General features: G+C 48.7%; 53 protein-coding genes, 1 other RNA gene and 1 pseudogene (2 of these 55 cut by a window edge). 31 read left to right on the top strand and 24 right to left on the bottom strand.

All coding sequences use genetic code 11. The features are described from left to right. Positions 1–88: the start of an amidohydrolase gene (locus GWK09_RS00505; RefSeq protein WP_163691072.1), read on the bottom strand. Its footprint begins 1,337 nt before the window's first position; 88 of the gene's 1,425 nt are visible here — the first part of the coding sequence; it begins with the start codon at positions 86–88; its stop codon lies beyond the left edge, outside the window. A gap of 89 nt (positions 89–177) precedes the next feature. Then, positions 178–1,074 carry a site-specific tyrosine recombinase XerD gene (gene xerD / locus GWK09_RS00500; protein ID WP_163691071.1) on the bottom strand — a complete coding sequence of 299 codons (897 nt, stop codon included), beginning with the start codon at positions 1,072–1,074 and terminating at the stop codon, positions 178–180. A gap of 125 nt (positions 1,075–1,199) precedes the next feature. On the opposite strand from xerD, the gene GWK09_RS00495 reads away from it, so the two are divergent. From GWK09_RS00495 to GWK09_RS00470, 6 genes are all read left to right on the top strand, one after another. Continuing rightward, positions 1,200–1,706, top strand: a complete 507-nt coding sequence (locus GWK09_RS00495; RefSeq protein WP_163691070.1) for a hypothetical protein — start codon at positions 1,200–1,202, stop codon at positions 1,704–1,706. Between the two features lie 82 nt (positions 1,707–1,788). Then, entirely contained in the window at positions 1,789–2,208 is a 420-nt protein-coding gene (aroQ, locus tag GWK09_RS00490) for a type II 3-dehydroquinate dehydratase (protein ID WP_163691069.1), read from the top strand. 389 nt (positions 2,209–2,597) lie between these two features. After that, positions 2,598–8,171, top strand: coding sequence for a S8 family serine peptidase (locus tag GWK09_RS00485; protein WP_163691068.1), 5,574 nt, complete (start codon positions 2,598–2,600; stop codon positions 8,169–8,171). A gap of 486 nt (positions 8,172–8,657) precedes the next feature. Next, on the top strand, positions 8,658–10,535 hold the full coding sequence (locus GWK09_RS00480) for an adenylate/guanylate cyclase domain-containing protein (protein WP_163692455.1): 1,878 nt from the start codon (positions 8,658–8,660) through the stop codon (positions 10,533–10,535). Between the two features lie 27 nt (positions 10,536–10,562). After that, positions 10,563–11,078: a Pycsar system effector family protein gene (locus GWK09_RS00475; RefSeq protein WP_163691067.1), complete on the top strand. Its 516-nt coding sequence runs from the start codon at positions 10,563–10,565 to the stop codon at positions 11,076–11,078. Between the two features lie 12 nt (positions 11,079–11,090). After that, positions 11,091–11,669: an HD domain-containing protein gene (locus GWK09_RS00470; RefSeq protein ID WP_163691066.1), complete on the top strand. Its 579-nt coding sequence runs from the start codon at positions 11,091–11,093 to the stop codon at positions 11,667–11,669. Between the two features lies 1 nt (position 11,670). Here GWK09_RS00470 and GWK09_RS00465 read toward each other — a convergent pair whose 3' ends face one another. The 5 genes from GWK09_RS00465 to GWK09_RS00445 form a co-directional block, all read right to left on the bottom strand. After that, positions 11,671–12,303 (bottom strand): hypothetical protein, encoded by a 633-nt coding sequence (locus GWK09_RS00465; protein ID WP_163691065.1) that lies wholly within the window; start codon positions 12,301–12,303, stop codon positions 11,671–11,673. A 13-nt stretch (positions 12,304–12,316) separates the two neighbouring features. Then, entirely contained in the window at positions 12,317–12,607 is a 291-nt protein-coding gene (locus tag GWK09_RS00460) for a DUF3817 domain-containing protein (protein WP_163691064.1), read from the bottom strand. Between the two features lie 13 nt (positions 12,608–12,620). Continuing rightward, positions 12,621–14,012 carry a dihydrolipoyl dehydrogenase gene (lpdA, locus tag GWK09_RS00455; RefSeq protein WP_163691063.1) on the bottom strand — a complete coding sequence of 464 codons (1,392 nt, stop codon included), beginning with the start codon at positions 14,010–14,012 and terminating at the stop codon, positions 12,621–12,623. Positions 14,013–14,171: 159 nt separating this feature from the next. After that, on the bottom strand, positions 14,172–14,681 hold the full coding sequence (msrB, locus tag GWK09_RS00450) for a peptide-methionine (R)-S-oxide reductase MsrB (protein ID WP_163691062.1): 510 nt from the start codon (positions 14,679–14,681) through the stop codon (positions 14,172–14,174). A 107-nt stretch (positions 14,682–14,788) separates the two neighbouring features. Continuing rightward, positions 14,789–15,355 carry a collagen-like protein gene (locus GWK09_RS00445; protein ID WP_163691061.1) on the bottom strand — a complete coding sequence of 189 codons (567 nt, stop codon included), beginning with the start codon at positions 15,353–15,355 and terminating at the stop codon, positions 14,789–14,791. Positions 15,356–15,581: 226 nt separating this feature from the next. Between GWK09_RS00445 and GWK09_RS00440 the strand changes: the two genes are divergently transcribed. The 6 genes from GWK09_RS00440 to GWK09_RS00415 all read left to right on the top strand — a co-directional run bounded on the left by GWK09_RS00440 (position 15,582) and on the right by GWK09_RS00415 (position 25,805). Then, complete coding sequence (locus GWK09_RS00440; protein WP_163691060.1) at positions 15,582–17,516, top strand: alpha-1,4-glucan--maltose-1-phosphate maltosyltransferase; 1,935 nt, start codon at positions 15,582–15,584, stop codon at positions 17,514–17,516. A 2-nt stretch (positions 17,517–17,518) separates the two neighbouring features. Further along, positions 17,519–19,153, top strand: coding sequence for a maltokinase N-terminal cap-like domain-containing protein (locus GWK09_RS00435; RefSeq protein ID WP_163691059.1), 1,635 nt, complete (start codon positions 17,519–17,521; stop codon positions 19,151–19,153). Positions 19,154–19,165: 12 nt separating this feature from the next. Next, the gene (gene glgB / locus GWK09_RS00430; protein WP_163691058.1) at positions 19,166–21,061 is read left to right on the top strand and encodes a 1,4-alpha-glucan branching protein GlgB; all 1,896 of its coding nucleotides are present in this window, start codon (positions 19,166–19,168) and stop codon (positions 21,059–21,061) included. Between the two features lie 101 nt (positions 21,062–21,162). Further along, positions 21,163–23,562, top strand: coding sequence for a glycoside hydrolase family 31 protein (locus GWK09_RS00425; protein ID WP_163691057.1), 2,400 nt, complete (start codon positions 21,163–21,165; stop codon positions 23,560–23,562). A 31-nt stretch (positions 23,563–23,593) separates the two neighbouring features. Continuing rightward, on the top strand, positions 23,594–24,406 hold the full coding sequence (locus GWK09_RS00420; protein ID WP_163691056.1) for a M48 family metallopeptidase: 813 nt from the start codon (positions 23,594–23,596) through the stop codon (positions 24,404–24,406). A 79-nt stretch (positions 24,407–24,485) separates the two neighbouring features. After that, positions 24,486–25,805, top strand: coding sequence for an MFS transporter (locus GWK09_RS00415; RefSeq protein WP_163691055.1), 1,320 nt, complete (start codon positions 24,486–24,488; stop codon positions 25,803–25,805). Between the two features lie 30 nt (positions 25,806–25,835). On the opposite strand, the gene GWK09_RS00410 is transcribed toward GWK09_RS00415, so the two are convergent. From GWK09_RS00410 to GWK09_RS00395, 4 genes are read right to left on the bottom strand one after another with little or no spacing between them, the layout of a single operon-like run. Beyond that, complete coding sequence (locus GWK09_RS00410) at positions 25,836–26,564, bottom strand: head GIN domain-containing protein (protein ID WP_163691054.1); 729 nt, start codon at positions 26,562–26,564, stop codon at positions 25,836–25,838. 19 nt (positions 26,565–26,583) lie between these two features. Continuing rightward, complete coding sequence (locus tag GWK09_RS00405) at positions 26,584–27,672, bottom strand: DUF4097 family beta strand repeat-containing protein (RefSeq protein ID WP_163691053.1); 1,089 nt, start codon at positions 27,670–27,672, stop codon at positions 26,584–26,586. After that, positions 27,653–28,204 (bottom strand): DUF3379 domain-containing protein, encoded by a 552-nt coding sequence (locus GWK09_RS00400; protein ID WP_163691052.1) that lies wholly within the window; start codon positions 28,202–28,204, stop codon positions 27,653–27,655. The genes GWK09_RS00405 and GWK09_RS00400 overlap by 20 nt, the downstream gene beginning before the upstream one ends. Continuing rightward, positions 28,201–28,758, bottom strand: coding sequence for an RNA polymerase sigma factor (locus GWK09_RS00395; RefSeq protein WP_163691051.1), 558 nt, complete (start codon positions 28,756–28,758; stop codon positions 28,201–28,203). The genes GWK09_RS00400 and GWK09_RS00395 overlap by 4 nt, the downstream gene beginning before the upstream one ends. Before the next feature lie 217 nt (positions 28,759–28,975). Between GWK09_RS00395 and lon the strand changes: the two genes are divergently transcribed. Next, complete coding sequence (lon, locus tag GWK09_RS00390) at positions 28,976–31,426, top strand: endopeptidase La (RefSeq protein WP_163691050.1); 2,451 nt, start codon at positions 28,976–28,978, stop codon at positions 31,424–31,426. Positions 31,427–31,501: 75 nt separating this feature from the next. Next, positions 31,502–32,194 carry a (d)CMP kinase gene (cmk, locus tag GWK09_RS00385; protein ID WP_163691049.1) on the top strand — a complete coding sequence of 231 codons (693 nt, stop codon included), beginning with the start codon at positions 31,502–31,504 and terminating at the stop codon, positions 32,192–32,194. A 38-nt stretch (positions 32,195–32,232) separates the two neighbouring features. On the opposite strand, the gene GWK09_RS00380 is transcribed toward cmk, so the two are convergent. Together GWK09_RS00380 and GWK09_RS00375 are read right to left on the bottom strand one after the other, a co-directional pair. Next, positions 32,233–32,613 carry a LysM peptidoglycan-binding domain-containing protein gene (locus tag GWK09_RS00380; protein ID WP_163691048.1) on the bottom strand — a complete coding sequence of 127 codons (381 nt, stop codon included), beginning with the start codon at positions 32,611–32,613 and terminating at the stop codon, positions 32,233–32,235. Positions 32,614–32,670: 57 nt separating this feature from the next. Then, positions 32,671–32,826: pseudogene (locus tag GWK09_RS00375) on the bottom strand (LysM peptidoglycan-binding domain-containing protein); the annotation flags it as partial. Positions 32,827–33,084: 258 nt separating this feature from the next. On the opposite strand from GWK09_RS00375, the gene rpsA reads away from it, so the two are divergent. From rpsA to GWK09_RS00325, 10 genes are all read left to right on the top strand, one after another. Then, positions 33,085–34,920, top strand: coding sequence for a 30S ribosomal protein S1 (rpsA, locus tag GWK09_RS00370; RefSeq protein WP_163691047.1), 1,836 nt, complete (start codon positions 33,085–33,087; stop codon positions 34,918–34,920). Positions 34,921–35,091: 171 nt separating this feature from the next. Continuing rightward, entirely contained in the window at positions 35,092–35,631 is a 540-nt protein-coding gene (gene pyrR / locus GWK09_RS00365; RefSeq protein ID WP_163692454.1) for a bifunctional pyr operon transcriptional regulator/uracil phosphoribosyltransferase PyrR, read from the top strand. 3 nt (positions 35,632–35,634) lie between these two features. Next, the gene (locus tag GWK09_RS00360; RefSeq protein ID WP_163691046.1) at positions 35,635–36,564 is read left to right on the top strand and encodes an aspartate carbamoyltransferase catalytic subunit; all 930 of its coding nucleotides are present in this window, start codon (positions 35,635–35,637) and stop codon (positions 36,562–36,564) included. Positions 36,565–36,567: 3 nt separating this feature from the next. Next, a complete protein-coding gene (locus tag GWK09_RS00355; RefSeq protein WP_163691045.1) occupies positions 36,568–36,900 on the top strand; it encodes a ribonuclease Z in 333 nt (110 codons plus the stop codon). 3 nt (positions 36,901–36,903) lie between these two features. Continuing rightward, the gene (locus GWK09_RS00350; protein ID WP_163691044.1) at positions 36,904–37,380 is read left to right on the top strand and encodes a DUF3291 domain-containing protein; all 477 of its coding nucleotides are present in this window, start codon (positions 36,904–36,906) and stop codon (positions 37,378–37,380) included. Next, positions 37,377–38,282 carry a ribonuclease Z gene (locus GWK09_RS00345; protein WP_163691043.1) on the top strand — a complete coding sequence of 302 codons (906 nt, stop codon included), beginning with the start codon at positions 37,377–37,379 and terminating at the stop codon, positions 38,280–38,282. Before GWK09_RS00350 ends, GWK09_RS00345 begins: the two co-directional genes overlap by 4 nt. A gap of 78 nt (positions 38,283–38,360) precedes the next feature. Then, positions 38,361–39,008, top strand: a complete 648-nt coding sequence (gene pdxH / locus GWK09_RS00340) for a pyridoxamine 5'-phosphate oxidase (RefSeq protein WP_163691042.1) — start codon at positions 38,361–38,363, stop codon at positions 39,006–39,008. A 55-nt stretch (positions 39,009–39,063) separates the two neighbouring features. Next, on the top strand, positions 39,064–39,552 hold the full coding sequence (locus GWK09_RS00335) for a SixA phosphatase family protein (RefSeq protein ID WP_163691041.1): 489 nt from the start codon (positions 39,064–39,066) through the stop codon (positions 39,550–39,552). After that, a complete protein-coding gene (gene ppk1, locus GWK09_RS00330; RefSeq protein WP_163691040.1) occupies positions 39,549–41,666 on the top strand; it encodes a polyphosphate kinase 1 in 2,118 nt (705 codons plus the stop codon). Before GWK09_RS00335 ends, ppk1 begins: the two co-directional genes overlap by 4 nt. Beyond that, the gene (locus GWK09_RS00325) at positions 41,666–42,955 is read left to right on the top strand and encodes an MFS transporter (protein WP_163691039.1); all 1,290 of its coding nucleotides are present in this window, start codon (positions 41,666–41,668) and stop codon (positions 42,953–42,955) included. The genes ppk1 and GWK09_RS00325 overlap by 1 nt, the downstream gene beginning before the upstream one ends. Positions 42,956–42,959: 4 nt before the next feature. On the opposite strand, the gene miaE is transcribed toward GWK09_RS00325, so the two are convergent. Continuing rightward, positions 42,960–43,541, bottom strand: a complete 582-nt coding sequence (gene miaE / locus GWK09_RS00320; RefSeq protein WP_163691038.1) for a tRNA-(ms[2]io[6]A)-hydroxylase — start codon at positions 43,539–43,541, stop codon at positions 42,960–42,962. Positions 43,542–43,630: 89 nt separating this feature from the next. Next, complete coding sequence (locus GWK09_RS00315) at positions 43,631–45,433, bottom strand: DNA polymerase III subunit gamma/tau (protein ID WP_163691037.1); 1,803 nt, start codon at positions 45,431–45,433, stop codon at positions 43,631–43,633. Positions 45,434–45,556: 123 nt separating this feature from the next. Between GWK09_RS00315 and rnpB the strand changes: the two genes are divergently transcribed. Next, positions 45,557–45,869: RNase P RNA component class A (gene rnpB, locus GWK09_RS00310), an RNA gene on the top strand. On the opposite strand, the gene GWK09_RS00305 is transcribed toward rnpB, so the two are convergent. Genes GWK09_RS00305 through GWK09_RS00295 form a run of 3 tightly spaced genes read right to left on the bottom strand, consistent with a single transcriptional unit; the run spans position 45,863 to position 47,876 of the window. Further along, positions 45,863–46,408, bottom strand: a complete 546-nt coding sequence (locus GWK09_RS00305) for an RsmD family RNA methyltransferase (RefSeq protein WP_163691036.1) — start codon at positions 46,406–46,408, stop codon at positions 45,863–45,865. The genes rnpB and GWK09_RS00305 overlap by 7 nt on opposite strands. Beyond that, positions 46,409–47,248 carry a DUF3822 family protein gene (locus GWK09_RS00300; RefSeq protein WP_239530523.1) on the bottom strand — a complete coding sequence of 280 codons (840 nt, stop codon included), beginning with the start codon at positions 47,246–47,248 and terminating at the stop codon, positions 46,409–46,411. Beyond that, positions 47,226–47,876 carry a hypothetical protein gene (locus GWK09_RS00295; protein ID WP_163691034.1) on the bottom strand — a complete coding sequence of 217 codons (651 nt, stop codon included), beginning with the start codon at positions 47,874–47,876 and terminating at the stop codon, positions 47,226–47,228. Before GWK09_RS00295 ends, GWK09_RS00300 begins: the two co-directional genes overlap by 23 nt. A gap of 103 nt (positions 47,877–47,979) precedes the next feature. Between GWK09_RS00295 and GWK09_RS00290 the strand changes: the two genes are divergently transcribed. The 6 genes from GWK09_RS00290 (at position 47,980) to GWK09_RS00265 (ending at position 53,216) form a co-directional block, all read left to right on the top strand. Then, a complete protein-coding gene (locus GWK09_RS00290; RefSeq protein WP_163691033.1) occupies positions 47,980–49,413 on the top strand; it encodes an ATP-dependent DNA helicase in 1,434 nt (477 codons plus the stop codon). A gap of 36 nt (positions 49,414–49,449) precedes the next feature. Further along, positions 49,450–50,022 carry a DUF4126 domain-containing protein gene (locus GWK09_RS00285; RefSeq protein ID WP_163691032.1) on the top strand — a complete coding sequence of 191 codons (573 nt, stop codon included), beginning with the start codon at positions 49,450–49,452 and terminating at the stop codon, positions 50,020–50,022. Positions 50,023–50,040: 18 nt separating this feature from the next. Beyond that, the gene (kdsB, locus tag GWK09_RS00280; protein WP_163691031.1) at positions 50,041–50,769 is read left to right on the top strand and encodes a 3-deoxy-manno-octulosonate cytidylyltransferase; all 729 of its coding nucleotides are present in this window, start codon (positions 50,041–50,043) and stop codon (positions 50,767–50,769) included. After that, complete coding sequence (locus GWK09_RS00275) at positions 50,760–51,458, top strand: HAD family hydrolase (RefSeq protein ID WP_163691030.1); 699 nt, start codon at positions 50,760–50,762, stop codon at positions 51,456–51,458. Before kdsB ends, GWK09_RS00275 begins: the two co-directional genes overlap by 10 nt. A 6-nt stretch (positions 51,459–51,464) precedes the next feature. Beyond that, positions 51,465–52,592 (top strand): iron-containing alcohol dehydrogenase family protein, encoded by a 1,128-nt coding sequence (locus tag GWK09_RS00270; protein WP_163691029.1) that lies wholly within the window; start codon positions 51,465–51,467, stop codon positions 52,590–52,592. Positions 52,593–52,679: 87 nt separating this feature from the next. Beyond that, positions 52,680–53,216 carry a lysophospholipid acyltransferase family protein gene (locus tag GWK09_RS00265; RefSeq protein ID WP_163691028.1) on the top strand — a complete coding sequence of 179 codons (537 nt, stop codon included), beginning with the start codon at positions 52,680–52,682 and terminating at the stop codon, positions 53,214–53,216. Here GWK09_RS00265 and GWK09_RS00260 read toward each other — a convergent pair. From GWK09_RS00260 to gcvT, 6 genes are all read right to left on the bottom strand, one after another. Then, positions 53,213–53,701, bottom strand: a complete 489-nt coding sequence (locus tag GWK09_RS00260) for a hypothetical protein (RefSeq protein ID WP_163691027.1) — start codon at positions 53,699–53,701, stop codon at positions 53,213–53,215. The two genes, GWK09_RS00265 and GWK09_RS00260, sit on opposite strands and share 4 nt — an antisense overlap. Before the next feature lie 217 nt (positions 53,702–53,918). Then, on the bottom strand, positions 53,919–54,410 hold the full coding sequence (locus GWK09_RS00255; RefSeq protein ID WP_163691026.1) for a hypothetical protein: 492 nt from the start codon (positions 54,408–54,410) through the stop codon (positions 53,919–53,921). A 179-nt stretch (positions 54,411–54,589) separates the two neighbouring features. Then, positions 54,590–55,303, bottom strand: a complete 714-nt coding sequence (locus GWK09_RS00250) for a YebC/PmpR family DNA-binding transcriptional regulator (protein ID WP_163691025.1) — start codon at positions 55,301–55,303, stop codon at positions 54,590–54,592. A gap of 74 nt (positions 55,304–55,377) precedes the next feature. Then, the gene (locus GWK09_RS00245) at positions 55,378–55,665 is read right to left on the bottom strand and encodes a 4a-hydroxytetrahydrobiopterin dehydratase (protein ID WP_163691024.1); all 288 of its coding nucleotides are present in this window, start codon (positions 55,663–55,665) and stop codon (positions 55,378–55,380) included. A gap of 111 nt (positions 55,666–55,776) precedes the next feature. Then, entirely contained in the window at positions 55,777–56,604 is an 828-nt protein-coding gene (locus GWK09_RS00240) for a sugar nucleotide-binding protein (RefSeq protein ID WP_163691023.1), read from the bottom strand. A gap of 27 nt (positions 56,605–56,631) precedes the next feature. Further along, positions 56,632–57,671, bottom strand: the 3' portion of a protein-coding gene (gene gcvT, locus GWK09_RS00235) for a glycine cleavage system aminomethyltransferase GcvT (RefSeq protein ID WP_163691022.1). The gene runs 49 nt beyond the window's last position; 1,040 of the gene's 1,089 nt are visible here — the last part of the coding sequence; the start codon falls outside the window, past its right edge; its stop codon occupies positions 56,632–56,634.

Below are 57,671 nucleotides of genomic sequence, written 5' to 3'. Positions count from 1 at the left end.
GTTTTTGAATAACCGCTTTGCTGTCTTTCTGAGCCAGTAGGGTGAATCCGCAAATCAGGGTCAGTCCCGCGAGGTATAAGTTTCTCATAGGTATTTGAATTTTGTGGAAGCTAAAGATATAAAATGACACCTTATGATAAGACCCATAAAGTTCTATTTCTTGCAAGAGCAGCCCCGTTATCGCCTTGGATGGTATTTTTCCAGTACGCTGGAAAGGTGCCTGCGGTCTACGTGCATATAGATCTCGGTGGTCGTGATACTCTCGTGTCCGAGCATTTGCTGTATGGCCCTGAGGTCTGCCCCGTTCTCCAGCAGATGGGTGGCAAAGGAATGGCGAAAGGTATGCGGACTGATGGTTTTCCGGAGGCCGATCTTTTCCCCCAGGTCCCTGATGATGGTAAAGATCATCGCCCTGCTAAGGCCTCTTCCCCTTCTGTTGAGGAATAGGATATCCTCATGCCCTTTATCAATTTCCTGGTGTACGCGTACCTGATGGCGGTACAACTCAATATATTTTTGATTGACACCCCCGATAGGTACAAAGCGCTGCTTGTTTCCCTTTCCGGTGACCCGTATAAAATCTTCCTCAAAGAAAAGGTCCGAGATACGCAGTTGCACGAGTTCCGAGACCCGCAATCCACATCCGTAAAGGGTCTCGAGCATAGCCCTGTTCCGCTCTCCTTCCGGTTTGGAGAGGTCAATAGCCCTGATAAGGCTGTCAATTTCCTCCACCGAGAGGGTATCGGGCAGTTTCCTTCCAAGTTTAGGGGATTCGATGAGTTCCATGGGGTTATCCTTCCTGTGCTGCTCGAAGGTGAGGTAGTTAAAAAAGCTGTTCAACCCTGAGATGATCCTGGCCTGGGAACGGGGAGCGACCGATTTCCCGAGTTCGTAGACAAAAGCGGACAAGGTTTCCTGATCTATGGAAAGAGGGGAGGGCATGTCTGTATCTCCTTCGATAAAACCAATGAGTTTTTCCACATCCCTCTGATAATTCTGCAGGGTGTTCTCCGAAAGTCCGCGTTCCAGTTTCAGGTATTTGCGGTAATCCTGGATGGCCTGTTCCCATTTCATGAAATAAAGATAGGACGTTCAGCGTTTACAATGGGTATAACCAATCGGGATCCGTCCTATAATCTTGCGAAAGCAGGAAGATGGTAGGAGATTCCAAAGATGATAAAACAAAAAACCAACAAGACATGAAGTGTAAAATCCTCGTTCTGACCGCCCTGATTTTCGGATCTCTCACCTATGCCCAGGAAGGGATCAAGATCGGCATACAGGGAAGTTTTCCCTTTAACGATTTCAAAGACGCCGTCGTTTTATCGGCTGCAGTGGATGTGGGCTATATGCACGCCCTTGGGGAGGTGGTGGATGCCGGAGTGATGACCGGGTTTATCAATGGATTTCCAGACAATTTTGACGGGGGACCCGACCTGCCGAACATACAGTTCCTGCCCCTGGCCGGTTCCTTCAGAATCTGGCCCTCGAATTCCTTTTCTTTCGGAGGGGATGCAGGATATGCCGTTGGGATCAATGACGGCAATGACGGCGGACTCTACTACCGACCCGTGATCGGATATCTCTTCGGGACCAATACAGAGGTAAATCTTTCCTATACCGGCATACAGCTCGACGGGGCCACCTGGTCTACCGTGAATGTGGGCATTATGCACACAATTCAGGTGAGGCCGAGGAGGCTTTAACGCCTCTATCCTTAATTCAGTACTCGATTTCAACTAGCACAGCCTTTTTGCACTTGGAAAAGGATTCCTTACATTTAGCCTCGTGAAGATCATGATCATCAACGGTCCCAACCTCAATTTGCTTGGTAAGAGGCAACCCGACGTTTACGGGCATACCTCCTTCGAGGATTATTTCGCCAGCCTGCAGATGAAATACAAGGAAGTACAGCTAGCCTATTTCCAATCCAATATTGAGGGGGAGATCATCGATAAGATACAGGAAGTGGGGTTCTCGTACGACGGGATCATTCTGAACGCTGCCGCTTATACCCACACCTCAGTGGGCATAGGGGATGCTGTAAAAGCCATTACAACACCGGTAGTGGAGGTACATATCTCAAACACCTTTGCGAGGGAGGATTTCCGGCATGTATCCTATATATCTCCGGGGGCCAGGGGGGTAATCCTTGGGTTCGGACTTTCAAGCTATGATCTCGCTATTCGGAGTTTTATCGTCGAATAGGGATTTATCTTGTCAAGATTAAGTAAATCCTTACTTTTTAGAGATTTTACGTGGTCATATGCAAAGTTTTGCTTACTTTCATAATCATAAACCCCTGTTTTACCGTTCCTTATATCAGACATGCTTTCTGAGTGAGGTCAGAATTCCGCCTTCTATGCAGCTTGATAACTGATAAACCATCATCAAGTCTGTAGCCGTGCTCTGGTCTGAAAAGCCAAAAAACCAACCAGATGAATCGGTACCCCACTCCAAGTAGAGCGAAGAGATTACTTTGCCTTGTACTCCCTTTTTTCATTACTGCTTTATATTTGACTCCTTTGCAAGCTCAGAAGGGAAAATCAAAGAATAATAAACGTGCGGATATCACAGTTTCATCCTGCTTACAGGACATGGGAAACGGAATGTTGCGCGTCAATTTCAGCTACAACAATCCCAATGATGAAGAGGTCACTGTTGCTAATGGGCTGAGTAAGCTGGTCATTCAGAGGGGAAAGAAGAGAACAACCTCTTTCGCTCTCAACGTTTTTCAGCCGGGAGAAGTAGAAAATGCTTTTTTTGTCGATTTCTATGAGATGGAATTTGTGGAATGGACAGTAAAGAACCCAGGTGGGAAAACAAAAAAATCAAGGGCCAGTAGTAATTCTCCACTATGTCCTGATCCTCCGGTGATCATCCCGGTTTATGGACAGCAAGGCGGTAAGTCGGGCACTCCCCTCGGATTGGAGCTCACCTCCCTGGCCGAAGGTAATGCCGGGGACGAACCTTCTAAGATCATATATCAGATCAATGCCCAGGAGGAGGTACTGATCGAGATAGTTCCTGCTACAGGACAAATGCAAAATGTCCTCAATATCCTCAGTAATGCTTACGGAAGATCGTATGATCAAGATCCTATGAATACGGATTTTGTCGTGGATCCTCAACGTATCGTTTCCGAAGGCTTTGCCACCATTGATGTATTCTTCCCTATCAACCAATTATTGTCATTGAACGCAGAACCCAACATCAACTTTATTAGGCCCCTGTACACCCCGATAAGGCTTGAAGGTATTGTTACGTCTCAGGGAGATGTGGCCATGCTTACCGATGCTGTACGAGAAGCATTTGTCGTCGGGAGGGAGGAGGATGGTACCCCCATTAAAGTGGATGGAAGAGGCGTCAAAATAGGGGTGATTTCAGATAGTTTTGACAAACAACCCTTCAGTGCAGGACAACCATCAAGGGCTGCGGTAGATGTACAGAATGGAGATCTCCCAGGCACGGATAATCCTAATGGCTATCTCACCCCTGTGGATGTGATCAAGGATTTTCCCTACGGAGTGGCCAGCGATGAAGGCCGGGCCATGTTGCAGATCGTTCACGATATTGCCCCGGGGGCCGAATTGGCTTTTAGCACAGGGGTTTTGTCCCCCAGGGATTTTGCCCTGGCCATTCAGGACCTCGCCGCCGCCGGGTGCGACATCATCACCGATGATATCACCTATCCTTTTGAACCATTTTTTGGGGAAGGTCAAATCTCTGACGCTATCAGAGAGTTCACCAGCGGGGAAGGGAGCGAAGGAAATGCCTATTTCACCTCTGCCGGGAATTTCTCCGATCGGGGGTACCAAAGTCTATTTGTTCCCTCTTCAGGTCCGCCCCAGACAAATATTCCTGCTCTAGCTGATGCTACTGCTCATGTATTCGGTACAAATCCGGATTCTTCAGAGGATGTCCTTCAGCAGATAAACGTTGTACCGGGCACTTACATGATCGTCCTTCAGTGGGCAGAAGGATTGGCTTCTCAGAATAACAACACTGGTGCAACCACTGACCTGGATATATTCCTCGTGGATGACGATGGGAATCTTATTGTCGGGAATAATAGGATCAATACCAATGGAGACGCGGCAGAGGTACTGGTTTTCCAGGCCACCGGAACGGGTACAGCCAATATACTGATCACCAGGTCCAGCGCTTCAGGACCGTTAACGGGCCCACTTCCCATGCGCTACATCGCTTTTAGGACCAGCAGTGATGCCGGAACTGCAGACGGTTTGCAATTCCTGGAATACGATCAGGGAGCCCCTACGGTCAGTGGTCATGCCATGACTCCTGAGGCCATTACGGTGGGGGCAATAGATTACAGGGTGGCTTTGAACCCCAGTGCACAGGATTTCTCATCTTATGCCGGGATTCTGGAAAACAATCAACTTCTGGAGGTCGATATATCTGCACCCGATGGAGGAAATACCAATGTGGGGTCAATAGGCCAGGACATTGCTTCGGATGAGGATTCCTTTCCGAATTTCTTCGGGACCTCCGCTGCCGCACCCCATGCAGCGGCTGCTTTCGCCCTTTTGAAGTCTGCCATTTCGGCCTGGTATCCGGAAGGGGGATTGCCGGTAGAAACTTCGGTAATATCCAATCTGCTGGCCGATCAATTGCTGCAGGTATTTAAGACTACCTCTGTCCCGGCCGGCCTGCAGGAGAATGCCGGTATCGGCCTGATCAATGCCCAGGCAGCCTTCCAGTTGTTGGCTTCTCAGACTGCAGTGCTTACCGGCCTGGCAGTAGAAGAGGGAAAAATACCGAGCCAGGACACCTTTGAAGTGACCATCAATGGGAGGTATTTTCCAACCTCGGAACCACCCACGGTGATCTTCGACAACCAGGAACTGGAGGTCATGGAAGGCAATACAGATACCGAGATCAAGGCGATTGTCGGTCCTTTTGCCGGAAATCCGGAGCTTTTTGTCCTAACCAATGGGAAGACCCCCCAGGGTATTGACGGAGGCCTTTCCAATGGCCTTACCTTTTTCTCAGATGGTAAGATTGCCCTGAATATCATTGCCGAGGATATAGAGATTGAGTTTGGAGATGCTTACGAATTCACTTTCAGGGTTGAGGGCTTGCCTGAACCATACTCTGGAGGTATCCCAGAGGGTGAAACACTTAACTCTGTTTTGGCAGACTTAGGTTTACCATTGCTACCGGAAATTGAAGTCAATTCCACGGCTACAGGGCCTTTTCCGGATGTAAATTCCTATGTGATTTCACCGAATTTTGTAGAAGTGGTATCCCAGGAACAAAAAGACGCCTATCAGCTTAATTTGATAAATGGAGTGCAACGAGTAATCAAAAGGGATCTAATTATCAAACCCTTTGATGCCAGCATTACATATGGGGAAGCAATCCTTCCAATACTAGATTATCAATACAATTCCGAGGGAATTGAAAACAATGGTGATTTTCTCAGTGCTATCCAGTCGGCACATGCTCAAGATTTCTTTGAGGACAATGTCCTTGCTCTGATCAATAGAGCCAGGGCACTTGTCAATACAGAAATTCTGGATTTATTGAATTCAGGTAGTTGGATGGCTACGGAAAATACGATCAACAATAGGGCCAGGGCTCTGGTCAATGAACTAAGCGTTGTTGATTTAGATCTGCAGGTATTTGAAAATTATTTGACAAACCGGGCCAGGGCCCTGGTCAATGAAGAAACAGGTGCCTTTAGTGCGGTAGTTAACGGGGAGGATCTTTTGTCAGGAAATGTCACATTTAACAACCGAGCCAGGGCTCTTGTCAATGATAGCGGATTAGGATCTGATGATGACGGCAACGAATACGGATCAGTTTTTGCCATCCTCGATTTAACAGATGACGATGAAGATGGAGGCTCAGTAGATAAATTCTTTTCTCTAAATCTAATTAGTGGAATTGAGGTGACTATCGGTGATGAAGATCGGCATTATATTTATCCTGGTGCATTTTTAGCCCCGATAGCAGCCAACTTTAATATTACTTATGACTCTGCTAGGCTGGGTGTCGAACCGGCCATCCTTCAAGTTCAAACACCAGACCTGGAGATAGAGTTCGGAACAGAGATATCGAATGCGATTATTGACGACCTCCTGTCAGTATGCGATTGTCCCGGTGTCAGTATTGAGGGTTTTGTATACGACGAAGATACGCAGTCGGTTTTCCCGCAAGGGTTCCTGTATATCCTTGAGGATACGACTAATCCGGAGTCACAATTTATTCTCGGAGAGGAGGAAGGACAGATCATATCTGCAGGCCAGTATTTCATCAAAATTGCAGGTCCTCAGAATTACACCCTCGATTTTGGAGAAGTTTTAGGCGTACTCACGATAGTCAAAAAGGAATTGATCGTAAGCGGCAATAATGATGGGGCACCCCTTGAGGTTGTTTACGGAAATGCGCTCTCTTCTGAAGTGTTAGATCAGTTTGTCCTGATCAGTGGTTTGGAAGAAGGAGAGATCACCGAGGTTTTCCCGGACGGCGTGATCCCTTATTTCCTGGAATCGGTCGGGGAAGAGCCTGAAACCTTCCAGATCGATGATCTGATCGGCACAGGGGAGTATTTCGTCAGGATCGAGATGCCTGCGAGTAATTATGAACTCATATATGTGGACCCACTGCTCATCAGGGTATTACCTGCAGAACTCTTGGTAGAAATACAGCAGTCGGGTCCAGTAGCCTACGGAGAGAATACGGCCGGCATCCCCTTTAACATCTTCATAAACGGATTTGTAGGAGAGGATACCCAATCGGATATATTTCCTGATGGAGTAGTTCCTGATTACTTTGAAGCAGTCAGTGAGGAGGTTCCCGAAGGAGAAGAGAGGACTCGCATCGAACCCGGAGATCCGATAGAAGCAGGTGAATACTTTATCAGGGTGGACAGACCGCAGAACTATTCCATATTCTACGGTGAAGGTCACGGTACCCTGACCGTTGAAAAGGCCGCTCTGAATGTCTGTATTGCTGATATAGAGATCCGTGACGGAGAACGTCTTTTCCCGGAAGATATCGCGTTACAGGGAATCACAGGCTTTGTTTATGAAGACAGCCTGGAGAGTGTTTTCCCTGACGGGATCACCTATGAAGTAAATGGGGAAATTCTTACGGAGGAAGGTTTGCTGCTGCCAGAGGGTACGTACTCGATTTCGATCAATGACGAAGGGTTGATGAATTATGTTCTTGTTGATGGCACTACATGCAGCGGCACGGGTAAGGTAAACGTAACGCCTTGCGGTGATGCGGCAGTACTTACTTTTGATTCTTTTCAACTGGTCTCGGGTACGGACAAACAGCAAGAAGCGGTGTATCGGTATTCTCAGGTTTCCCCGGGAATAGATGCCCTTGTGACCATTGTCGAGAAGACGGGCGCACATATCACTCAATTTGACAGGAATAATTCTGACAACCGGGAGGATTTTAAACCTGAAATTCGTTTTGAGCAAAATAATGGAGGACCTGAACCTTTCGCGAGGTTCCGCTTTGAATTTGTTGAATCCGGTTCAGATAATCCTGTCAACATTCAAAATCTGGTTCTCGGTTTATTGGATATTGACGGCACAAACCAGTATCAGGAATTCAACGCCATTACACTTCCAGACGGGTATACCGTAAACGATCCCAAAAGAATCCAGGATCCTTTTATGAGTGGCATCAATGGGGATCTCCTGAGGATCAACGGATCAGATACCTCCGATGGAGGTGTTTCCAATAGCAATCCAAAGATCAATGTGGAAGTACAATTCGCCTCCGCCACCGGATTCGATTTCATTTTCGGTGCCAGGTGTGATTCTGACGGATACTTTAATACGGGGTCTTCCAGGCTGGCAGCCATTCAGTTTTCATGCCTGAATAATTTCGCTAATCCGGTAACCACCGTACTGAGCGGAACTGGAACACAGGGTGGTTTCCCAGAAGATGCAGGAGTTGTATATCCGAATCCGGTTTCATCTATCCTCTTCGTGGAAACAGAGTCTATTTCCTTAGGCAGGGTGGAGATCAGGGATCTGGTATGGGGGCATGTACTCCTCTCCCAGAATTTTGATTCATTTTCTTCTTCACCCCTTGAACTGGACCTTACCGGACTTCCTGCCGGGCTCTATGCTTTGAGAATTATTGGTGAAGGTCGTATTTTGGAGTACAAGATCTTTAAGGAATAGCAGGTGATATGGTCTAAAAAACTCAGGATTTTCGGCTCAGAAGTGGTCTTCCTGCTATTTTGCAGGTCGGCAGCTATCGCTCAGGAATCCCTCAGCAAGAAGTTGCCCGTGAAGGTTAATGCGATATCTGGAGGAATGCATAAGACAGGTAAATAAGTATATTTTGAATCTCAAAAGGAAGGAACAGGCCATATGTTAAGATGCGATTGACTAACAATCATAGAGACAAGGCAACATTCTGATTTTGAATTTGGACCACTTGTACGCCAAGAGATTTATTTGGGGTTCTCAGGCAGAGGTATTCTCAGGCTTCATAATGAATATAGGGCATCGTTAATGTGATAGTTCAGATCTTACAGGAAAGCGTAAACAATGAGATATAGATTTTGTTCAACCAAGGTAATAGGGATGTTGGTGCTACTGGTATTAACAATTCAGCCCATGTATGCTCAAAATAAACGCATTGATAGTCTTCTGGAGAAAGTAATGGAAAAATCACTGGACACCTCAATGGTAAGAACACTCAACGAACTAAGTGTTGAAATTCTTTACGAAGAAAACATTCCGGAATCCCTGAAGTACTCCAAATGGGCATTAAAACTCGCGGACAGTTTGGATTATGATAAAGGGAAGGCTTATGCCCAAAAAAATATAGGCTTAGCTAAGTATTACCAGGGTGAGTATATAGAGGTAATGGATTATTGGACACAATCCCTTCAAACCTTTGAAGAAATAAAGGACACCCTGGGTATTGCAAATATGGTGAATAATTTGGGGGCGGTATATTACAGTCAAGGTAGTAATACCAGGGCTATTGAGTATTACTTAAGATCATTGAGAATTTCTGAAAAAATAAAGGACACCTTACGCATTGCCACAGCTCTAATCAATATTGCAGGGGTGTACTCCGATACTCCAAAGGATTATGACATTGCACTGCAGTATTACAATCAACTAAATCCTTATCTAGGCCCATTAAATGATCCACAGGTGAGAACTTACTACCTTATGGGAATTGGTGAGGTTTACTTCAAAAAACAAAATTTCAGTGAAGCACTAAAGTACTACCAGGAAGTACTTCCACTAGCTCAAAATGTATCTGATCAAACAGAGAGTCTTCTACAACTCGGTAAATTGGAATTTCAAATTGGCGATACGGAGAAGGCCATAAAATTTTTAGAGCAGGCAAAACTTGGAGCTGAAGAAAACAACCAACAATTACAAATAGTTCAGGCCTTCACCGAGCTGGGTAAGGTATACGAAAATAATAATTCCTCCAAGGCATTAAAGATGTACAAGGAAGCCGAGACTTTGGCAAAGCAGATGGGTGTCAAATTTGAATTGAAGGATATCTATAAGGGATTGTCAAAAGCTTATGCTAACCAAGGAGAATATTCTTCCGCCTTTATATATCAAGGACTACTGCTGGCAACCAAAGACTCCCTTTTCAATATAGAAACCGATGATAAAATCCGAGGGCTGCAATTCGATTTTGACCTGCAGAAGAAAGAAGATGAAATAGGTATGCTGGAGCAGGAAGCTGAAATTTCAGAACTCCAGGCAAAAAGGCAGAAATATGTGATCTACGGCACCATTATCTCCCTGATCCTGGTCTTTGTCATGGCTGTAGGGGCCTACAGCCGTTACAAGTACGTGAAAAAGACGAACAGGATCATCGCGGAGGAGAAGGACCGGTCCGAAAAATTACTGCTAAATATCCTCCCTGAAGAGACCGCACAGGAACTCAAGCAAAACGGCAAGGTGGCCGCCAAGCGATTTGAGTCCGTGACCATCCTCTTCTCCGATTTCAAAGGCTTTACCTCCTATGCGCAAAACCTTTCCCCGGAGATCCTGGTAAAAAGTGTGGATTATTATTTCTCCCGCTTCGACGAGATCATGGACAAGTACGATCTGGAGAAGATCAAGACCGTGGGAGACGCCTATATGTGTGCCGGAGGATTACCCTTCCCCACTACAGACCACCCTTTCAAGATGGTGGAAGCAGCCTTTGAAATGGTAGCGGTCATGGAAGAGATCAAAAGACACCCCAAAGAGGATATCGTCCCTTTCGACGTGAGGATAGGGATCAATACCGGGCCGGTGGTCGCAGGGGTGGTAGGGCTTAACAAATTTGCCTATGACATCTGGGGGGATGCCGTCAACGTGGCTTCCCGGATGGAATCCCTTTCAGAACCGGGTAGGATCAATATTTCCGAAAATACTTACCAGCGCATCAAAGACGTCTATGAGTGCGAATCCAGAGGCAAGGTCATGGTCAAGAACAAGGGTGAAATGGAGATGTATTACGTTTCAAAACGCAAAATAATCCGCCATGCTAAATCCAAAGAAGAAGTAAATGCCTAAATTGTAGTCGACAATTTCGGATAAAGCATGAAAAGACAAGACCCGAATAATTACTGGGAGCAACTGGAACGTCTCGAGAAACTGATCCGAGCCTCCGAATTCAAGGCGGGGGTTATCTTCTCTTTCCACAGCCTTATTCTGGGGATGTTCGCAGACCGACTCGACGCCTTTCAACCCGCTTTTGAAACCAATATCTGGTTTACAATCTTTGCCTTCCTATGGTTGCTCTGTGTCCTGATCTCCACCTTTTACTGTTTTAAATGCTTTATGCCCCAGATGGAAATGAAATACGAAGACAACGTATTTTTCTTTCTGGATGCGGTGAAAGCCTTCGGGAACACCGAAGAATACACTAAGAAACTGCTTGAGATCTGTGGTAGCGAGGAAGAACTTTACACCCAGCTGGCCGAACAGATCCATGCCGAAAGCAAGATCATAGCAGATAAATTTGCCAGTGTGCACAAAGCCCTTAGATTTTTTGCCCTGAGCTTTGTATTTGCCATGTTAAGCCTGATCATCTGGCTCGTACAGGTCATCAGTTAATGCACTATCATCATGACGGGATATTTGAAGTTGCGGAAGAAGGTACTCGAGCTGCTTCGGGAAGAACTGTCACCAGAACTTTGTTACCACGGCCTGTCTCACACGCTTGATGTCCTGGAGGTCTGTAACGATTATATCAGGCGGCTGCACATCTCCGGGGATGACGCCCTCCTGCTCCGTACCGGGGCTTTGTGTCACGACCTGGGATTCACCGTATCTTATGTGCACCACGAGGATCACGGGATCGCTCTGGCCCTTACTTTTATGAGGGAATTCGGATATAGTCCGGCACAGAGGAAGGTGGTAGTCGGACTTATCCGGGCCACGGAGGTCCCCCAGAATCCCAAAAATCTTCTTGAACGCGTTATTTGCGATGCAGACCTCGATTACCTGGGCAGGGAGGATTATGACATCATCAGCAATAAGTTGTTGATGGAATTAAAGCACTTTGGAGTGGAACTCTCCGGAAAAGAGTGGAGGGAAAAGCAGATCGCGTTTCTTGAAAAACACCAATACCACACCCCCTTTGCCCGAAAATACAGGGAGCCTGTGAAGCAGAAACACCTTAAGAGAATTCGGGAGCAGGGATAAGCTAACGATCCGAAACCGTGGTTTTCAGTTTGTTCAGTGAATAATTCATAAACAGGCTGAATGAAACCGAGTCCCGAATATCACAGGTATACCTCAGGAAGTCGTAATACAAGATCCTCTTCTTTCGGGCATCAAACACATAGACGTGCAGGTAATTGCTATATTCATCCTTATTTTGGATATAGGTCCTGAGGTTCATAAAGAGTTGTTTCCTGTATGGGGATGGAACCAGTATATTTTCGATTGCCGTTGGACTCGATCTATTCGGGAGATAGGTCGGATAAAGTCTCTTTGTAGCCTGGTAATACTCCAGGTAGGACATAGACCGGAATTTGTCATCGGATACTTCTGACACCTCCGGCAGGACATCCTTCACAATGTATTTGCTCAGCTTGGATGTGAATCGCCTGATCTCCTCTTTCTCAAGCGTATCTGCAGGAAAAATAATATGATGATAGGTGGTTGAATACCCCATATCTTTCAAGTCATGGAGTTCATTGATCTCATAGTCGGCAGGTGGATCTGAAATGAGGATGTCCGTCCCACAGGAACGGTATGGGGGGAAATCCTCCCTGGGGCGAGCAATTCCCGAACTATAAGAAATACAGGATAAAAAGGGTATTACCCAAAGCAATACCCAAAGGATTTTACGCCTTCCTTCCAAGGGGCGCCAGATATTTTTGATCCATATAAAAGGTACCATAGGGCAGGAGGGAGGCGAGGAAAAATTTAAAATAACTTTTCATCCCCCATCCCTGTTGCCTGCAAAAAAGGAAAGCCAGGATCACAAAAGCGATAAAAAGTCCCCCGTGCACATAGCCGATATAGAGATTGGGTTCCCGGATGTTCGCCCAGTATTTCAACGGCATGCTGAAGCCGAACAACAAGAGGTAAGAGATGCCTTCTACGATGGCAAGGGCACGCATGAGGGTCAACATAGGCTCTGAGGATTTACAGGTGGATCACTTCTCCATAAGCGTCGGCCACGGCTTCCATAACCGCCTCACTCATGGTAGGGTGGGGGTGGATAGCTTTCAGGATCTCATGTCCGGTGGTTTCCAGTTTTCGGCCCAGGACCGCTTCTGCGATCATGTCTGTCACCCCGGCACCGATCATGTGGCAACCCAGCCATTCCCCGTATTTCGCATCGAAGATGACCTTTACAAAACCGTCGGAATTACCGGATGCCTGTGCTTTTCCACTGGCTGAAAAAGGAAATTTGCCGACCTTGATATCGAATCCTTTTTCCCTGGCCTGTTTCTCGGTGAAGCCTACAGAGGCCACCTCAGGCATGCAATAGGTACATCCAGGGATGTTGTTGTAGTCAATGGGTTCCACGTGCAGGCCTGCTATCTTTTCGACGCAGAGGATGCCTTCAGCCGATGCCACATGGGCAAGGGCAGGACCGGGGGTCACATCCCCGATCGCATAATAGCCCGGGATATTGGTCTGGTAGTAGTCGTTCACCAGGATCTTGTCGCGATCCACGGCTATACCTACTTCTTCCAGGCCGATATTCTCAATGTTGGTCTTGATGCCAACGGCGGAAAGTACCATATCGGCTTCGATCACTTCTTCACCCTTGGGGGTTTTTACGGTCACCTTCACCCCTTCACCGGAAGTGTCGGCCTTGGTCACCTCGGAGGAGGTCATGATCTTGACACCGGACTTCTTAAAGCTGCGTTCCAGTTGTTTGGACACTTCTTCATCCTCCACAGGTACAATGTTTGGCAGGAATTCTACCACAGTCACGTCTGTTCCCATGGCGTTGTAGAAATAGGCGAATTCTATGCCGATGGCCCCGCTTCCCACGACCACGAGTTTCTCGGGTTGTTTTTCAAGGGTCATGGCCTTTCGGTATCCGATGATCTTTTTTCCATCCTGGGGAAGGCTTGGCAATTCCCTGCTTCGCGCTCCAGTGGCAATGATGATATGGCTGGCACTGTATTCCGTTTCCTTTCCGTCCTCACCTTTCACGGAGACCTTCTTTCCGGGTTTTATCTTCCCGTATCCGCTGATCACCTCGATCTTGTTCTTCTTCATCAGGAATTGAACCCCTTTGCTCATCCCCTGGGCAACATTGCGGCTGCGCTTCACGACGGCATCGAAATCCTTATCAGCCCCGGAGACCTTCAGGCCGTAATCACCTGCGTGCTGGAGATATTCAAATACCTGGGCAGATTTCAACAGGGCCTTTGTCGGGATACATCCCCAGTTCAGGCAAACGCCCCCAAGGCTTTCTTTTTCTATAATAGCGGTCTTAAAACCTAGCTGGGAAGCCCTGATAGCGGTCACATACCCGCCGGGTCCGCTGCCTAGTACAATTACGTCGAAGGTGCTCATCTGATATAACTTTTGGATCTGTTTTTAGTGCGCTGGCAAAGGTACAAAACCAAACCGAAACCTCTCCAAGAAAGCAAGGGGTTTCAGGGAGTAAGACAGACTTCCCGGGTATTCTTGGAAAATACCCGTCCTAAAAAATTGAAATACAAGGTAATAGGCCTACTCTTTCGGGACAAATTTTAATGCGGCCCCGTTGATGCAATGGCGTTTCCCGGTGGTATTGGAGGGTCCGTCATCAAAGACATGTCCGAGGTGGCCGCCGCATACGGCACAGTGTTCCTCTGTCCTGGCGTAGCCGATATTGTAGTCCACGTCATAGGCCACATTCCCTTCGATCTCCCTGTCAAAGCTGGGCCATCCGGTCCCGGAATCAAATTTGTGATCACTGCTGAAGACGGGTGTGCCGCACCCTGCACATACATAGGTGCCGGGAGCCTTTATATCGAGCAGATCGCTGCTCCAGGCATTTTCGGTTCCGGCCTTTCTCAGGACGTAGAATTGCATGTCTGTGAGTTCGGCTTTCCACTGTGCCTCTGATTTGGTCACGGGGAAGGTTTCTTTTTCCTCGACCGCGGAGGCGGAGGTTTTATCCATGTTCTCTTTTTCCTGGGAAACACCTTTACAGCCCATGGCGAGCAGGCAAAAAGCAAGGAGGTATATATTTTTCATAGCGTTTTATTTTATTGGTACGTACTTACTCGTTTTCCTTTCAAAAATAAGGAATAAAAAAAGCCCCTGAAAAGTTTACAGGGGCCTCATCCTAATTCTTTACGAACTTAATCCAGGGTGATGCGGTGGATATTTTTCTCCTCTACCTTCAGGGCAGACATGACGGATTCTATGTTGGAGACGTCCATTCTCGAGGTCTGTCCGTATTCCGCCGGAATGATGGCGATCCTGAACACCTGATTGTCCGTGTCCCCCGGCTGGAGGGTACTCAGGTCGAAGTCGGACTCCAAAAACACGCTTACGTCAAAGAAGGTATGGTCGTAATTGTATTGCAGCAATCCCTGGGTCAGGATACGGGTCTGTGGTAAAAGCCTCCAGATATCCACTGGCTGGCCGTTACCGTCATCGGTCTGGTCCCAGAGGATGTAGACCAGCACCACGTCTGATTCAAAGACCTCCACGGTATTGGGAAACTCGTAGAAAAGGGTGTAATCATTGGCAGCACTGAAGGTTCCTTCGATCTCCAGTACAGTACCCAGGATATTTACCCCGTCCAGACCATCCAGGCCGTCTCTTCCGTCAAAACCGGGAGGTCCGGGAGGTCCTGCGGGGCCTTCGCAGGAGGTCATCAGGGCTATGGCGATTGTGCTGAAAATAAGTCCGATTCGTTTCATAATTTCATCTGTTTTTTAGATCCGTCCTTGTAATAACGGAGCCGGTTCAACTTTGTTTTAAGGTCTGATTTTTCAAATCTTCCTAAACCAACTCAAAAAGCGTTCCAAAAAAAACCGGAAGCCTTGGTGGAAGGTCGGAAAAGACCTTTAAATTTACGGGTCCTAGCCAATTCTATTCCATAATATTTTCTATTTTTAGCCAAAACCAAAGAAACCAGTAATGCCGATGAAACAAGAGCGAGTGGTGATCGAGAACGTGAATCCTCAACTCCAGTGCGGAGAATTTTTTATCAAGAGGGTGGTAGGTGAATCCGTAGTGGTGCAAGCAGATGTTCTGGGCGATGGGCACGATGTGATACAGGCGGAGGTCGCCTTTAAGCACGAAAACGACAAGGCCTATACCTACAGGCGTATGGAACACTTTGGGAATGATGTCTACAAGGCCGACTTCAGGGTACAAAAGCAGGGGTATTACGAATACAAGGTCGAAGGCTGGGTAGACAATCCCCTCAACTGGCAACACGGGATAGAGGCCAAACTCAAAGACGGCCAGATCGTTACCAGCGAGTTGCTGGATGGGGTTCAATATCTCACCATCCTGCTCCCAAAACTCAAAGGCAAGGAGAAGGACTATGTGGCCGAACTCAGCAAGGCCTTCCAGGACAAGGGATCTTACGAGTACGCCGTCAAGGAAGCGGTCTCAGCCAAGCTCCACAAGCTATTTGTTGACCATCCCCTCAAGAACCTGGTAAATTCGAGTAAGGTTCTGCAGGTATACGTAGACCGGAAAAAAGCCAATTTCAGCACCTGGTACGAATTCTTTCCCAGATCGACTGCTTCGGAGCCCGGGAAACACGGTACCTTCAAGGATGCTGAACGCATTCTGCCAAAGATCGCAGCCATGGGTTTCGATACCGTCTATCTGCCTCCCATCCATCCCATTGGGGAGGTGAACCGCAAAGGAAAGAACAACAGCACAGTGGCCAAGGAAGGGGACAGTGGGGTGCCATGGGGCATAGGCTCCCGTTTTGGAGGGCATAAATCCATACACCCCGAATTGGGGACGGAAGAGGATTTCAAGGCGTTCATTAAAATGGCCGGGGAGTTCGAGATGGAAGTGGCGATGGACCTCGCCTTTCAGGCAGCACCGGATCACCCCTACATCACCTCAAACCCTGAATGGTTCAGGAAACGCCCGGACGGGACCATGCAGTACGCTGAGAATCCACCCAAAAAATACCAGGATATTGTCAATTTTTATTTTGAATCCAAGGAATACCAAAGTCTTTGGAAGGAACTCCTGGACGTCACCCTGCACTGGATTGGGTTTGGGATCCGGATCTTCCGCGTAGACAATCCCCATACCAAACCCTACTATTTTTGGAATTGGCTGATCTCGGAAGTAAAGAAGAAACACCCGGATGTCCTATTCCTGGCCGAGGCATTTTCAAGGCCCAAAGTGATGCAACAACTCGCTAAACAGGGCTTTTCGCAATCCTATACTTATTACACCTGGAGGGTTCACAAACACGAACTCATTGAGTACATGGTGGAACTTACCCAATCGGAGATGAAGGAGTACTACCGCCCGAATTTCTGGCCCAATACGCCCGACATCAATCCCTACCACCTGCAGGGAGCCAACGAGAGCATGCACCTGATCCGATACGCCATGGCGGCCACCCTTTGCGGGAACCTGGGGATCTATGGCCCGGTCTTCGAATATATGGTTACGGATTCGATGCCCGGCAAGGAAGAATATATGCACTCGGAAAAGTACGAGGTACATTTTTGGGACTGGTCTATTGAAAACAAGATCACCTACCTGATCCGGAAGATCAACCAGATCCGGAAAGACCACCCGGCCCTTCAACAAACGAACCAGATCAGATTCTGTACCATTGAGAATGAAAATCTACTGGCCTTTTACAAATGGAATGAGGAGAGAACCGATGAATTGCTGATAGTGATCAACCTGGACCCCCACTATCCTCAGAGGGGAATGGTGCAGTTGCCCTTGTCAGAACTGGGAGTGGAAGCCGGAAAACCCATTCAAATGAGGGACCTGGTCACAGACAATAGTTATATTTGGTACAACGAATGGAATTTCGTGGATCTTCCCGCAAGTCTGCCCTTCCATATATTTCAGATAAAAAAATAACCATGCCCCAAAGAAAACAGGAAACAGCACTCCAGAAACCCTATGTCTTTGACGTGGAGTGGGAATCCCTGATGGATGACAAAAAGTTCATCTCTGCCTTTCTTTCAGAGATCCTCGAGGCTTATGTGGTGAAACAGCGTTGGTACGGCGGAAAAAGCAGCAAGCTGAAATACATTGAGCTACAGGAGTACTTCAGGATACAGCAAAAAGGGGAGGTGTATTACGGCCTTCTCCTGGAGGTGAATTTTGAAGAGGCCTTCTACCAGCACTATTTCCTGCCGATAGCCTTTGTTTCGGACGAATCCTTTGCGGAAAAGGACCGTATCCTCCCGCTGAGCATCAAAGGGCAGGAAGGTTTTATCATAGACGCCCTAAACCTAGAGGCCTTCCGAAAACTGGTTTATGAACGGATCATACATGCGGAACCCAATGATACGACCCGGGTACAATACCACCACAGCATGAATTTCCAGGGAGAACCCTATGCCACTTCCAAATTCATGGGGATGGAACAAAGCAACACTTCCATTATCATCAATGGAAAGTCGGTTATCAAATTCTTCCGCCGGATCTATGCGGATAAGAATCCCGATTATGAGATGAGCAGGTTCCTCTCAGAACGGAAGGGCTATAAAAATACGCCGGAATACCAGGGTAGCCTCAGTATTATTGATGCCGATAATGTAGGGGTGACCATCGCCCTGATGCAGGAACTGGTGCCTAACCAGGGAGATGCCTGGGATTATATGCTGAAGGAACTCCACAAGGTTTTCAGTAACCTGGAGAGCAAGCACATTAATGTAAACCACCTGCCGGCGGTTCCCCTTTTCGAGCGCCTCAAGATCAATGACGTACCCCCTCAGATCATAGACTGGGCCGGACTCAATATTTTCCTGAAGCTTCAAATGCTCGCAAGGAGGACGGCAGAAATGCACATCGCCCTGGGGTCTGAATTTGAGGACACCGCTTTCACCCCGACACGTTTTACTGGCGATTACGAGGTCTGGTTGAAGAACCGCATGCTCTACCAGTTCCAGAACAGGCTCAATACGGTAGAGAACAACATGCACAGGCTCAAAGACCTCTCCCTGGAGCTGGCCAACGAATTCCTGGAGCGGAAAAATGAGATCCGGAAACGCTTTGTCAATTTCGACTGGACAAAATTGAAAGGAGAGCGTATACGGGTCCACGGAGATTACCACCTGGGACAGGTCCTGGTAAGGGATGACGATTTTTACCTCCTCGACTTCGAAGGTGAACCCGAAAGTACCATCAGGGACCGCAAGGTGAAGCAACCCCCTTTGAAAGACGTAGCGGGTATGTTCCGTTCCTTCCACTACGCGGTATACGCCACCATTTTCAACAATGAGGAATCTTACCCTTATTCCAGGGAAGAACTATTTAAGGCAGGGGAAATCCTTTATAATTATTTTGTGGGAGTTTTTCTGGAGACCTATGTGGATCTTATACAGAAACACAACATCAACATCGGCTATAGCCAGGAGCGTATTTTTATTTTGAAATACTGCATGCTGGAGAAGGCCGTTTACGAATTGGGCTACGAGATGAACTCCAGGCCTTTGTGGGCGGTTATACCCCTGCAGGGAATCATAAGCATTATAAACGAATCTAAATAATAGAAGAAAGACATGGGAAACGTTGTACCCCACAGCCTGTTTACGGAATTTGACATCAGCCTGTTCAAGGCGGGAAAGCATTTTAAGCTTTATGAGAAATTAGGCTCACATCCCATGGAAGTGAATGGAGAAAAAGGGACCTATTTTGCGGTCTGGGCTCCCACTGCCAAGTCGGTCTCCGTGGTAGGGGATTTCAACTACTGGATCGAGGGGGAGCACAAACTGAACGTTCGCTGGGATGCCAGTGGCATTTGGGAAGGCTTTGTTCCGGGGGTGATGCCGGGTACCCGCTATAAGTATAAAATCCATTCCCACAACCAGGATATCAAAACCGAGAAGGCTGATCCCTTTGCCCGCTATTCGGAACAGCCCCCCAAAACGGCCTCCATCGTCTGGGACAAGACCTACAAGTGGAAGGACACCAAATGGATGGCTTCCCGTTCATCCAAAAACAGCCTGGATAGCCCATATTCAGTGTACGAGGTACACCTGGGATCCTGGAAGAGGGACGAGAAGAATCAGTTCCTGACCTATGAGGAATTATCCAAAGAACTGGTGGGCTACGTGAAGGAGATGAATTTCACCCATGTGGAATTTATGCCGGTTATGGAATATCCCTATGATCCCTCCTGGGGTTATCAGCTAACGGGCTATTTTTCGCCTACGTCCCGGTTTGGAGAACCTGAAGGATTAAAACTACTGATCGATACACTCCACCAGAACGGTATCGGGGTGATCCTGGACTGGGTACCTTCTCACTTTCCGGAAGATGCCCACGGACTGGGATTCTTCGACGGGTCTCACCTGTACGAACACCCGGACCGAAGAAGGGGCTATCATCCCGATTGGAAATCCCTCATCTTTAACTATGGGAGAAATGAAGTAAGGGCTTTTCTGATCAGCAATGCCCTGTTCTGGTTAGATCAATATCACGCAGATGGCCTGAGGGTGGATGCGGTCGCCTCTATGCTCTATCTCGACTATTCCAGGGAAGCCGGGGAATGGGAGCCGAATATCTACGGAAATAATGAGAACCTCGAGGCTATTTCGCTTATTCGGGAATTGAACGAGGAGGTCTACAAGAATTTTGAGGGTGTTCAGACCATTGCCGAGGAATCCACCTCTTTTTCCATGGTATCCAGGCCGGTGAGTATAGGCGGACTAGGATTTGGGATGAAGTGGATGATGGGATGGATGCACGATACCCTGGAGTATTTCAAGAAAGAACCTATCTACAGGCGTCACCATCAGAACGACCTGACCTTCAGTATGACCTATGCGTTCACTGAAAACTTTATGCTGCCTTTTTCCCATGACGAGGTGGTCTACGGGAAACAGTCACTGCTTTACAAAATGCCCGGAGACGAATGGCAGCGCTTTGCCAACCTCAGGCTCCTCTTTGGCTATATGTTCACCCACCCGGGGACCAATCTGTTGTTCATGGGAGCCGAATTCGGACAATCTTCTGAGTGGAATTTCCAGAACAGCCTCGACTGGCATTTGCTTCAATACGATTATCACATAGGGATTCAACAGCTCATCAAGGACCTAAACGCCTTCTATCAGAAACACCCGGCCCTCTACGAGAAACAATTCAGCTCGGAAGGTTTCCAGTGGATAGATTACGGGGATTCCGAGAACTCTGTACTGACCTACCTCAGGAAAGGCCACAAAGAAGAGGACGACCTGCTCATCGCCTGCAACTTTACGCCCGTCCCCAGGGAGAATTACCGCGTGGGTGTGCCCAGGACCGGGCAGTATAAGGAGGTCTTTAGTACCGATGCCAAGAAATACGGGGGTAGCGGATCGAAGAACACGCTCCGGAAGGTTGCCAAAAAACCCTGGCATGGCCACAAGCAGTCCATTGAGATCACCATACCGCCCCTCGGCCTGGTCATTTTTCACTGATCCCGGACCACTATATCGTTGTAGTTTATAAATGATGCCCGTATCGCTTCCATTATTAGTGTGAAAGTATTTCTTTTGTTCGATCGTTAAGATATCCATACATGATAACCAATACGGAATTAGAATATAAGGGAAATCTCTACCCCGACCAAATAGTTGCCTTCAAACAAGATTCTGATAAATTTTACTTCACCACAGATAACGGGGTGATCCTTGAAATAACGCTCATTCGTAACAGTACCATCCGGTTCCGTTATGCCACAGACCACGTCTTTCAACCGGATTTCTCCTATGCCATAAGTCCAACTGCACCAAGGGGTTACAGCCATTTTGAACCTGAAGAGACGGAAACGGAGTACCTGATCCGGACCTCCAAACTCAAGATCCTGGTGGATAAGAAATCCCTCCGTGTTCAGATCTCGGATCTCGAGGGGAATATCATCAACGAGGATGAATTGGGCTTTCACTATGAAGAGAATTACACTTTTGGGGGCAATACGGTCAAGATGAGCAAGATCACCCAATCCGGGGAGAGTTTTTACGGGATGGGCGACAAGGCTACCCACTACAACCTCAAGGGAAAGCGCGTTCACAACTGGGTTACCGACCAGTATGCCTTCGGAAAGGACCAGGACCCGCTGTACAAGGCCGTGCCTTTCTACGTCGGTCTGCACAATAATATTGCCTACGGAATCTTCTTTGACAATACGTTTAGGACGCATTTCGATTTTGCCCACGAGAGAAGAAATGTTACCAGTTTCTGGGCCGAAGGGGGCGAAATGAACTATTATTTCTTTTATGGCCCGGCCATGTCGAGGGTAGTGAAATCCTATACGGACCTGACGGGCACCCCGGAATTGCCGCCCCTCTGGGCCCTGGGTTACCACCAGTCTAAGTGGAGCTATTTCCCCGAAAGCCGGGTAAAACAGATCGCGAGCAAGTTCAGGAAACTGAAGATCCCCTGTGACGCTATTTACCTCGACATTGATTATATGGATGGATTCAGGTGCTTTACCTGGGACAAGACCAAGTTCCCGGATCCCAAAGGAATGATCAAGGACCTGAGTAAAGACGGCTTTAAGACCGTGGTCATGATCGACCCGGGGATCAAGGTAGACCGGGATTACTGGGTATACCAGGAAGCCGTTAAGAACGACTATTTCTGTAAGAGGGGAGACGGGCCTCTCATGAGCGGAAAAGTATGGCCTGGGCAATGCAATTTTCCTGATTTTACGAATCCCAAAGTGAGGGAATGGTGGGCCGGACTCTACAAGGAACTTATGTCTGAGGTAGGCGCCCACGCGGTCTGGAACGACATGAACGAACCTGCGGTCATGGAAGTCCCAACAAAGACGGCACCCCTGGATACCCGCCACGATTTCGACGGTCATCCCTGTAGTCACAGAAAGGCCCATAATGTATACGGGATGCAGATGGTGAGGGCTACTTACGAAGGGGTCAAGAAGTACGTCTATCCCAAAAGGCCCTTCGTGATCACGAGGGCAGCCTATTCGGGCACACAGCGGTTCTCTTCAACCTGGACGGGGGACAATGTGGCTACCTGGGAACACCTCTGGATCGCCAATGTACAGGTGCAGCGGATGTGTCTGAGCGGTATGTCATTTGTCGGCACCGATATCGGAGGATTTGCGGAACAGCCCAATGGCGAACTGTTCGCCAGATGGATACAGCTCGGGGTGTTCCACCCTTTCTGCCGTGTGCACAGCAGTGGGGATCACGGCGATCAGGAACCCTGGTCATTTGATGCCGAGGTCACCAAGATCGTGAGGAAATTCATCGAACTGCGCTATCAGTTGTTGCCTTATCTATACACGGCTTTCTACAAATACTACAAGGAAAGCATTCCCATGATCCAATCCCTGGTCTATCACGATCAGGATGACCACCAGACCCATTTCCGCACGGACGAATTCATTTTCGGGGAGCAGATCCTGGTCTGCCCCATACAGGAGCCCAACGCCAAAGGGCGCCGTATGTACATACCCAGGGGGAGATGGTACGATTACTGGACGAATGAGACCCTGGAAGGGGGTACCGAAAAATGGGTGGATGCGGATATCGACAAGATCCCGATCTTTATCAAGGAAGGGGCAATCATCCCCAAATACCCCGTACAGCAATACGTGGGGGAGCTGAAGATAGAAGAACTGCAACTCGATGTGTATTTTAAGAACGGTATTGAGAATTCCATGATCTACGAGGATGCCCAGGACGGATATGACTACGTCAAAGGCGAGTACAGCCTGAGGAACTTCAAGCTCATTGGGAAAGAAAAGGAACTCATCCTGCAGCAATTCAAGGACGGTAACTACATCACCTCCTATGAGACCTTCAAATTGAACCTGATGGGGCTTCCGTTCAAGATCAAGTCGATCCAGATAGACAACGAGGCCATAGCCCTGAAAGATGTGAAAATGAACGGGAATAACACCATACACGTGACCAAGGAATTTTCGGTCCTTCACATTCTGGGAAAGTGATTTTTTGTAATTTCAACTCAAACAAGAAACGATGAAGAAGAAACTCTTTCTGGCGGTATTCGTATTGCTGGCGATGGCGGCATGCAAGACCAATCCCTTTACAGGAAAAAGCACGCTGAACTTTTACCAGAACAATTCCATCTTTCCCTCAGCCTTTGCCCAGTATGACGAATTCATTAAGTCGAACAAGGTAGTTTCCGGTACCGATCAATCCCGAATGATCACTAATGTAGGTCAGAGGATTTCCAAGGCTGCGGAGCGATGGTTGAGTGCGAACGGTTATCCGGGATATTTAAAGGACTATCAATGGGAGTACAACCTGGTGCAGGATGAGACCGTGAACGCCTGGTGCATGCCTGGGGGCAAGATCGTCTTCTACACCGGGATCATGCCAATTTGCCAGAGTGAGACCGGAGTTGCCGTGGTCATGGGACACGAAATAGCCCATGCCCTGGCAGATCACGGGGCTCAGCGAATGAGTGCTGCCATGGTCCAGCAGGGAATTGCCATTGCAGGGAATATTGCTATTGACGATCCCCAGAAAAGGAATATTTTCAACCAGGCCTACGGGATCGGATCCACGGTAGGGGTTATGCTGCCCTTTAGCAGGAGCCACGAGACCGAAGCAGACCGGATCGGGTTGCAGATCATGGCCATTGCCGGGTATAACCCCGATGAAGCTGCAGAATTGTGGAAGCGCATGAAAGCAAAGTCCGGGGGGCAGGCACCACCCGAATTCCTGAGTACCCACCCTTCCAACGATACGCGCATCGCCAATCTCACCAGTTGGGCGCCTCTGGCCAAGGAAGAGGCCAGGAAATTCGGCGTGACGAGTTTTCAATAGTGGGCCGGGAAGAAGATCTGGCCAAGTCCTTGAATATCATGGAAAACCCCTTTGAGAGGGTCTCATATAAACTGTTTTCATGGCCCGGAGCATCCTGATAAAGGGAAGTAAAAAGCTACTCAACGCATGGGCCTTCTATGACTGGGCGAATTCGGTATACAGCCTGGTTATAGCCTCGGCCATCTTTCCCATCTATTACGGTGCCCTTTTCAGGATCGCGGGGATCGAAAAGGTCAGCATTTTCGGAGGGGAGATCGCCAGGGCACCCCTGATCAGTTATACCACCTCTATTGCTTTTGTATTCATCGCCATCATAACCCCTCTGATCTCAGGGATTGCGGACTACCTGGGGAATAAAAAGGTGTTCATGCAGTTCTTTTGCTACATGGGGGGAATTGCCTGTATTGGACTGTACTGGTTTTCCCTGGAACACATCGAGGCAGGCCTGATCTGCTATTTCTTTGGCCTGGTGGGATTTTGGGTGAGTTTTGCGATCAACAATTCCTATCTGCCGGATATTGCTTATCCCGAACAACAGGATCGGATCAGTGCGAAGGGTTTTTCCCTGGGATACATCGGGAGCGTCATCCTCCTTCTTATCAACCTGGGCATGGTCATGCAACCGGATCTTTTTGGGATCCAGGGAGAAGGAGCGGAACTGATCGCCATGCGTTATTCCTTTGCCTCCGTCGGGATCTGGTGGATCGCCTTTAGTCAGTACACTTTCTACTACCTCCCAAAAGGAAACAAGCGAACCGGCGAGCGGCATCACGTCATCCTCAACGGATTCAGGGAACTCAAAGGCGTATGGAAACAGTTAGGGCAGCAAAGGAAACTCAAGCGATACCTGGGCGCCTTTTTCGTCTATAGCATGGCGGTTCAGACAGTCATGCTCATCGCAGCCTACTTCGGGGAAGAGGAAGTGACCTGGGGCTCGGATGAGGAGCGGACCATTGGCCTGATCGTCAGTATCCTGCTGATACAACTGGTCGCTATCATAGGTGCGACCCTCACCGCGCGGGCTTCGGAACATTTTGGGAACATCAGGACCCTGGTGGTCATCAATTTGATATGGGTGGTCATCTGTGTATACGCCTATCAGGTGGAGAGTCCGATAGAGTTCTATACGGCTGCGGGCTTCGTGGGAATTGTGATGGGGGGCATACAGGCTCTCTCCCGGTCTACCTATTCCAAATTCCTCCCAGAGACCAGGGATACCACCTCCTTCTTCAGCTTTTACGATGTTTCGGAAAAGATCGGGATCATTATAGGGACCTTCCTGTACGGTTTTGTGGCCCAGTTTACCGGCAGTATGCGCAATGCTACGATCTTCCTGGGGTTATTTTTCATCCTAGGGGCATTCCTCCTGCTCAGGGTCAATAAAAAGGCCCCGGATTAACGGGGCACTTCTCAGTGTATCAGGCTGGGTTTAACCTTTAGAAATATCGCCGGAACCAGACGTTTTGCTGTCTATTTTTGCCGGGTTTCCTCTATAGGAGATGTCTCCGGAGCCGGAAACCCTCGCTTTCAGGGATTCCCTGGCCGTGACCTGTATATTGGCAGATCCCGAAACGAGAGCGTCTACATGGTTGGCCTGCAGGTCATAGGCATGGATATCCCCTGAGCCTGAGATCTGTACTTTCAGGTGCTCTGCCCCTCCTTTAAGGTTCAAATCACCCGAACCAGAGACAACCACCTCCAGGTTTTCTGCCTCAATAGTGACATCCATATCGCCGGATCCCGAGAGTCGGGTTGACATGTCCTTGCCCCTCAGCACGGTTTTTCCTTCCAGGTCGCCCGATCCTGACATGGACAGGGCACGGATCTCTTCAACGGGGATAGTGACCGTGATCCCCCCTTTGGTCCAGGACGAGGGCTGCAGGTTGATACCCTGCTCTACCTTAACGACGAGTTTACCGTCCTTCACTTCAGTTATGATGTATTCCAACAGATTCTCTTCCCCCCTCAGGCTAAGGGATCCCTCTTTCCCATCCACGATCTCTACGTCGAACCAGCCCCCCACGGATATCTCATCATAGTCGCCCGTGTTCCGTTCAATGGTAACCACCTCACCGTTGCCTTTTACTTTTTTACCCCATTGAGCGCAGGATATGTTCGCTGCGATCAGAAGTACACTCAGTATGCCAAGTTTTTTCATGTTATTTATTATTTCAGGGTTAGTTTTTTTTCAGGGATATATTGCCGTAATCGCTGTTAATCGTCATTAGTTTACCGCTGTTGGAACTCCCGTGAAAGCCTTTGTAATAGCGCTCGCGATCCTTCTCTCTGCTAACGGAGATTTCCAGTTCATCCTTCCCGCTGACCCCGGCGTAGTCAGTGCTGATCTCAAAGTCGAAATAATACTGGGAGCTATATCCTATTTTGATCCCGGTATAATCCGTACGTATATTTACATTTCCGGCATCCGGTGCCAATTCTTCTATCCTGATGGCCCCGTAATCCGCACTTATGTCGACATTGCCGTGTACCATTCCCAGGCTCACGTTGACGTAGTCTCCGTTGCCCTGTACATTGCCTACTTCGCTCACTTCCAGGCTGCCGTAGTCATTGGAATACTTCAAATTCCCCATCTGTCCTATCGCGGCATCGGTATAATCTGCATTGATAACAAGGTCACCTGCTTTCTCCACGGTAAACCCGGAATAATCAGCCCTGATCTGCCCGCTGTTGATGTATCCGAAATAGGATTTGGACGTGTAGTCAAAACTCAGGTCGTTGTTCCTGCCTCTCAGTTCGCCTATCTGCAATCTGCCGTAGTCACAACTGATCTTGGCATACCCGTCTATGCGGTCCAGGCTGATGTTTCCATAATCATTGCTGATATGAATGCTGTTCTTTACAGGGAGTTTGATCGTATAGTCGATCTGCATACTCACGTTGCTGTTCTTTCCCCAACCCCAGTTCCATCCTCTGTCCTTCTCGAAGGTGGTCTTCGCGGAAACCATGGAGGCGTCAGCCTCAAAAGCCACGGAGATCTCGTCGAGTTTTTCCTGAACTTTGCTTTCGTTGTTGCCATTGGTCTTAATGCTGACCTCGATCACGATCCGGTTCTCATCCCAGGAGGCCATCGCGATATTGCCATAACTGTTTGAGACTTTGAGTATGGCATTGGAGCTCACGCTGAATTCCTTTTTGATGGTCTTTTCCTTGGTGTATTTCCCTTTCATGGGATCTCCATGCGCACCGGCAAGAAGCGGGAGGGCTAAGAGAAAAAATACGAGTTTTTTAAAGAGTACTGTCTTCATTTTCTTGAACTTTAAGTTTTTTAACGGTTTCTAATTTTTCCATCACATCCTTCAAAAGGTCGATGCGCATCTGGAAATTCTGAACTATGGCACTCAAAAGGATTTTTTGATCTCCCCCTTCCAGCAGGTCTGTCCTGAGCTTCTGATAATCGGCTTCCAGCAAGTCTAACTGAATCATGGCGTCGGAGACCATCTTCCTGGCCTCAGGGGTATCTTCCTGTTCCAGCAAGGTGAGCTGCTGCTCTATCACCCCTGCAAAATAACGTTCGGTGTTGCTGACCTCCGGGGAGACCTCCGCAAGGCGATCGCCCAGGGGGATGATATCGGTAAATGAACCCAGAAAGATCCCGAACAGGAACAGCACGGAGGCTGCGATCGCCAGGGGTTTCCACCAGGAGACACCTTTGGCATCCCTACTTTGCTTTGCCTCCAACCTGGAGAGAAACCTCTGCTGGTGGCCCATCGGCGGTTCCTCCCGGTCCAATGCAGGCTTAATTTCTCTGAACAGGTCTTGCAGATCTCGTTCTTTCATGATAGTATGGGTTCTAATTTTTTTCGCAAACTCTCTTTGGCTCTGGAAATCGTGGTCCGGCAATTCGCATAACTGATGCCCATCAGGCCACAGATCTCCTCGTAATCATACCCCTCGATTAAATGTAAGGTCAGGGACACTCTGTAGTTCTCCTTGAGCGAGTCCATGGTCTTCAAAACCTTTTGAGCCAAATGTTCTGTTTCTCCATGGTCTGCCTCGGGTACATCGTCGTCCCCGACCTTGTACAATGTGCTGTCGAGGGAGACTTCATTCTTTTTCTTCCTGTTTCGGTAATACACCAGACTTTTATTTACCACGATTTTCTTCAACCAGGCTCCGAAAGTGACCTCACCCCTGTACGAATCCAGTTTTGTGAAGGCGTTCAGAAAGGACTCCTGCATGACATCCTCTGCCTCTGCCTGGTCTTTGACAATTCTGAATGCCGTATTGAACATCGCTTTGTAATATCTGTTGTAAATCTCCATTTGCGCCCTTTGGTCTCCCTTCAGACACAATGGAATTAAGGTTTCAGTATGTTCTCCTACCCGGCTCAAAAAGTATTCGATTTGTTATATAGATAGAGGAATGTACGCATTGTTACAGTTTTTAAAGAAAAATTATTGGGTTGGCATGGGAATTGACCTTATGGAGGGACTTCTTCCCCGGAAATTCCATGTTTTCAGCGGGTTTTACAGCGGGAAGAGGTAAAAAATTGCTATAATATAATCGTATCGTTCGTCTTAAAATGACAGAATGACGGAATAATATGCTATGGGAGACGCTAAATTCATAAGTTTTGACAATATGTCGCTGCAGGATATCAATGAGGAATCTGAATTGATCCCCCTTCTGACTCCTGAAGATGAGGAAGAGATGAAAAACGAGGTACTGCCCGAGACCTTGCCTATCCTGCCTCTGAGAAATACGGTCCTCTTTCCGGGGGTCGTCATTCCCATCACCGCAGGGAGGGACAAATCCATCAACCTGATCAAATACGCCAATAAGGGTTCAAAAGTCATCGGGGTAGTTTCTCAGAAGGACGAGGAAACGGAGGATCCCGGGGTAAAGGACATCAATACGCTGGGTACGGTGGCGCGCATCCTCAGGGTATTGCAGATGCCGGACGGGAATACTACGGTGATCATACAGGGGAAGAAACGATTCGAGATCGCGGAGGTCCTTACCGAAAAACCCTATATGACGGCCACCATCAGGGAAGTGGAGGATGAGGAAATCGACCAGCAGGGAGAAGAGTTCCTCGCCATCATCGAATCCATCAAGGATATCGCGCTTCAGATCATCCGGGACAATCCCAACATCCCGAGTGAGGCTTCCTTCGCCATTCAAAACATCAATAGCAACTCTTTCCTGATCAACTTTGTCTCTTCCAACCTCAATCTCAGCGTAAAGGAGAAGCAGACCCTCCTGGAGATCGGAAACCTCAGGGACCGCGCCCTGGCCACCCTGAAGCATATGAATGTGGAGCTTCAGAAACTGGCCCTGCAGAAGGACATACAGTCCAAGGTCCGCAGTGACCTGGATCAGCAGCAAAGGGAGTATTTCCTCCACCAGCAGATGAAGACCATCCAGGAAGAACTGGGTGGTGCCTCCTACGACGAGGAGATCGAGGAAATGAGGCTAAAGGCGAAAAAGAAGAAATGGACCGAAAAGGTCAAAGAACACTTCGATAAGGAACTTGCCAAGATGCAACGCATGAACCCTCAGGTAGCTGAGTACAGCATACAGCGCAATTACCTTGACCTGTTTCTGGAGCTGCCATGGGAAGAGTTTTCCAAGGACAAATTCGACCTGAAACGGGCGCAGAAGATCCTGGACCGGGACCACTACGGTCTGGAGGATGTCAAAAGGCGTATCATAGAATACCTGGCGGTGCTAAAACTCAGGAACGATATGAAATCCCCCATCCTTTGTCTTTACGGCCCTCCCGGGGTTGGAAAGACCTCCCTGGGCAAATCCATTGCCGAGGCCCTGGGAAGGCAGTATGTCAGAATGTCCCTGGGCGGACTCAGGGACGAGGCTGAGATCAGGGGGCACCGTAAGACCTATATAGGCGCGATGCCGGGAAGGATCATACAGAGTATCAAAAAGGCTGGGACCTCCAACCCCGTCTTTATCCTGGATGAGATCGATAAGTTGTCGAGCAGTTACCAGGGCGATCCGTCATCGGCCATGCTGGAAGTACTGGATCCCGAACAGAACAATGACTTCCACGATAATTTCCTGGAGATGGGTTACGACCTGTCTAAGGTGATGTTTATCGCTACGGCCAACAACCTCTCCAGCATACAGCCTGCCCTTAGGGACAGGATGGAGATCATCAAAGTGACCGGCTACACCATTGAGGAGAAGGTGGAGATCGCCAAGAGGCATTTATTGCCAAAACAACTCAAAGAGCACGGTCTGGGGCCTGATGACCTGAAGATCGGAAAACGCCAGCTGGAAAAGATCGTGGAGGGCTATACCCGGGAATCCGGGGTAAGGACCCTTGAGAAACAGATCGCCAAGATGGTGAGGTACGCAGCCAAGTCGATCGCCATGGAAGAGGAATACCAGGTGAAAGTGACCAATGAGATCGTCGAACAGGTGCTGGGTCCGGCTCGGCTTGAGAGGGACAAATACGAGAATAACGAAGTAGCGGGAGTGGTGACAGGGCTAGCCTGGACCAGTGTAGGGGGCGATATCCTTTTCATAGAGTCCATTTTGTCGAGGGGAAAAGGACAGCTCAATATTACGGGGAACCTGGGACAGGTCATGAAGGAATCGGCTACCATTGCCATGGAGTATATCAAGTCTAACGCGGAGGCTTATGGCATAGATCCGGGGGTTTTTGGAAAGTACAACGTACACATCCACGTACCCGAAGGGGCTACCCCCAAGGACGGACCCAGTGCAGGGATCACCATGCTGACGTCACTGGTCTCCCTCTTCACCCAGAAGAAGGTCAGGAAGAGCACAGCCATGACGGGTGAGATCACCCTGAGAGGCAAGGTGCTCCCGGTAGGGGGCATCAAGGAAAAAATCCTGGCTGCTAAACGGGCAAGGATCAAGGATATCATCCTCAGTGCAGACAACAAGAAGGATGTACAGGAGATCAAGGAAGAGTATCTCAAGGGTTTGAATTTCCATTATGTTACCGACATGAGCGAGGTCATCGATCTGGCGATCACCAACCAGAAGGTGAAGAATGCCAAGAGGCTCTGATCGCCTCCCCCTGAATATGAAATCAAAGATTCCCGGGACCCGGTCAAGTTCAGGGAATCTCCTTATTTTTATCACATGAAAAAGATCACCATCGCCATAGACGGATACTCCTCAACCGGGAAGAGTACTATGGCGAAGCAGCTGGCAAGGGCCCTCGGTTATATCTATGTGGATACGGGTGCAATGTACAGGGCGGTGACCCTCTACGCCCTCCGAAAGGGATATATCAGTGAAAAAGGCTTTGAAAAGGAACCTTTACTGTCCGACCTCCCCGGGATCGATCTTAACTTCAGGTACAATCCCGATCTGGGTTATTCAGAGATCTACCTCGATGGGGAGAATGTGGAAAAAGAGATCCGAACACTGGAGGTATCGAACTACGTCAGCCAGATCTCAGTGGTCGCGGAGGTGCGCCAAAAACTGGTGGCCCTGCAGAAGGATATGGGCAGGAACAAAGGCCTTGTTATGGATGGGCGAGATATTGGTACCGTGGTCTTTCCGAATGCCGAATTAAAGATCTTTATGACCGCCTCTCCCGATATCAGGGCCACGCGAAGATATAAGGAACTCCTGGACAGGGGTGCGCTTATCAGTTTCGAGGAAGTGTTGGAGAACGTGCAGAAAAGGGATTATCTCGATTCTCACCGGGAACACTCCCCTTTAAAACAGGCGGAGGACGCCGTGGTCATAGACAACAGTTCCATGAGCCAGCAGGAACAATTTGAAAGGGCCTTATCCCTGGCGGAATTGAGGATCCAATCAGCATGAAAACGGCGCCCCGAGGGCGCCGTTCTTTTTTGAATCCATCAGATCTTGGGGATGACCAGTACCTGATCAGGGTGGATGAGATCCGGATTTTTCAGTATATCGGTATTAGCGGCAAAGATGGCCTTGTATTTCATAGGATCGCCGTAGTAATGTTTGGCGATCTTGCTCAGGGATTCCCCTTTTTGAACCACGTGCCTGTGGTAAACACTTTCATCGGCTACGGTGATATTGGCCTTGATGTCTGAGGGTTTCTCCCCTCCGATTTCCTTGATCTTGTCCCATATAAGGTTTTTCTCATACTGGGTTTTGGCCTGCCCCTTTACCTTGAGGATCCCGTCCTCTACGGTGACATTCCCGTCCTTAACGCCTAATTTCTCTCCCAGTGTCAGCACGGGCTGGTATTTATCCTTTACGCTCATGTATTTAAATTTTTAAAAGGTTAAAACTGCAGCTTTAAAGATACGAAAAGCACGGGTTTCCTTGATCTTGTCCCATATAAGGTTTTTCTCATACTGGGTTTTGGCCTGCCCCTTTACCTTGAGGATCCCGTCCTCTACGGTGACATTCCCGTCCTTAACGCCTAATTTCTCTCCCAGTGTCAGCACGGGCTGGTATTTATCCTTTACGCTCATGTATTTAAATTTTTAAAAGGTTAAAACTGCAGCTTTAAAGATACGAAAAGCACGGGGATCGATGGGCGATGACCTGTAAATCTTTAATTTTTTCCTGAGACGGAAGAATCGGTTGTTAAAAAGAGAATTTAGTTGTACTTTTGCACACCTTTTTGACTAGTATTCAGGAGGAAAAGGGTTGTAAAAACTAAATCTAACATCTTCCATAGGCGAAGTCCCACTCCTGGAGGTTTATGGAATACAAATTTAAATCAGCACATGGCTGAAGAAAAAACAACAACAGAAGAAACTCAGGTAGCTGAGGCCGTTCAGGCAGAAAAGACAGAAACCCCCAAACAGGATCCTCAGGAATTCCTGAAGAATTTTGACTGGGATAAATACGAAGAGGGAATTGAACGGGTAGAGGATTCCAAACTTGAGGAATTCGAAAAACTGGTAGAAGAGAATTTTGTAGATACAGCGGACGAAGAGGTAGTTGTGGGAACTGTAACTCACATTACCGACAGGGAAGCGATCATCGACATCAACGCCAAATCCGAGGGAGTGATCTCCCTCAATGAATTCCGGTATAATCCCGGACTCAAGGTGGGCGATAAGGTTGAGGTGCTTATTGATATTCGCGAAGACAAAAGCGGACAACTGGTACTCTCTCACAGGAAAGCCAGGACCATCAAGGCCTGGGATCGCGTCAATGCGGCCCACGACAAGGAAGAAGTGGTCACCGGATTTGTAAAATGCAGGACCAAAGGGGGAATGATCGTAGATGTCTTCGGGATCGAAGCCTTCCTTCCAGGTTCCCAGATAGACGTAAAACCCATCAGGGATTACGACCAGTATGTAGGTAAGACCATGGAGTTCAAGGTAGTGAAGATCAACCAGGAGTTCAAGAACGTCGTGGTTTCTCACAAAGCCCTGATCGAGGCCGATATCGAAGAACAGAAAAAAGAGATCATCAGTCAGCTCGAAAAAGGGCAGGTACTGGAGGGTGTGGTCAAGAACATCACTTCTTACGGGGTCTTTATCGACCTTGGAGGAGTAGACGGACTGATCCACATCACCGACCTTTCCTGGAGCAGGATCAACCACCCAAGCGAAGTAGTGGATCTGGACCAGAAACTCAACGTCGTGATCCTGGATTTCGACGACAACAAGTCGAGGATACAATTAGGTCTGAAGCAGCTTGAAAAACATCCATGGGATGCACTCGGCGATGAGATCAAGGTAGGAGATAAAGTTAAAGGAAAGGTAGTCGTTATTGCTGATTACGGTGCCTTCCTGGAAGTAGCCGAAGGAGTTGAAGGACTGATCCACGTATCAGAGATGTCCTGGTCTACCCACCTGAGGTCCGCACAGGATTTCGTTAAGGTAGGGGATGAGCTGGAGGCAGTAGTGCTTACACTCGACCGGGAGGACAGGAAAATGTCCCTGGGTCTTAAGCAACTGACCCCGGATCCATGGACGGACATTACCTCCAAATATCCTGTGGGATCCAAACATAAAGGGATCGTAAGGAATTTTACCAATTTCGGTGTATTCGTGGAATTGGAAGAGGGGATCGACGGACTCATATACATTTCCGACCTTTCCTGGACCAAGAAGATCAAACACCCTTCAGAATTTGTAACCGTAGGGGACACTCTGGAAGTAGAGGTGCTGGAACTGGATGTGGAAGGACGCAAACTGAGCCTCGGCCACAAGCAGACCACGGAGAACCCATGGGATAAATACGAAGAGGAATTCGCCCTGGGAACTGAACACAAAGCTTCCATCTCGGAGATCGTCGACAAAGGTGCTGTGATCGAATTCAACAAGGACATCACTGCCTTTGTACCTCAGCGCCATATGGAGAAAGAAGATGGTAAGAAGCTCGGTAAGGGTGAAGAGGCCATGTTCAAGATCATCGAATTCAACAAGGAATTCAAAAGGGTCGTGGCCAGCCATACAGCAATCTTTAAAGAAGAGGAGCAACGCAACGTGAAAGCGGCCAGGAAGAAAGCTGCTACTCAGGCGGAGGAATCCAAACCCACACTCGGAGATGCCAATGAGCAATTGCAGGCACTGAAGGATAGAATGGAAGGCAAGAAGAAAAAATAGTCCTGCGTGATATCCGAACGAGTAATAAGAATCAGCCCTGACCTTGCGGTCGGGGCTTTTTTTTGGCCATGTGGGCCAAAGAAAGACCTGGATGTACGATGTCTGCAGGGCCTCTCATTTATTGAACAGAATTCGCTATTTTTGTTTTCAAATATGTTGGTAGCCCACACCATGAGTCAAAAAGTACTTCTTTCCTCAAAAGAAATCCACATTATTTTACATCGACTGGCTTGCCAACTCTTAGAAAATCACCTTGATTTTTCGGATACCGTCCTTATCGGGATACAGCCCAGGGGGACCTTTCTGGCCAATCGGCTGGCAAAACTCCTCAAGGAGGAATACAAGGTGAAGGACATCAAACTGGGGCTTCTGGATATCACCTTTTTCCGGGATGATTTCAGGAGGGGAGACAAACCCCTGGAGGCCAGTTCCACCAAGATCGACTTTTTAGTGGAGGGAAAGAAGGTGGTCCTGATCGATGATGTGCTTTATACCGGGCGCAGTATAAGGGCGGCCCTGACGGCGATTCAGTCGTTCGGCAGGCCCGATGAGATCGAGCTGCTGACCCTGATCGACAGAAGGTTCAGCAGGCACTTGCCCATTCAGCCCAATTACAGGGGCAGGCAGGTGGATGCCATCAATCAGGAAAAGGTGAAGGTACTCTGGAAGGAGAACGAAGGGAAGGATGTGGTTTATTTAGTCAACAGATAAGAAATGCCGGCATTAAGCGTAAGACATCTACTGGGGATAAAGTATCTGAACGAAAAGGATATCCAGCTCATTTTTGAAACCGCAGACCAGTTCAAGGAAGTGATCAACAGGTCCATCAAGAAGGTCCCTTCCCTGAGAGATATTACCATTGCCAACATCTTTTTTGAGAACAGTACCCGGACCAAACTCAGCTTCGAACTGGCCGAGAAGAGGTTATCCGCGGATGTGCTCAATTTTTCGGCCTCCCAATCCTCGGTGAAAAAAGGGGAAACCCTGATAGACACGGTTAACAACATACTGTCTATGAAGGTAGATATGGTGGTGATGAGGCACCCCAACCCAGGGGCGGGGATCTTCCTGTCCAAACACGTAAAAGCATCCATCATCAACGCGGGTGACGGGGCACATGAACACCCTACACAGGCCCTGCTCGATTCCTATTCCATCAGGGAGAAGTTAGGGGATGTGGCCGGGAAAAAAGTGATCATCGTTGGGGACATCCTGCATTCGAGGGTTGCCCTTTCCAATATTTTTGCCCTCAAACTTCAGGGGGCGCAGGTAAAGGTATGCGGCCCCAAGACCCTGATCCCCAAATATATAGAAAGTCTGGGGGTGGAAGTGGAGCCAGATCTGAGAAAAGGCCTGCTATGGTGCGACGTGGCCAACATGCTGAGGGTTCAGAACGAACGCATGGAGATGAGTTATTTCCCCACCACACGGGAATACACCCAGCAGTTCGGGATCAACAAGGAATTGCTGGACAGCCTCGGCAAGGAGATCGTGATCATGCACCCCGGCCCGATCAACAGGGGCGTGGAGATCACAAGTGACGTGGCCGATTCATCCCAGTCTATCATCCTCCACCAGGTGGAGAATGGGGTCGCCATCCGTATGGCCGTGATTTACCTGCTCGCTTCACAACTAAATACCTGAGTCATGATCTTTGATAAGGACGGAAATACAACGGTAGTGTACCAGGAAAACATCAGCCTGTTGAAATTCGTAGAAAATCTCAATCAGGGGTACGACAAGATCAGCAAGGACCATATCGTGGTCAACCTGTTTTCCTTTAGCCGACTTACCTCGGACGACCTGCTCGAATTTCTGGATCTTTCCAGAAAACACAAGAAGGAGAACAAATCCTTTGTCCTCGTTACGGACAAGGTGGATTACGACGACGTTCCCGACGAGATCAGCCTGGCACCCACCCTGCAGGAAGCCATGGATATCATTGAGATGGAAGATATTGAACGGGACCTGGATCTTTAAAACATGGCTTTTTACTTCGCACAGATCAATGTAGCCAGGGCAAAATACCCACTGGATGACCCGCGTATGTCTGATTTTATTGAAAATATTCCTGGTATAAACGCCCTTGCGGAGGAAAGTCCCGGATTTGTCTGGCGTTGGGTGGAGGAGGAAGATAACAGGACTGTGGAGGTCTTTGGGGATAAGGCTTTAGTGGTAAACATGTCTTTGTGGAAATCCCGGGATGACCTCATTCACTTTACCTATAAGACAGGACATTCTGACATCTACAAAAGACGCAAGGAATGGTTCTCTAATTTGGAAACAAGCCATCTGGTCTGTTGGTATACACAAAATGTCGAGATCGAGCTGGAAGAAGCCAAAAGTCGCATGTACCATCTCGAATGCAAGGGTGAAACTCCCTACGCTTTTACCTTCAAAAGCGAGTATTCAGAAAAAGAGGTATTGGAATATCTCGCGGCTAACCCTTCCCTTTTATGAAGTTGCATATCATGGGCTGCCATGCGGCCACGCCTAGCATGAAGGGCCATCCAACCTCACAGATACTGGAGATCAGGGACCATATCTTCCTGATCGACTGCGGGGAGGGTACTCAGGTGCAATTGCGCAGGCACAAGGTTAAATTTTCAAGGATCAACCATATCTTCATTTCTCACCTCCACGGAGACCATTTCTTTGGATTACCCGGCCTGATCTCTACGTTCCAGTTGCTGGGGCGGGAAAAAGAGCTCCACGTGTACGGGCCTGAAAGGATCAAGGAGGTCATCCTGCTCCTTCTGAGGGTAGGGAATTCCTGGACCGGTTTTCAACTGGTCTTTCACGAATTGACCAGTGCGATCTCCGAGGTAATCTTCGAGGACGAAAAAGTAAAAGTATCTACGATCCCACTAAAACACAGGGTGTATACCAATGGATTCCTGTTTGAGGAAAAACCCAAAGAAAGGGGGCTTAATATGGAGGCAGTGGGCAGGTACAAGGTAGACAAGGCGTATTTTAAGAACATTAAGAAAGGAAAGGACGCCCTCTCCCATAAGGGGGAGAACATCCCCAATAAAGACCTGACCTTTGATCCTCCGGTTCCCAAAACCTATGCCTATTGCAGCGATACGGCCTATGACGAGACTAAAATATCCTGGATATCCGGTGCGGATATCCTCTACCACGAGGCCACGTTCCTGAGCACTGAAGCTTCTCTCGCTTCAAAAACAGGGCATTCGACGGCAAAAGAGGCAGCTCTGATCGCCCGGCTGGCAGGGGTCAAAAAACTGATCCTGGGCCATTTCTCCACCCGGTACAAGGACAAAAATCTGTTCCTGAAAGAAGCTCAACCGGTATTTCCTTCCACGGAGCTTGCCGAGGACGGAAAGGTCTTTGAGCTTTAAGTTCAAAAGCGTGCCTGTTATTTCCCTTTTTGTCAAGTTTTCACCAACTTTGTTACAAAGTCCGAGATTGGATCAGCTATGAAGAAAGACCTGAGTGACTACCGTAAAACGTACACCAAGAGTGCCCTGCTGGAGGGGGAAGTTTCCGACAATCCCATGGAGCTGTTCCAAAAGTGGTTCCACGAGATCGAAAGGTCGGGTACCACTGACGAACCCAACGCGATGACCGTCACTACCAATGGACTTGACGGGTACCCAAAAGGTCGGGTGGTTCTCCTGAAACGCTTTACGTATGAGGGCTTCATCTTTTACTCGAACTACCAGAGTGAGAAAGGAAAATCGATTGCCGGAGACCCCCGGGTGTGCCTCTCCTTCTTCTGGCCGGGAATGGAGCGGCAGGTGATCATCAAAGGCAAGGCCGAAAAGATCCCCGGGAATATGTCTGACGGATATTTTGAATCAAGGCCCACAGGGAGTAAATTAGGAGCCATCGTATCGAATCAGAGCGAGGTCATTCCATCCCGAGAGGTCCTGGAAGAAAAACTTAAGGATTTGGAAAAGGAGTACGAGCAGAAGGAGATCCCCCGTCCGGAGTACTGGGGAGGATACCTCGTAAGGCCCATCAGTATTGAATTCTGGCAGGGAAGACCCAACAGGCTACACGACCGATTGAGGTATACGCTGCAAGAAGATTATAACTGGAAGATGGAAAGGCTGGCACCCTGAGGCAATAAACCCACTGTGGCATGCATTTCCGTGTGTCGTGGTAAAATGAAAAGAAATGAAACATCTCATATTGGTCAGACACGGCAAGTCGTCCTGGGAATTCGGAGTGGAGGACAGGGACAGGCCTTTACTTGAAAGGGGCATACAGGATGCCCATAAGGTCTCCAGTCATTTCGCCTCCTCTTCCTTTACGCCCGATGCGGTCTATTCCAGTCCGGCCATCCGAGCCCTGCACACCTGTACGGTCTTTTTGCGCAAACTCAAGGTCCCATACCATAAGTTCTCCCTGGCCGAAAGGTTGTACGTGTTCTCAGGGGATGCTTTGATCGACTTCATTGCGGATCTCCCTGACACCGAGGATAAGGTCATGATCTTTGGCCATAACCACGCCTTTACGGAAGTTGCCAATGCACTTGGAGACCGCGGCATAGACAACGTGCCCACAACCGGACTGGTACATATTTCCTTTGATATCAAGGGATGGCATGAGGTGCGGAAAGGCAAAACAGAGCGATTTTTGATACCCAAAGCACTCGGTTTATGATCAAGAACAAGAATCAGTACGTCAACCGGGAAATAAGCTGGTTGAATTTCAATGACAGGGTGCTGCAGGAAAGCGCGGACCCATCCGTTCCCCTTATTGAAAGACTCCGGTTCCTTGGGATCTTTTCCAATAACCTGGATGAATTCTTCAAGGTGCGTTATGCCACTGTGAAGCGGATCGCAGAAGCCGGAAAGTCGGGTAAAAGCGTCCTGGGTGGGGAGGTGGCCAAAGACCTGCTGGAGGAGATCACCAAGATCGTGATCGAACAGCAGACACGAAGCCTGGAGATCCACAAAGACATCGAGCGGGAACTGGAGGGGGAGAACATCCACCTGATCAATGAGGAAGAGGTAACCCCGGAACAGTCCGAATTTCTAAAAACCTATTTCCTGGAAAAGGTGAGTCCGCAGTTGATGACGATCATCCTCAATGACCTGGCCTCATTCCCGATGTTAAAGGACACTGCAGCCTACCTGGCCATCCGTATGGTGTTGACTTCGGATCACAGGACCCCGTCTGGTGGAAAGGAACAGGATGTGAGATTCGCTCTGATAGAGATTCCCAAAGGCATCGATCGCTTTGTCGTTCTGCCCAGGCAGGGGGATAACCACTACATCATTATTCTCGACGATCTTATCCGATATTGTCTCGACAGTATCTTCTCCATGTTCGATTATTCTTCCATCACGGCACATATGATCAAGATCACAAGGGATGCGGAACTCGATATTGACAATGATCTCAGTAAAAGTTTCATAGAGAAGATCTCATCGAGTGTGGACAACAGGAAGATCAGTGATCCTGTACGTTTTGTATATGACAAGAGCATCGGGAAAGACACTTTGAGATTCCTTCAGGAAAAAATGGGGATCACGGATACGGACAGTGTTATCCCGGGTGGAAGGTATCACAACAGGAGGGATTATATGTCCTTCCCCAGCCTGGGTAAGGAAGAGCTGATGTACGAAAAGATCAAACCATTGCCGATCAGGGGGATCGACCCGGAGGGTAGCTTCCTGGACCAGATCCGCAGAAAGGACTACCTCCAGTACGTACCCTATCACAAATTCTCCTATATCATCCGATTCCTGAGGGAAGCGGCCCTGGATCCCAAGGTAAGGTCCATCAAGATCACCTTGTACCGACTTGCTGACAATTCTCAGGTGGTAGCCTCCCTGATCAATGCCGCCAAGAACGGGAAGCAGGTCACCGTACAGATCGAACTCCGGGCCCGTTTTGACGAGACAGCCAACATCCGGTACGCAGAACAGCTGCAGGAAGAAGGGGTGAAATTGATCTTTGGGGTGCCGGGATTAAAGGTACACAGCAAGATCTGCATGATCGAGAGGGAAGAGGAAGACCGCATGAGGCGTTATGGATTGATCAGCACGGGAAATTTCAATGAGACCACGGGGAGGATCTATACGGATTATACCCTTTTTACTGCTAACGAGAAGATCCTGAAGGAATTGAATCTGGTCTTCGAATTTTTTGATACGAGCTATAAGATCAACAAATACAAACACCTGATCGTATCCCCTCATTATACCCGAAGTGTTTTCAAAAGCCTGATCGAACAGGAGATCGAGAACGTGAAAAAGGGTAAGGAGGCCTATATCAAGATCAAGATGAACAGCCTTACTTCCTATGACATGGTAGACAAGCTCTATGAGGCCAGCAGGGCAGGGGTAAAGATCAAGATGATTGTCAGGGGTATTTGTTGCCTGATACCGGGTATTAAGGGGATGAGTGAGAACATAGAGGCGATCAGCATAGTGGATAAGTTTCTGGAACACCCCAGGCTCTTTATCTTCGCAAATGGGGGCGATCCTAAGGTCTATATCTCATCTGCAGACTGGATGACGCGCAACATCGAGAACAGGGTAGAGGTGGGGTGTCCTATCTACGACCCTGAGATCCGGCAGGAACTCATCGATACCTTTGAGATCTCATGGCGTGACAATGTAAAGGCCCGCCGTTTCAACCGCAATCAGAACAACCGTTACGTCAGGAACAGCAAAACAAAACTGAGGTCACAGTTCGCCATGTATGATTACTTTGCGGACAAACTGATCGAAAAGAAAAAGGACCCCAGACCCTCAACCGTGGAGTGATGTCCAAACAGCTGGCCACCTGGCTCAACCTAGAAGTGGAGTTGCGGAGCTGCGAGCCCATAGAGGAGGAGTACTGTAAGGAGGTCCCCGGCAATTTCCTCAAAAACGCCTGCAGTGGATTCTGCTCCAAACTGGCCGAGCAATTGGTGAGTCCGAGTGTGACCCTTCCCTGGATCCTTTCCCTGGTAGGAAGTGGTACCGGCCTTTCGGGCATGTTGGTGCCCCTGAAGAATTTGGGCAGCCTGCTCCCTCAACTCATGGTGTCCGGCGCAATACGCAAATATCCCATACGCAAATTCTTTTGGGCGATCCCAGCTTTCCTACAGGCACTTATGGTGATCCTGATGGGGTTGGCACTTAGGTGGCTGGACGGATTTCCCGCCGGTGTTGCCGTCGTGTTCCTGTTGTTGCTCTTCAGCATCGCCAGTGGTGTTTCATCTGTGGCATTTAAGGACGTGATGGGGAAGACCATTCCCAAAGGGAAAAGAGGCCGTCTGCTCGCCTGGAGGGCCACAGGCGGGGGTGTCCTTACCCTGCTCTTCGGGTTGGCCCTGTACTTTTACCTGCAATCCTGGGAACCCATGAGTGTTATCCTCCTGCTGGTGGGAAGTGCAGCGGCACTCTGGATCCTGGCAGGTGTATTCTTTTCGATGATCAAAGAGGGACCGGGTGCCACCGGCGGAGGCCGAACACCTATGCAGGAATTCACGGCGGGGATTAAATATTTGAAAAAGGATGCCAATCTGCGGAATTTTGTGCTCGCCAGGGCCTTCCTGATGGCCATTCCCCTTGCCCAGCCTTTTTTTGTCATCATAGGGAGGGAGACTACCCGGGCAGAATTTTCGGGCCTTGGGATCTTCGTGATTGCCTCAGGGATCGCAGCCATGGTCTCCAGTCCGTTTTGGGGGAGGTTTGCCGACCGGTCTTCCCGCAAATTGATGTTGGGTATTGCCCTGTTTGGGATTGTCAATTGTAGCCTGGTTCTGGGATTTATGTATCTCTCACCGGGATCTCAGAGTCTGTATCTCTTCGCCCCCCTGATCCTGCTGAATATGATGGCCCATGGGGGAGCCCGGCTGAGCAGGAAGACCTATCTGACCGACTTTGCACCGGAAGAAGAAAGGCCCTTGTACATTGCCTTATCCAACACCCTTATCGGATGTTTTACCCTCCTCACTGCCGGGATAGGTTTTATCGCGGAATGGTTCAGCTATGAGATACTCCTTTTCTTTTTTATGGGGATGCTGATGCTCAGCATGCTATGGACCTATCGTCTCAGAGAGGTATAGGGGCCTACCCATGCATCGTTTCCTTTTTCCCAAGGTCTTTAACGATGGTCGCCTCGTATTCCAGCAGGGACTTCCATTTGGCATCCACTTCTTCCCGATTGCCGTATTTCCTGGCGAATTTCAGGAAGAGGGTGTAGTGGCTAGCCTCGCTTTCCATAAGGGAGCGGTAGAATTCAGCCAGATCGCGGTCCTTCAACTCTTCGGAAAGCAACCTGAACCGTTCACAACTGCGGGCTTCTATCAGGGCAGCATAAAGCAAGCGGTGCACCAATTGTTCGGTCCGGGAGCCGCCTTTGGGAAAGAATTTCTGGAGGGCGATCACGTATTCGTCCTTCCGGTATTTCCCCAGGGTCTGTCCCCTGGCCAGGATCCTTTCGTGAACCATCTTGAAATGTCCCATTTCTTCCCGTGACAGGGCGATCATCTCATTGACAAGTTCGGGATATTCGGGAAAGGTCACGATCAGGGATATGGCCGTACTCGCCGCCTTTTGTTCACAATAGGCGTGATCGGTCAGGATCTCATCGATATTCATTTCAACGATATTCACCCATCTGGGATCCGTGGGCAGTTTAAGTCCGAGCATGAGGTAATGAATTTACATTCATTTCAAAAATAGGAAAAATATGGGGAGACCCTTCGTTAGGAGGCGGTTAGGACTTTATAAAGGGAGGGTTACAGATCCAGGTCAAAGGTCTTTCTGAGGAGATCGATCGCAGGGTTCTTTTCCCGTAGTTTTTCGTATTTCTCCTGTGGAGTAAAGGCGTATTTCCTCATGGTCTCCTCATTGACAACGATCGACAGTTCCAGGTAGTGGTTGTTAAGGGCGCTTTTAAGGTAATTCAAAAGGGCAGACTGCTCCCTTTCCACTTCCTTTTTCATGGTATCGTTTGGCAAGGTGATGGAAATGGTATTCTCTTCGATCACCGGAAGGTCTGCATTCAGGTTGCTTGCGAGGATCTTTTTACCGGCATCGTCCATCTTTTGTATGTAGAGGTTCCAGTGTTTTCTCAGCGCCTCCTGGCTCACCGGTTCCCGTGGCAGGTCATCCTCGTCATAGGTGACCTCGATCTTGTTCAATTCGTGTTTCTTTTTGGCCTGAATACTCGACAGAGAAAGGCCTGAGACCCTCTTTGCCGGAGTATTGATCTGGATCCTCGGGGGTGATTCCCTGACGGTCGTTGAGGTGGGCTCCGGAAGTGCCTCTTCCAGCAATTCATCCTCATCTTCCGTTTCAGGTACTGAATCCTGAGGCACATAACGAACTTCAGATGCTGCAGGAAACTCTTCTTTCGTCCGGGTTTCGGCAGGATAGGGATTTACTGAAGTTCCATTACCAGTCTTGTGAAAATAAGACGCAGGTATAAGATCGACCAGGGGGATCAGGTGGTTGTGGCTGCCTTCAGGATTTTTTTTTTCACCTTTGAAGGTAAGAGATGCCAGTTTCATCAGGGTCAGTTCCACCAGCAGGCGACTGTTTTTACTGCTCTTGTACTGGAGGTCGGTCTCATTGGTGATCTCAAGGGCCTGGAGGAGGAATTCCTGAGAGGTCTTCTTGGCCTGCTCCAAATACAGCCGTTTGGCATTATCTCCGACTTCCAGTAATGCGACCGTTTCCTTATGCCTGCATACCATAAGGTCCCTGAAATGGGAGGCAAGACCGATGACAAAGTGATGTCCCTCGAATCCCTGTGCCAGGATACGGTTGAACAACAAAAGCAAATTCGGAATATCATTTTCCAGGATCAGATCCGTAACCTCAAAATAGGTGTCGTAATCCAGTACGTTTAGATTTTCGGTAACGGCCTTTCTGGTCAGTTCCTTTCCCGAGAAGCTGACCACCCGGTCGAAGATGGAAAGGGCATCCCTAAGGGCGCCATCCGCCTTCTGGGCAATGATGTGCAGGGCGTCCTCTTCGGCCTTAATTCCCTGCTGTTCCGCTATGTATTTCAGGTAATTCGCCGCATCACCCACGGTGATCCGTTTAAAGTCAAAGATCTGACATCGGGATAGGATCGTAGGGATGATCTTGTGCTTTTCCGTCGTGGCCAGGATAAAAATGGCATGTCTGGGAGGCTCCTCGAGGGTCTTCAGAAAGGCGTTGAAGGCCGACTGGGACAGCATGTGTACCTCGTCAATGATGTATACCTTGTACTTGCCTACCTGGGGTGGGATACGCACCTGGTCTATGAGGTTTCTTATATCGTCTACGGAGTTGTTGGAGGCCGCGTCCAGTTCAAAGATGTTGAACGCAAAGTCCTCATCCTCCTTTTCAGTCCCGTCACGGTTGATCTGTTTGGCAAGGATCCTCGCACAGGTGGTCTTTCCAACTCCCCTCGGCCCACAGAAAAGAAGGGCCTGAGCTAGGTGGTCGTTCTCTATGGCGTTGGTGAGGGTATTGGTAATAGCTTCCTGCCCAACGACATCGACAAATGCCTGGGGTCTGTATTTACGGGCAGAAACAATGAATGGTTCCATGAAAAGAAAACAATTTCGATTTGGGAAAACCTCTTCTTACAAATATAAAGATAGGGATCGGTTACGACCTTCCTTTTCAACGGGATTCCCGAATTTTTATCAACAATTGGCGTATCTTTGTACCGAGCAGATCACCTTATCGCTCCCCGGTATAAACGGGGGGAGGAAAGTCCGGACACCGTAGTGCAGCATAGCGGGTAACGCCCGTCTTCCCGTTTCGGCGGGAAAGGACAAGTGCAACAGAAAGCAAGTACAGGTAATGCTGTAGTGAAATCAGGTAAACTCTATGCGGTGAAACGCCATGTAAATCAGCGACTGAGGGCGGCACGTCCGAGCTGAAGGGTAGGCGGATAGAATGTGCGGGTAACCGTTCATCCAGATAAATGATAAGGGCCCTTCTCAGGGAACAGAATCCGGCTTATGATCTGCTCATTCTTTTTTCTCCTCAAAAAAGCTGAATCTGCTATTGCCGTATTGTCTGATCTCTGTCGCGTTCTCCAGGTGGGACAGATCCGTCTGTTTGGAGTGTTCAATGATCAGTATTCCTCCCGGGGCCAGGAGTCCTCTTTCAAAGACCTGCGAGTGGATCTTCTGGAAATCCTCCAGGGAGATACCGTAGGGGGGGTCAGCCAGAATAAGGTCGTATTTTCCGGAGGTCGTTTCAAGGTACTTAAAGACATCCATTCGCCGGGCCCTGATGGGAAGCCCCCATTCTGCTGCCTTTTCATTGATGAACTTTACGCAACCCGGGTGCTGGTCTATACTGGTGATTTCCCTGCTTCCCCTGGAGGCGAATTCGAAGCTGATATTGCCGGTACCTGCAAAGAGATCCAGGATCTTCGTTTCCTCAAAGTAGAGCCGATTGCCCAGGATGTTGAACAAGGCCTCCTTGGCCATGTCGGTCGTAGGCCGGACGGGCAGGTTCCTGGGAGGAGTGATCCGCCTGCCTTTATGGGTGCCTGAGATGATCCTCATTTAAAAGGCGTTTATTTCCAGGTAATGGTCCTGCAGATCGGGTCCGTCAGAAGAAATGTCTTTCGGCAGGTCTGGTATATAAAGCGAAAGGTGCTGTATATATTCCTGGCACAGATCAAAAAGGGGATCCCCTTCTTCAATAGAACCAAAAACCCTCAACTTGGTCTCGCCCGTATCGAGTTGCAATTGCTCCATGGTGAACAGGAGATAATAGAGAAAGTCCTCAGGGGTATGGCATGAAAAGTTGTTAAAAAACACCAGTTTCTTTTGTTTGAGGACGATAAGGTCCAGCTCTTCCGGGGTGACATGGGCGAAACAGACCGTTTCGTTACTTCCGGAAGTGCTTGCCAGCAGGGATTCTATCAGGACGCTGCTGTGGTGTTTGAATTCAAAATCTCCGAAAAAGTCGTATATGGTGTTGTTGATATTGACAAAGGGGACATATACGTTCACGAGGTCGAAGGAAGGGATCTCATCGTATTCCAGGAGGTCATTGGCCAGGATCTTGGCATTGTACTTGAGATAGTTGGGTAATTCTCCGGGATCGAAAAGGACCTTGGGGACCAGGCTATACAGGTCATTCCTGTGAACTACCACCACCTCAGAAAATGCGTAATCAGTGACTCCCGAGGATTTGATAAAGGCTTTGAGCTCCTTTTGCGCATCAAAGGGATTGAGTCTGGAACTGAACCTGCGGGACTCGGCCCGCACGATCTTTTTTCCGATGGAGTCCAGGATGCAAAAAGAAAGTCCATTCAGACTGACCTGAATGGACAAGTGATAGTAATCTTCCAGAATGAGATCTTCCCCAGGTTCCTTATTGGTCTCCTTTTTTGTCATAAATAGGGGGCCAGTTTCCATTGGTACTCACCTCGGTAAGGGAACCAACTTTGATTTCGGGACCATTAACTTCTTCAACACTTACCTGCGCATTCTCCCTGGCCAGCAGATCTTTGGGTTGGTCGTATAGGATGATATCCTTTTTGACCTTCACTTCAAAAACAGGGGCCTTATACCCGCTTTTTTCTACGATATCTGCCTTCATTTCGAAGGTTTCCCCGCTCTGTGCATAGGGTATATTCATCATAGTTTTATAGCGGTTGTCTCCTTTGAAAATAGAATCCTTTACGGGAATAAATCCCAGGGTATCGATAATGGTGATTTCCTTGAGCAGGTCTATTCCGTAATTCTTGTCGAATTCCATATAAGAGGAATCCCTCTGCTGGGTTATAGTGTATTTTCCAGTGTCCACGAAGGCGATAAGACTTTGGAAATCACTGGCAAATTTACCGTTTACCGTTTTATAGGCTTCCTGTGAATTGCGGATGTCCTTCATTACAGAAATGACCCTTGCAAAACGCTGTTCTTTTACCTTTTTAAACTCAATGGGTCCGGTAACAGATTTGTAAATTAAAAATCCTAAAGCAATACATACGATCCAAAGTACTATCTGTATAATGGTTTTCATTAGAACTGATGTTAGTTAGATTTAGCGGTTCCAACAAAACTACAATTTTTTTTTAATCGCAAAAGGGTTTGACCTAGAAAATCCTCGTTATCTTTGGGCTCCTATGGCGACGACCACCCCGTCTTCTTTTTACGCATTGCTCAGGGAGAAATTTCCTCATACACCCACTACCAAACAGGATATCACCCTTCAACTCCTCTCGGAATTTTTGATGGACAAGAATGCGGACAGGGTATTCCTGCTCAAGGGATATGCCGGTACCGGAAAGACCACCATTGTAGGGGATCTGGTCACCAATCTCTGGAATACCAAGATCAAGTCCGTGCTTATGGCCCCAACGGGAAGGGCGGCCAAGGTCATGTCGAGTTATGCCAAAACGCAGGCTTTCACCATACACAGGAAGATTTATTTTCCAAGGAAGCAAAGGGGAGGGGGGATACAGTTCGTCCTGGCCCCGAACAAGCACAGGAACACGGTTTTTATCGTGGACGAGGCCTCCATGATCCCTGATACTCCCGCAGACAGTAAGCTCCTTGAGAACGGATCCCTCCTGGACGATCTCATACAGTTTGTGTATTCAGGGCATCAGTGCAAATTGATCCTCATAGGGGATACGGCCCAGCTGCCCCCTGTTAAACTCTTCCTCAGCCCCGCTCTGGACGAAGGGCAGCTGCAAAACCGCTATGCGAAGGAAGTGACCTCTATAGAGCTCGATGAGGTGGTCCGGCAGGTACAGGATTCCGGTATTTTGGCCAATGCCACCCGGTTGAGGGATGAACTCGATCTTGAAGTATATGACCAGTTTCAGTTCCGCCTTCACCCCTTTACCGACATCATTCGCCTGGTAGACGGGTATGCCATTCAGGACGCTATTGAGGACGCCTATGCATCCCAGGGTAAGGAGGAGACCGCCCTTATCGTGAGATCCAATAAACGGGCCAACCTGTACAATGAAAATATCAGGAAGCGCATCCTCTTCCTCGAACACGATCTGGCCCCGGGAGACTACCTGATGGTGGTCAAGAACAACTATTTCTGGCTCAACCCTAAATCGGCTGCGGGCTTCATCGCCAACGGAGATATCATTGAAGTACTGGAGATCTTTGCCTTTAAGGATCTTTACGGCTTTCGGTTCGCAGAGGTAAAGGTGAGAATGACTGACTACCCGGACCAGAAGCCTTTCGAGACCGTTCTGCTGCTGGATACCCTGACCGCTGAAACACCATCGCTTTCCTACGAGGACGGGAACAGGCTATACCAGGAGGTCATGAAGGATTACGCCCAGGAAACCTCCAAATACAAAAAATTCCTCGCGGTGAAGAACAACCCTTTCTTCAATGCGCTCCAGGTGAAATTCTCCTATGCGATCACCTGTCACAAATCGCAGGGAGGACAATGGCATACCGTCTTTGTAGAACAGCCTTACCTGCCCGGCGGACCGGACAGGGAGTATTTCCGCTGGTTGTATACAGCCGTGACCCGGGCCCGGGAAAGATTGTATTTGATAGGATTCAAGGATGATTTTTTTCTCAACTGAGAATACTTTAATTTTAGAGGGAAAGACAGATCACAGATGACCTCAGAGACCATGATCAGTATCTTTTTGGGAATAGGACTGGCCGCTTCGGTGGGATTCCGGGTATTCCTGCCTTTGTTCGCCCTAAGCCTGGCCTCTTATTTCGGGATCTGGGAGCTCAACGAGAACTGGTTGTGGATCGGAAGCCTTCCGGCGATTATCACCCTTGGAGTTGCGACCCTTGTAGAGGTATTCGCCTACTTTATCCCCTTTGTGGATAACTTATTGGACAGTATTGCCCTGCCGCTGGCCACCCTGGCGGGAACGGCGGTTATGGTTGCCACCATCGCAGATTTGGACCCTGTGGTCACCTGGTCCCTGGCTATCATCGCAGGGGGTGGGACTGCTGCCGCCATCAAAGGGGCCTCTGCTACGGGAAGGCTTACCTCGACCACTACTACTGCCGGGATAGGAAATCCGGTCATAGCTTTTATCGAGACCTTTACGGCCCTTCTTTTTTCCATAGTTTCCATCCTGGCCCCCGTGATAGCTTCTGTCCTTGTAATCCTCCTGTTGATCTTTATATTTGTCATCTACAGAAAATTACGCCCGAGACTGAGTAACAAATAATTTATCCCTGAGCAAACTATGAAGATTATAGCCATGATCCCTGCGAGATACGCGGCTTCCCGATTCCCCGGGAAACTCATGCAGGATTTGGCCGGTAAACCGGTGATCGTGCGGACCTATGAGGCTGCCGTGGCAACTGAACTCTTTGACGAAGTGTATGTAGTGACTGACAGCCGACTCATATTCGAGACGATACAGGAGTGCGGGGGAAAGGCCCTGATGAGCGTGGAAGAACACGAAACGGGAAGTGACAGGATCGCCGAGGCGGTGCGGAATATGGATATAGACATCGTTGTCAATGTACAGGGCGATGAACCATTTACGGACAGGGAAAGCCTCTCAGGACTTATCGAGGTCTTCAGGCAGGACCCTAATAGGGAGATCGACCTTGCTTCCCTTATGACGAGGATCACCGAGAAAGAAGATATCGAAAGCCCCAATACGGTCAAGGTGATCGTAGACCAGCGCAATTTTGCCCTTTATTTTTCCCGCTCCGTGATCCCGTTTCCCAGGGCGGTCGACATCTCCCCGGCCTATTATAAACACAAGGGAGTATACGCCTTCAGGAAGCAGGCTGTATTGGATTTTAAACAACTCCCCATGCTTCCCCTGGAGGCCGCAGAAAAGATAGAGGCCATCAGGTACCTGGAATACGGCAAAAAGATCAAAATGGTTGAGACCCACGTAACGGGAATAGAGATCGACACCCCGGAGGACCTCGAAAAAGCAAAAGCAGCATGGAAGTAGATTTCAGCAAGATCAGGGTGATCGGTTTCGACGCCGATGACACTCTCTGGGTAAATGAGACCTATTTCAGGGAAGCAGAGGAAGAGTTTACTTCCCTCCTGGAACACTACGAGACCAAGAATAAGATCGACCAGGAACTTTTCCGGACCGAGATCAACAACCTGGATCTTTACGGGTACGGGATCAAAAGCTTTACGCTTTCCATGATCGAGTCGGCCCTGGACCTATCAAATAACAAGGTTTCTCAGACAACCTTATCCAAGATCCTGGATCTGGGTAAAAGGATGATCGCCCACCCGGTGGAATTATTGGATGATGTGGAAGAGGTACTCCGGACTCTATCTGAAAAGTACAGGCTCATTGTGCTAACCAAGGGAGATCTCCTGGACCAGGAAAGGAAATTGGAACGCTCCGGGCTGTCAAGGTATTTCCACCATGTGGAGGTACTCAGTGATAAAAAAGAATTGAATTACAAGAACCTGTTGGACCATCTGGAGATAGATATAGAGGAATTCCTGATGGTTGGCAATTCTCTCAAATCGGATATATTGCCAATCCTGGCCCTGGGAGCTAAGGCGGTACACGTGCCCTTCCACACCACCTGGGCCCACGAGGAAGTAGACCCGGATTCGCATGAAAACAACCATCTTACCGTGAACGGTATCAAGGAACTTTTACAATATCTCTAGCTATTTATGGACGTTAAGAAAAACATAGCGGTGAGCAAATCGAATGCAGGCAGGAAGACCGGCTACAGGAATTTCCCCATGGTACCCCGGGTGGTCTTTGGCAGGGGAAGTTTTGATCAATTGGGCGATATTCTTTTACCTGTAAGGCGGAATGCAGAGGCACCCGTCATCTTTCTCATCGATGAGGTCTTCGAAAGGAATGAGTTAGTGGCTCGCGTGCCAGTAATGTTCAATGACAAGATCATTTTTGTTTCAGCAGACGAAGAGCCCAAGACGGATCAGGTAGATGCACTGGTCGCTCTGATCAGGGAACAGTTCTCGGAGCTTCCTTCCGGCATTGTCGGGATAGGAGGAGGCACCTTGCTGGATCTTGCCAAGGCGGTTGCCCTTTTGCTCACCAACAAAGGAAGCGCAAAACAATACCAGGGATGGGACCTGATCGAGAAACCGGGCATATACCACGCAGGCATCCCGACCATCAGCGGGACAGGTGCGGAGGTCTCCCGTACGGCCGTTTTGCTCGGGCCCAGTAAGAAATTGGGGATCAACTCGGATTACACTACGTTCGACCAGGTTATCCTGGATCCTGATCTAACCATAGGTGTTCCCAAAGATCAGTGGTTCTATACGGGAATGGACTGCTATATACACTGTGTGGAATCCCTTAACGGCACCTTCCTGAATGCCTTTAGCCAGAGCTATGGGGAGAAGGCTTTGGATCTTTGCAAGGAAGTGTTCCTGGGGGATCTGACTCCGGTAGAATCCAGAGACAAGCTCATGATGGCATCGTGGCATGGGGGCATGAGTATCGCCTATTCACAGGTAGGGGTGGCCCACGCGCTCAGCTATGGCCTGTCCTACGTCTTGGGAGTTAAGCACGGCATCGGGAATTGCCTGGTCTTCCAGCACCTGGAGGAATATTATCCCGAAGGGGTTGCCCTTTTCAAAAAAATGATGAAGAAACACGGGATCATCCTGCCAAAAGGGATTTGCAGGAACCTGTCCGAATCCGAAATGGATACCATGGTCTCTGTTTCCCTCAGTATGAAACCCTTATGGGAAAACGCCCTGGGACCTTCATGGAAAGAGCGGGTTCATCCGGATACACTCAGAAAGATCTTCCGCGAAATATGATCGTTTTTTAACGAAGTGAGTAAGAACAGGTCATTTATACTTTGAGATAAGATCACGGTCGGATCCCGGCTGAAACGAAAGAACGCTATGCGAACAATCAGTTCCTTTATTTATTGCCGTCTGTTGGGGTGGAAACTTGTGGGCCAGTTCCCGGAGGTGTCCAAATGCGTCGTGATCGTGGCCCCCCATACCAGCTGGGTTGATTTTCTCATCGGACTGCTCGTGAGGAGTATTGTTGGGAAAAAGGTCCATTTCATCGGAAAACACACCTTGTTCAAGCCGCCTTTCGGTTGGATTTTCCGAAGGCTTGGTGGTACCCCCATCGATCGTACGAAGAACCATGATACGGTGGCTTCCACCGTGGAAATATTTAAAGGACGGGAGGTTTTTCGCCTGGCTCTCTCGCCGGAAGGGACCAGAAAGAAGGTCGAAAAATGGAGAACGGGATTCTACTATATCGCAAAACAGGCCGGAGTACCCGTGGTGATGGTCGCCCTTGATTTCGGTAAAAAAAGAGTGCTCATCTCGGCGCCTGTAACACCTACGGATGACAAGGAAAGCGACATGGAGAAATTCCGGGACTTTTACAGAGGGGTTGTCGGCAAGATCCCGGAATACACTTAAATTCTTACAAATGCAATACTGATACCGCAAATTTCAAAAGTGCCGTCATTGTCAAAATCGTATTCCCCAGATTCGAACCCACCGGATAGTGTAAAAGTGGTGTCTGTAAGTGTAGACCCATAGGTATCCCAATCATCGGGATATTTATCCCATATAATGGCCAGGTAATATTTCCCTTCCCATTTTTCCCAAAAGAATTCTCCACTTACTGTATACGGTGTTCGTTCAGCAGGACTGATGGTCAGACTGAACCTGCCATTACTTTGTACGGTCATAGTCAAAGAACCCCCTTCACCTATGATCTCTACACTTTGGCTTACCCCATCATTAAAAACGGCTGATGTTGCTTCCCAACTTCCGGTCAATTCACTGATATTAAAATCACCTTCCTTGATAAGGTCATCTGCAGGATCTTCTTTGCCACATGAGAATGCGACAAATAAGACCAGTAGTACACTAAATAATACTCTTGTCAATTTTCTCATGATTCCTATTCTTTAAAGTTCGTATATGCTATAAATGATTAAAACACTTTTTCACTTATATGGATTCCCTGATTCATGGGATTTGATTACTCTCCCAGACGGGATAACTCTTCAAACCTCCGGGCCCGTATTCCCGGTTGAGGTAATGGTGCCTGATCTCAAAATACAAGAGCGAATCTTCCGCAATCTGATAGGGAAGATCCCGGACGCCAGGGGCTCAAATGCGAACGAAGTCGAAATGCAGAGTACAGGATTCTGCAACCCCGTCATTGTCAAAATCGTATTCCCCTGTATCTGCCCCTCCGTTCAGGGTTAAGGTGGCCCCGTCCCAGGTATGTCCATAGGTATCCCAATCGTCGGGGTAGTCATCCCACACGATTGCAAAATAGTAGGTGCCTTCCCATTTTTCCCAGAACATCTCACCACTCACCGTGTAGGCAGGTCTATCTACAGGATTTAGGGTCAGGGTAAATCCGCCACTCGTTTGAACCGTCATAGTTACCCTCCCCCCGTCTTCTACGATATCTACAGATACGGTGCTTACGCTAAATTGTGCTTGGGTGGCTTCCCAGTTTCCGGCCAGTTCACTTATGTCAAAAAATCCTTCCTTCACCAGGTTGGGGTCCTCACCTGATGTGTTATCGCAGGAAAATGCGAGAAAAATTGCCAGGAATGCTCCAAGAAGGAAGGCATTTGCTGAATTTCTCATGATTTCCGGATTTAGGGATGAATACATGGAACCCTCTAAGAATTCCGTGTAGCATAAAGGTAGAATGGGCACGGACCCTGTGCAATGATATTTGTCAGCAGGAGCAAAAAAAGTAAGAAAAAGTCTATAAAAAGTTGCGGACTGTTCCTCCCGAAGACCAGACAGAATCAGCAGTGAGACTACATCTCCTGCATCGTGTGGTAGACGTTCTGCACGTCGTCATCCTCCTCGATCTTTTCCAGGAGTTTTTCCACATCCTCCGCTTCTTCCGGAGTGAGTTCCTTAGTGACCTGGGGGATGCGTTCAAAACCGGAAGAAAGGATCTCAATTTCCCTGGCTTCCAGTTCTTTCTGGATGGCTCCAAAACTTTCGAAAGGGGCATAGATCATGATGCCATCCTCATCCTCAAAGATCTCCTCTGCCCCGAAGTCGATCAGGTCGAGCTCCAGTTCCTCAGGATCCAGGTTTCCCGGATCGATCCTAAAATGACAGGTGTGGTCGAACATGAATTCCACGGAACCGGAGGTGCCGAGGCTTCCGTTGCATTTGTTGAAATAGCTGCGGATGTTTGCCACGGTGCGAGTGTTGTTGTCCGTAGCCGTTTCAATGAGAATGGCTATCCCATGAGGGGCATAGCCTTCGAAGAGCACTTCCTTGTAATCCCCCTGGGACTTATCGGAGGCCCGTTTGATCGCCCTTTCGATATTGTCCTTGGGCATGTTGACCGATTTGGCATTCTGGATCACCGCCCTCAGTCGTGAATTCGCATCCGGATCGGGTCCTCCTTCTTTGACCGCCATGACGATGTCTTTCCCAATACGGGTAAAGGCCTTGGACATGGCCGACCAGCGTTTCATTTTTCGCGCCTTCCGGAATTCAAATGCTCTTCCCATAGGTAAACAGGGTGTAAAATCGGGGCAAATTTAATAAATTTTAGATCGCCTACAAGAGGGTTCAGAGCCCTTCTCTATTCGCTTTCAATAATGTTCTCAATGGTCTTCGCGAGCTTGAAATCCCGCTCCGTGACCCCTCCTGCATCGTGCGTATTCAAACGTATGTTCAGGGAATTATAGACGTTACTCCAGTCCGGATGGTGATTCTGGGCCTCGCATTCAAAGGCGATCCGGGTCATCACCGTAAAGGCCTCTTTGAAATCTTTGAATTCGAAAGACGTTTCTATGGCATTGTCATTGAATTCCCAGCCCTCTAGCGCCTGGAGTCTTTTTTCGATTTCTGAATGACTTAGCTTTTCCATGGATTTGATTTTTAATTACATATTGTGACCTACAAGCTTCCTGCCTGATCGCGGTTCTTCCTTAAAGATACGGGTAAAAATGCTTCCGTCATCGATGCATTTAGGGCCGACTTACCCCATCACGTGGTGGTCGATGATCTCCTGGCAGGTGAACTGCAGGTTTTTAGGCAGGAGGTTGTCTTTGGGGAGTACCGCCAGATAGCGTTCCTCGTTGGTCGTAAAGACCCTTTTGAAGATGGGGTTAAAGGACCCCACCCTGTCTATGATATCCCTCAGGAAGTCCTCGTGGTGGACGAGATCTGTACTCCCCAGGTGATAGATCCCCGATTTGTTGCGGTTGATGAGGTAGTGCACCTGCTGACTGAGCTTGTCGTCATTGGTCACGTTTACGATAAGGTTCGGGAAGACCTCGATGGGTTCGTTGTTCCAGATGGCCTGTTTCATTTCCCGGATGCGGGGGGATGTATTGCCGAAGACCATGGGAAGCCTCAGGATACAGGCTTTCTTCTTTGGCAGCCTCAGCAACATATTCTCAATCTTGATCTTTAGCCTGCCGTAGATACTTTCAGAGAGAGTCTTGTCGTATTCATAGGAAGGGAATTTGCTGTAAGCGTCAAAGACATTAGCCGAAGAGAGGAAGTACAGCCTGCAGGAGTGCTTCGACACGTATTCTACCAGGTGTTCATGTGCCTGGATCTGGGCCGGGAAATCCCCTCTCAATGCGGAGATCACGATGTTGGGGCGTATCTTTTCCAGGAGCTGGAACACGTCGTCTTCCTGCATATCATAGGGGAAGAACTGCTTGTTGGAGGCATACCCGTTTCTGGAGGAGAAATAGGTGCCATAGGTGTCGTAGTAATTACACAATTCCCTGTAGAGCGCGTTTCCAATGAAACCACTCCCGCCTAAAATCAGTATTTTCTTTGAGTCTTCTTGCACCGTTCCTTCCAGCTTCCCTCTATCCTCCTATCCCTTGTAGAATGGTAATTTCACAACAGTGGCGTCCAGGGCGTTTTTCCTGATCTGAATCTTGATAGTTGAACCTGTGGCAGCATGTCCGATGGGGACATATCCCAACCCTATGCCTATTCCCAGGGAGGGCGACATGGTACCTGAGGTCACCTGTCCGATCTCATTTCCGTCCGCGTCCAGGATAGGATATCCCTGCCTTGGTATCCCCCTGTCTTTTAATTCAAAGGCCACCAACTTTCTTGTGACCCCCTCTTTTTTCTGTTGCTCGAGATCCTCCTTGTTGACGAAATCTTCCTTATTGAATTTAGTGATCCAACCCAGCCCGGCTTCCAGGGGTGAGGTAGTGTCATCGATGTCATTGCCGTATAGACAATATCCCATCTCCAGCCTCAGGGTATCCCTCGCGGCCAGTCCGATTGGTTTGATCCCGTATTCCTTCCCAGCTGCCAATACCTTTTCCCAGACCTGCCTGACTTCCCCGTTCTTGCAGTAGATCTCAAAGCCCCCGGATCCGGTATAGCCCGTTGCCGAAATGATCACATGTGGTATGTCCGCAAAATCGGCGACCACAAAGGTGTAGAATTTGATTTCCGACAGGTCTACAGAGGTAAGCGATTGCATAGCCTCCACCGCCTTGGGCCCCTGAATGGCCAGGAGGGAATAATCGTCAGAGATATTCCTCATGGAAGCGCCAATGCCTTTATTGTACCGGGTGATATGATCCCAGTCTTTTTCGATATTCGATGCGTTGACCACCAGAAGGAACTGTTCATCCTTGACCTTGTAGATGATGAGGTCGTCCACGATACCCCCTGTCTCATTGGGCATACAGCTGTATTGGGCCATCCCGACCTCCAGTTTGGCGGCATCGTTGGAGGTAACCTTCTGTACCAGTTCCAGGGCTTTTGGGCCATCTATCAGGAATTCACCCATATGGGATACGTCAAAGACGCCCAATGCCTTGCGTACAGTCTCGTGCTCTGCGGTTACTCCCTCGTAGGATACCGGCATGGAATATCCGGCAAAAGGGACCA

It is taken from the genome of Muriicola jejuensis (assembly GCF_010671595.1).
GTDB lineage: Bacteria > Bacteroidota > Bacteroidia > Flavobacteriales > Flavobacteriaceae > Muriicola > Muriicola jejuensis.
The sequence above is the reverse complement of the archived record's forward strand: the minus strand, read 5'-3'. Positions and strand labels throughout refer to the sequence as shown.

Coding starts and splice junctions, on each gene's coding strand:
- xerD (WP_163691071.1), bottom strand. CDS start 1,074: ATGAAATGGGAACAGGCCATCCAGGATTACCGCAAATACCTGAAACTG.
- GWK09_RS00495 (WP_163691070.1), top strand. CDS start 1,200: ATGAAGTGTAAAATCCTCGTTCTGACCGCCCTGATTTTCGGATCTCTC.
- GWK09_RS00485 (WP_163691068.1), top strand. CDS start 2,598: ATGGGAAACGGAATGTTGCGCGTCAATTTCAGCTACAACAATCCCAAT.
- GWK09_RS00480 (WP_163692455.1), top strand. CDS start 8,658: ATGGAAAAATCACTGGACACCTCAATGGTAAGAACACTCAACGAACTA.
- GWK09_RS00475 (WP_163691067.1), top strand. CDS start 10,563: ATGAAAAGACAAGACCCGAATAATTACTGGGAGCAACTGGAACGTCTC.
- GWK09_RS00470 (WP_163691066.1), top strand. CDS start 11,091: ATGACGGGATATTTGAAGTTGCGGAAGAAGGTACTCGAGCTGCTTCGG.
- GWK09_RS00460 (WP_163691064.1), bottom strand. CDS start 12,607: ATGTTGACCCTCATGCGTGCCCTTGCCATCGTAGAAGGCATCTCTTAC.
- lpdA (WP_163691063.1), bottom strand. CDS start 14,012: ATGAGCACCTTCGACGTAATTGTACTAGGCAGCGGACCCGGCGGGTAT.
- msrB (WP_163691062.1), bottom strand. CDS start 14,681: ATGAAAAATATATACCTCCTTGCTTTTTGCCTGCTCGCCATGGGCTGT.
- GWK09_RS00445 (WP_163691061.1), bottom strand. CDS start 15,355: ATGAAACGAATCGGACTTATTTTCAGCACAATCGCCATAGCCCTGATG.
- GWK09_RS00440 (WP_163691060.1), top strand. CDS start 15,582: ATGAAACAAGAGCGAGTGGTGATCGAGAACGTGAATCCTCAACTCCAG.
- GWK09_RS00435 (WP_163691059.1), top strand. CDS start 17,519: ATGCCCCAAAGAAAACAGGAAACAGCACTCCAGAAACCCTATGTCTTT.
- glgB (WP_163691058.1), top strand. CDS start 19,166: ATGGGAAACGTTGTACCCCACAGCCTGTTTACGGAATTTGACATCAGC.
- GWK09_RS00425 (WP_163691057.1), top strand. CDS start 21,163: ATGATAACCAATACGGAATTAGAATATAAGGGAAATCTCTACCCCGAC.
- GWK09_RS00420 (WP_163691056.1), top strand. CDS start 23,594: ATGAAGAAGAAACTCTTTCTGGCGGTATTCGTATTGCTGGCGATGGCG.
- GWK09_RS00415 (WP_163691055.1), top strand. CDS start 24,486: ATGGCCCGGAGCATCCTGATAAAGGGAAGTAAAAAGCTACTCAACGCA.
- GWK09_RS00410 (WP_163691054.1), bottom strand. CDS start 26,564: ATGAAAAAACTTGGCATACTGAGTGTACTTCTGATCGCAGCGAACATA.
- GWK09_RS00405 (WP_163691053.1), bottom strand. CDS start 27,672: ATGAAGACAGTACTCTTTAAAAAACTCGTATTTTTTCTCTTAGCCCTC.
- GWK09_RS00400 (WP_163691052.1), bottom strand. CDS start 28,204: ATGAAAGAACGAGATCTGCAAGACCTGTTCAGAGAAATTAAGCCTGCA.
- lon (WP_163691050.1), top strand. CDS start 28,976: ATGGGAGACGCTAAATTCATAAGTTTTGACAATATGTCGCTGCAGGAT.
- cmk (WP_163691049.1), top strand. CDS start 31,502: ATGAAAAAGATCACCATCGCCATAGACGGATACTCCTCAACCGGGAAG.
- GWK09_RS00380 (WP_163691048.1), bottom strand. CDS start 32,613: ATGAGCGTAAAGGATAAATACCAGCCCGTGCTGACACTGGGAGAGAAA.
- rpsA (WP_163691047.1), top strand. CDS start 33,085: ATGGCTGAAGAAAAAACAACAACAGAAGAAACTCAGGTAGCTGAGGCC.
- pyrR (WP_163692454.1), top strand. CDS start 35,092: ATGAGTCAAAAAGTACTTCTTTCCTCAAAAGAAATCCACATTATTTTA.
- GWK09_RS00360 (WP_163691046.1), top strand. CDS start 35,635: ATGCCGGCATTAAGCGTAAGACATCTACTGGGGATAAAGTATCTGAAC.
- GWK09_RS00355 (WP_163691045.1), top strand. CDS start 36,568: ATGATCTTTGATAAGGACGGAAATACAACGGTAGTGTACCAGGAAAAC.
- GWK09_RS00350 (WP_163691044.1), top strand. CDS start 36,904: ATGGCTTTTTACTTCGCACAGATCAATGTAGCCAGGGCAAAATACCCA.
- GWK09_RS00345 (WP_163691043.1), top strand. CDS start 37,377: ATGAAGTTGCATATCATGGGCTGCCATGCGGCCACGCCTAGCATGAAG.
- pdxH (WP_163691042.1), top strand. CDS start 38,361: ATGAAGAAAGACCTGAGTGACTACCGTAAAACGTACACCAAGAGTGCC.
- GWK09_RS00335 (WP_163691041.1), top strand. CDS start 39,064: ATGAAACATCTCATATTGGTCAGACACGGCAAGTCGTCCTGGGAATTC.
- ppk1 (WP_163691040.1), top strand. CDS start 39,549: ATGATCAAGAACAAGAATCAGTACGTCAACCGGGAAATAAGCTGGTTG.
- GWK09_RS00325 (WP_163691039.1), top strand. CDS start 41,666: ATGTCCAAACAGCTGGCCACCTGGCTCAACCTAGAAGTGGAGTTGCGG.
- miaE (WP_163691038.1), bottom strand. CDS start 43,541: ATGCTCGGACTTAAACTGCCCACGGATCCCAGATGGGTGAATATCGTT.
- GWK09_RS00315 (WP_163691037.1), bottom strand. CDS start 45,433: ATGGAACCATTCATTGTTTCTGCCCGTAAATACAGACCCCAGGCATTT.
- GWK09_RS00305 (WP_163691036.1), bottom strand. CDS start 46,408: ATGAGGATCATCTCAGGCACCCATAAAGGCAGGCGGATCACTCCTCCC.
- GWK09_RS00300 (WP_239530523.1), bottom strand. CDS start 47,248: ATGACAAAAAAGGAGACCAATAAGGAACCTGGGGAAGATCTCATTCTG.
- GWK09_RS00295 (WP_163691034.1), bottom strand. CDS start 47,876: ATGAAAACCATTATACAGATAGTACTTTGGATCGTATGTATTGCTTTA.
- GWK09_RS00290 (WP_163691033.1), top strand. CDS start 47,980: ATGGCGACGACCACCCCGTCTTCTTTTTACGCATTGCTCAGGGAGAAA.
- GWK09_RS00285 (WP_163691032.1), top strand. CDS start 49,450: ATGACCTCAGAGACCATGATCAGTATCTTTTTGGGAATAGGACTGGCC.
- kdsB (WP_163691031.1), top strand. CDS start 50,041: ATGAAGATTATAGCCATGATCCCTGCGAGATACGCGGCTTCCCGATTC.
- GWK09_RS00275 (WP_163691030.1), top strand. CDS start 50,760: ATGGAAGTAGATTTCAGCAAGATCAGGGTGATCGGTTTCGACGCCGAT.
- GWK09_RS00270 (WP_163691029.1), top strand. CDS start 51,465: ATGGACGTTAAGAAAAACATAGCGGTGAGCAAATCGAATGCAGGCAGG.
- GWK09_RS00265 (WP_163691028.1), top strand. CDS start 52,680: ATGCGAACAATCAGTTCCTTTATTTATTGCCGTCTGTTGGGGTGGAAA.
- GWK09_RS00260 (WP_163691027.1), bottom strand. CDS start 53,701: ATGAGAAAATTGACAAGAGTATTATTTAGTGTACTACTGGTCTTATTT.
- GWK09_RS00255 (WP_163691026.1), bottom strand. CDS start 54,410: ATGAGAAATTCAGCAAATGCCTTCCTTCTTGGAGCATTCCTGGCAATT.
- GWK09_RS00250 (WP_163691025.1), bottom strand. CDS start 55,303: ATGGGAAGAGCATTTGAATTCCGGAAGGCGCGAAAAATGAAACGCTGG.
- GWK09_RS00245 (WP_163691024.1), bottom strand. CDS start 55,665: ATGGAAAAGCTAAGTCATTCAGAAATCGAAAAAAGACTCCAGGCGCTA.